The organism is Janthinobacterium sp. GW823-FHT06H09 (genome assembly GCF_058794735.1).
In genome coordinates this window covers 431,061-488,731 of sequence record NZ_JBXAHC010000001.1, presented here as the reverse complement: position 1 = coordinate 488,731, position 57,671 = coordinate 431,061, and the positions used below count along the sequence as shown (strand labels likewise).

Genomic DNA, 57,671 nt, shown 5'->3' with positions numbered 1-57,671 from the left:
CGGGCCGCCAGCCCGACTACGTGCTGGCCTGCATCGGCGGCGGCTCGAACGCCATGGGCATCTTTTACCCGTATATCGACCAGAAAGAGGTCAAGCTGATCGGCGTGGAAGCGGCTGGTGAGGGATTGGACACGGGCAAGCATTCGGCGTCGCTGACGGCCGGCTTCCCGGGCGTGCTGCACGGCAACCGCACCTATCTGCTGCAGGATGACAACGGCCAGATCATCGAGACGCATTCCGTCTCGGCCGGCCTCGACTATCCGGGCGTGGGGCCGGAACACGCTTGGCTGAAAGATTCGGGCCGCGCGCAATACGTGTCGATCACCGATGACGAGGCGCTGCAGGCTTTCCACGACTGTTGCCATATCGAAGGCATCATCCCGGCCCTGGAATCGTCGCACGCGCTGGCCTACGCGGCCAAGCTGGCGGCCACCTTGCCGAAAGATCAAATTGTACTGGCCAACCTGTCGGGCCGTGGCGACAAGGACATGCATACGGTGGCGGAGCGCATGGGATTGAATTTCAGTTAAACAACTGTCAATTCTCAATAACGCGTAGGTCGGCTTAGCGCGCCAGCGCGTAAGCCGACATTTCTCAGCAATTACACGAAAGCATCCCATGTCCCGTATCGCCGCCACCTTTGCCCAATTAAAATCCAATAACAAGACCGCCCTGGTCACCTTCATCACCGCCGGCGACCCCGGCCCTGACGCCACCGTGCCGCTGATGCACGCGCTCGTCGAGGGCGGCGCCGACATTCTGGAGCTGGGCGTGCCGTTTTCCGACCCCATGGCCGAAGGCCCCGTCATCCAGCGCGCCTGCGAACGGGCCTTGAAATTCAATGTCGGCATCCACGACGTGTTCGGCTACGTGCGCCAGTTCCGTGAAACGAACCAGACGACGCCCGTGGTGCTGATGGGCTATGCCAATCCCATCGAGCGCATCGGCAGCGCCGCCTTCATTGCAGCAGCGCAAGCGGCCGGCGCCGATGGCGCCATCGTCGTCGACTATCCGCCGGAAGAGTGCGAGGAGTTCGGCGCCGCCATGCGCGCAGCGGGCCTCGACCTGATTTTCCTGCTGGCGCCCACTTCGACCGAAGAGCGCATCGCGCAAGTGGCCAAGGTTGGCGGCGGTTTCAGCTATTACGTGTCGCTCAAGGGCGTCACGGGTGCCGGCAACATTGATACGGAACAGGTGGCGGAGCGCCTCGCGGCCATCCGCCAGCATGTAAAATTACCCATCGGCGTGGGCTTCGGCATCCGCGATGGCGCCACGGCCAAGGCCGTCGCCAAGGTGGCCGATGCCGTCGTGATCGGCAGCCGCATCATCCAGGAAATTGAAAATGCCCCGGAAGGGGGCGCCGTCGACGCCGTGCGCAGCTTTACGGCAGGCATCCGCGCCGCACTCGACGCCTGAGCAAGCTTGCCGTTTACGCAAGATGCGTTGGCGGCAAAGTTCGACAGCCCGGCGATAAACGGCTACACTTCGGCCACTGATTTGCCTGTTATTGTGCAATAGATAAAATTTTTGGTGGCGCCCCGCGGGGCGTCACCGTTGACCGTCTGCCGGGGGCGTCCACCGACGCTACCCCTACAAGGGCCCAAGGAGAAAATATGAGTTGGTTGGAAAAACTGCTGCCACCGCGCATCCAGCGTTCTGATGCGGCCGCGCGCAAGACCATGCCGGAAGGCCTGTGGGTCAAGTGCCCGTCGTGCGAAGCCGTGCTGTACCGTACGGACCTGGAATCGAATTTGCACGTGTGCCCGAAATGCGACCATCACATGCGCATCCGCGCGCGTGAACGCCTCGACAGCCTGCTCGACGCGGGCGGCCGCTATGAAATCGGCCAGGAAATCCTGCCCGTCGATACCCTGAAGTTCAAAGACAGCAAGAAATACCCGGATCGCCTGAAGTCCGCCATGGAAGCGACTGGCGAGACGGATGCGATGGTCGTCATGGGCGGCGCCATCATGAGCCTGCCAGTAGTCGTGGCGTGCTTCGAATTCGAATTCATGGGCGGCTCCATGGGCTCGGTCGTGGGCGAGCGCTTCGTGCGCGGCGCGCAGATCGCGCTGGAGCAGAAAGTGCCGTTCATTTGCATCACCGCCACTGGTGGCGCGCGCATGCAGGAAGGCTTGCTGTCGCTGATGCAGATGGCGAAAACCACGGCCATGCTGACCAAGCTGTCGGAAAAGAAATTGCCATTCATCAGCGTGCTGACCGACCCCACCATGGGCGGCGTGTCCGCCTCGTTCGCTTTCATGGGCGACGTGGTCATTGCTGAACCGAAAGCGCTGATCGGCTTTGCCGGCCCGCGCGTGATTGAAAACACCGTGCGCGAAAAACTGCCGGAAGGCTTCCAGCGCGCCGAGTTCCTCGTCACCAAGGGCGCCGTCGACATGATCGTCGACCGCCGCAAGATGCGCGAAGAAATCGCCCGTCTGCTGGCCTTGTTGCAAAACCAGGCTGTGGAAGTGCTGGCTTAATTTACCGCTGGCGTCGGGTTACGGCCTTTGGCCTAACCCGACCTACATCGTCCTGCCTCGTTATATCTCTTCTGCGCCTTGCGCATCGCATCCTTCAAGAAGTCTCCCATGCAAAACCTCCCTACGTCATTGCCGGACTGGCTCGCCCTGCTGGAAACCCGCCATTCGGAAACCCAGATCAACATGGGCCTGGACCGCGTGCAAGCCGTCAAGGCGCGCATGCAGCTCGCTTTTACTTGCCCCGTGATCATGGTGGCGGGCACGAATGGCAAGGGCTCCACCTGCGCCATGCTGGAATCCGTGTTGTTGCGTGCCGGCTACAAAGTGGGCTTGTACATCAAGCCGCATTTCCTCGATTTTAACGAGCGCGCGCGCGTGCTGGGCGAGATGGCCAGCGACGAGCAGCTCGTCGCCAGCTTCCAGGCCGTCGAAGCCGTGCGCGGCGATACGCCGCTCACCTATTTCGAATTCACCACCTTGGCGATTTTGCATCTGCTGTCGCAAGCCAAGCTGGACGTGGCCATCCTGGAAGTGGGCCTGGGCGGGCGCCTCGATGCCGTCAACGTGATCGACGCGGACGTGGCCATCGTCACCAGCGTCGATATCGACCACACGGATTACCTGGGCGACACGCGCGAAGCGATCGGCTTTGAAAAGGCGGGCATCTTCCGTCCAGGCAAGGCGGCCATCTGCAGCGACCCCGTGCCGCCGCAATCGTTGATCGACCATGCCGAGGCCATCGGCGCCGACCTGTGGCTGATGGGCCGCGATTTCAACTATTCGGGCGACAAGCAGCAGTGGAACTACGGCGGGCGCGAGCAGCGCCGCAATTCGCTGGCCTACCCGAGCTTGCGCGGCGCCAACCAGATCCTCAATGCGACGGCCGTGCTGGCCGCGCTGGAAGTGCTGAAGCTGAAACTGCCCGTGGGCGCGCAGGAAGTGCGCACGGGCCTCGTGACGGTGGAACTGCCGGGCCGCTTCCAGGTCTTGCCTGGCCGCCCCAGCGTGATCCTCGACGTGGCGCACAACCCCCACGCGGCGTCGGCGCTGAACCAGAACCTCGGTAATATGGGTTTCCACCCGTACACCTATGCCGTATTCGGTTCCATGCACGACAAGGATATCGATGGCGTGCTGGCCGCGATGAGTGAACACGTTGACCACTGGTGCCTGACGGGCCTGCCTTCGCCGCGCGCGGCCACGGCTTCCGAGCTGGCCGCCAAGGTGCAGATCATGCTCGAAGATAAGCCCGACAGCAGCGAACATACTGTGTCTATTTTCGATGATCCGGCACAAGCTTTTGCAAATGCAATGAGCCGGGCCGGTGAGAATGATAGAATTGTGGTCTTTGGTTCTTTCCTCACCGTTGCAGGCGTGATGAAGGCCCGAAAATCCTCACTTCACTGAAACGCACTCGACTGAAAATCACGCATGGGCTTGTTCTCGAAACTGTTTAAAAACAAGCAAGAATCCTCTGGCGAAGACAGCGGCTTTTATGTCCCTGGCGAAGCGCAGTCGCCGACCCGCAAACGCACCGCCAACACCTCCGGTGGCGGCGGATCGCGCCGTGGCGGCAAGGAAGCACCGGATCCGGTCTTGCCTGAAAAAAAGCGCGCACGCCGCCGCCTGGTCGGGGCCGTCGCCCTGGCCCTGGGCGTCGCCGTCGGCTTGCCGATGCTGCTCGATTCGGAGCCGAAAGCACCGTTCAACGATATCGCCATCGACATTCCGTCGAAGGAAAAGGCGGCGCCTGCACCGGCGCCTGTGCCGGCCGTTCCGGTCCAGGCCGCATCGAATGGCCTGGACCAGTCCGAGGAAATCGTCGACGCGCCGCTGCCGCCTGCGGCCAAGCCGACGCCGGCCCCCGTGCTGGCCGCCGCCCAGCCTGTACCGGTCAAGCCGGCCTATGTGGAGCCGAAACCCGAACCCAAGTCCGAACCGAAGCCTGTCAAGGTGGAGCCGAAGCCGGAACCGAAGCCCGAGCCGAAGCATGAAGCCAAGCCGGAGCCGAAACACGAGCCCAAGCCTGAACCGAAGCATGAAGTAAAGCCCGAAGCCAAGCCTGAGGCCAAGCCTGCCAAGCCGGCGCAATCGGCCGACGATGCCGCGCGCGCGCTGGCGATCCTGGAAGGCAAGCCGCAAGACAAGCCGCAAGACAAGCCGCAAGAAAAAGCGCAAGACAAGGCCCACGACGCCGGCAGCGGCAAGTTCGTGGTGCAGGTGGCGGCGCTGGCGACGCAGGACAAGGTCGATGAATTGCAGGACAAGCTGCGCGAAGCGGGCATCAAGTCGTACACGCAGAAAGTCTCCAGTCCGGCGGGCGAGCGCATCCGCGTGCGCGTGGGACCGTTCGGCAGCCGCGAAGACGCGGAAAAGACGCGCGCCAAGTTGCAAAAGCTGGGCCTGGGCGGCTCGCTGGTGCCGGCGTGATGTTGCAAGGCTGAATGCGCGTGACGATCTTCGATTACCTGGTGCTGTTCGTGCTGGTGACTTCCGTGCTGATCAGCATGATGCGCGGCCTGGTCAAGGAAATACTGTCCCTGGTCAGCTGGATCGTGGCGTTCGTCATTGCCAATGCCTATGGCGCCACCCTGGCGAAATTTCTGCCGGAAGCCGTGCCGGGCGAAGCGATCCGTTTATTGCTGGCTTTCGTAGTGCTGTTCATCGGCGTGCGCATTTTGATGGGATTGCTGTCCATGACGGTTGACGCGCTCGTCAAGGTGACAGGCCTGAGTCTGGCCGACCGCACCCTGGGCAGCCTGTTCGGCGTGGCGCGGGGCCTTGTGATCGTGCTGACCGCCGTCATCTTGTGTGGCATGACTTCCATACCGCAGCAGCCATTCTGGAAAAACGCGCTGCTCAGTCCGCTCGCGGAACAGGGCGCGCGCGCCATCAAGCCTTATCTGCCTGCCGCTTACGCGCAGCATGTGAAATTTTGAATTTTTTTAAAATCAGTAGCACAGTTTAGGAGCACACCATGTGTGGCATCGTCGGCGTCGTTTCCCATCAACCTGTCAATCAATTGCTCTATGATGCATTGTTGCTCCTGCAACATCGCGGTCAGGACGCGGCAGGGATTGCGACCAATCACAGCAGTATGTTTTCCATGCACAAGGCCAACGGCCTCGTGCGAGACGTCTTCCGTACGCGCAACATGCGTTCGCTGCAAGGCACGACGGGCATCGGCCATTGCCGCTACCCGACGGCCGGTTCGTCGAGCGAAGAGGAAGCACAGCCGTTCTATGTGAATGCGCCTTTCGGCATCACCCTGGCGCACAATGGCAACCTGACCAACTGGGAACAGTTGAAGCTGGAAATGTTCAAGAACGACCGCCGCCACATCAATACCGATTCCGATTCGGAAGTGCTGCTCAACGTGCTGGCGCATGAAATCCAGGAAGCGACGACGGGCCTGAACCTGGACCCGGAAGCGATCTTCAAGGCCGTGACCGTGCTGAACCGTCGCGTCAAGGGCGGCTATGCCGCCGTCGCGCAAATCGCCGGCGTGGGCTTGCTGGCCTTCCGCGACCCGCACGGCATCCGCCCGCTGTGCCTGGGCATCAATGAAACGGAGCAGGGTCCCGAATACCTGATCGCTTCCGAATCCGTGGCCCTGGAAGGCATGGGCTTCCGCTTCGTGCGCGACATCGGTCCCGGCGAAGCCGTCTTCATCGATGCCGACAAGAAATTGCACAGCGCCCAGTGCGCCGACAATGCCAGCCTGAACCCCTGCGTGTTCGAATTCGTCTACCTGGCCCGTCCCGACTCCGTCATCGACGGCGCCTCCGTGTACGCCACGCGCCTGAAAATGGGCGAATACCTGGCCGAGAAGATCCGCGCCGAATTGCCAGGCGTGCATATCGACGTGGTCATGCCGATTCCCGATTCCTCGCGTCCGGCCGCCATCCAGCTGGCCATGGCGCTGAACATCGAATACCGCGAAGGCTTCATCAAGAACCGCTACATCGGCCGCACCTTTATCATGCCGGGCCAGGCGGCGCGCAAGAAATCCGTGCGCCAGAAGCTCAACGCGATCCCGTCCGAATTCAAGGATAAAGTGGTCTTGCTCGTCGACGATTCCATCGTGCGCGGCACCACCAGCCGTGAAATCGTGCAGATGGCGCGTGAAGCGGGCGCGACGAAAGTCATCTTCGCCTCGGCCGCGCCGCCGGTCATCTATCCGAACGTGTACGGCATCGACATGCCGACGCGCGACGAGCTGATCGCCTACGGCCGCACGACGGAAGAAGTGTGCCGCGAAATCACGGCCGATTACCTGGTCTACCAGGATATCGGCGCGCTCAAGCAGGCGATCGCCGACGTCAACCCGGCCCTGACCAACTTCGAGGCCTCGTGCTTCGACGGCGTCTACGTGACGGGCGACGTGTCGCAGGAATACCTGGACCGTCTGGAATATGCGCGCCACCATCCGAAGGCGGCAGCGCCCGAAGATACGCCGCGTTCCCAGCTGAACCTGAACCTGGCAACGACAGAAGCGTAATTATCTTGCCCGGCTAGCGCCGGGCTTTTTTTGCTCCGCGATCATGAACGATAAAAAAAACTACGGCTTTACCACCACCATCCTGCATAACGACCGCCGCAAGGGCATCGAGCATGGGTCGCTGCACAAGCCCGTGCACACTTCCGTCGCCTTCGGCTACGGCGATGCGCGCCAGCTCGCTTCCGTATTCCAGGGCAAGGAGCCCGGTTTCCGCTATGGCCGCCAGGGCAACCCCACCGTGTCCGCGCTGGAAGACAAGGTCAACAAGATGGAAGACGGCGTGGCGACCTTGTGCTTCGCCACCGGCATGGGCGCCATCGGCGCCGTGGTGCAGTCGCTGCTGCGCGCGGGCGACCATGTCGTCTCGTCGGCCTTTTTGTTCGGCAATACCAACAGCCTGTGGCAAACGGTGACGGGGCAGGGCATCGCCGTATCGTTCGTCGACGCCACCGAGGTAGCCAACGTGGCGGCCGCCATCACGCCTGCCACGCGCATCGTGTTCGTGGAAACCATCGCCAATCCGCGCACGCAGATCGCCGACCTGAAAAAAATCGGTGACCTGTGCCGCGAAAAGGGCATCCTGTACATCGTCGACAACACGATGACGACGCCGTATTTGTTCCGCCCGAAAGCCGTGGGCGCGGGCCTCGTGGTCAACGCCTTGACGAAATCCATTGGCGGCCACGGCAATGCGCTGGGCGGCAGCTTGACGGACACGGGCGTGTTCGACTGGACGCAGTATCCGAATATTTTCGAGAACTACAAGAAGGCGGCGCCCGCGCAGTGGGGCATCGCGCAAATCCGTGCCAAGGCCTTGCGCGACTTCGGCGCCTCGCTGGGTCCGGAAGCGGCGCACCACATCGCCGTCGGCGCGGAAACCATGGCCTTGCGCATGGACCGCACCTGCTCGAACGCCCTGGCGCTGGCCACCATGTTGCAGGCCGACCCGAGAGTGGCGGCCGTGCATTACCCGGGCTTGGCGTTGCACCCGCAGCACGCCTTGGCGAGCGACCTGTTCCGCAGCTATGGTTCGCTGTTCAGCTTTGAATTGAAGGATGGCATCGATTGCTTCGATTTCCTCAATCGTTTGAATTTGGCCATTCCAGCGAGCAACCTCGGCGACACGCGTACCCTGGTCATTCCCGTCGCCCACACGATCTTCTATGAGATGGGCGCCGAGCGCCGCGCCAGCATGGGCATCGCCGAATCGCTGATCCGCGTCTCCGTCGGTATCGAGGATGAGGTGGATCTGCTCGAGGATTTCCGCCAGGCACTCGATGTATAAGTCGCCGGACAAATGAAAAGGGCCGCAACAGTCATGCTGTTGCGGCCCTTTGTTCGTGCAGTCGTTTAATGCCAGCTGCGCATCAGTCCCACAGCCAGGCCTTCCAGGGCGAATTCATCTTTCGGCAGCAGTTCGATGACGGAAACTTAGGTGTCAGGCATGAGAAGGGGCCGCAACTAAAAACTGGGGTCAGACCCGGCGGGTCTGACCCCGGCATGCAACTTAATGCCAGCTGCGCATGAGTCCGACGGCCAGGCCTTCCAGGGCAAATTCATCTTCCGGCGACACGGTGATGACCTTGAAGTCGGGGTTTTCCGGCAGCAATTCGATGACGGAACCCGTCTTCTTGTAGCGCTTGACCGTGACTTCGTCGCCGATGCGGGCCACGACGATCTGGCCATTCTTGGCGCTGTCGACCTTCTTGACGGCCAGTAAATCGCCATCCATGATGCCGGCGTCGCGCATGGACCAGCCGCGTACCTTCAGCAGGAAGTCGGGCTTGGCCGAAAACAGGGCGGGGTCCACGTTGTAGCTCGCTTCCAGGTTTTCCTGGGCCAGGATGGGCGAACCGGCGGCCACCCTGCCGATCAGGGGCAGCGACATCAGCAGCGCCGCCGGCACTTTCGATGGCGGCGCTTCGGCTGCCGCGCCGATCAGGCGGATGCCGCGCGAGGTGCCGGGCGAAATCTCGATCGCGCCCTTGCGGGCCAGGGCCTGCAAATGCTCCTCGGCCGCATTGGCCGATTTGAAACCCAGTTCATTGGCAATTTCGGCACGGGTGGGAGGAAAGCCCGTGTTTTCAATCGCGTCCTTGATCAGGTTCAGGATTTGTTCTTGTCGTGCTGTCAGCTTGATCATGAGCGGTGGGTGCATACTAAAATGCTGTCTATATGAACAGTCTGTATTTTTGTACAGTATCGCCCACTATGCAAGGGGATTTCCGTGTTTTCGGCGAATTTCGCAAGAAATACTTGTTCCCGGTCGAAAAGCACGGTGGCGCGCGGGCTTTTCGGGCGCTGGCGCAAGCAATGATTGAAACGTTTGCAAAAGGCGGTTATAATCTTCGGCTGACCTTCCCACACCCGTCTTGACGCCGGGGTGGGCGATTATCAATCCGACCTGAAGGAGTTTGCATGCGTCATTATGAAATAGTCTTTATCGTCCATCCGGACCAAAGCGAGCAAGTGCCCGCGATGATCGAACGCTACAAAGCCAGCGTAACCACCCGCGGCGGTTCGGTTCACCGCGTGGAAGATTGGGGCCGCCGTCAAATGGCTTACTCGATCCAAAAGCTGCCTAAAGCACACTACATCTGCCTGAACATCGAATGCGACAACGAGACCCTGGTCGAGTTGGAAACAGCATTCAAATTCAATGATGCCGTGTTGCGTCACCTGACCGTTAAAATGAAGAAAGCTGAAACAGCTCCTTCGCCGATGATGAAATCGGTACAACGCGAAGACGCGGCCAAAAGCCACCGCACCGAAGCACCAGCAGCCGCTCCAGCCGCAGCAGCAGCTTAATTCTTGACCAGGATCGTGCGCTGAACCAGCTACAAGTCACCGCCATCATTGCCGAGCGCGAAATATTGCGCTATACCCCGGCAGGGCTGCCGATTGTGAATGCAGTATTGCAACACAGTTCGCAGCAGATGGAAGCAGGGATTGCCCGTTTGACCGAGTTTGATGTTGCCGCGCTAGCCGCTGGCGAAATTTCAGGCCGGTTCAGTCAGGCAAGCTTGGGCGGGGTGTATCAGTTCACGGGTTTCCTGGCCAGGAAGAGCCGCAACAGCAAGAGTTTGGTGTTTCACATCATTGATTTTAGTGCAGTCAATTCTGACTAGCGCATTTTAGATACAGGAGCCTGACATGGCATTCGGTAAAAAGTTCGACAAAAATAAGCTCAAGCTTAAAGAAAAACGCAAACAGCAAAACCCTTTGTTCAAACGTAAGAAGTTCTGCCGCTTCACGGCAGCTCACGTTGAGCAAGTCGACTACAAAGACGTCGACACGCTGAAAGACTTCGTCCAGGAAAACGGCAAGATCATGCCAGCACGCCTGACCGGTACCAAAGCGCACTACCAGCGCCAAGTCGACACCGCAATCAAGCGCGCTCGCTTCCTCGCGCTGCTGCCATACACCGATCTGCACCACGCTTAATCGGTCAGATATTCCTGGAGAAGAACTATGCAAATCATTCTGTTAGAAAAAGTTGTAAACGTCGGTAACCTCGGCGAAGTCGTCAAAGTCAAAGACGGTTACGCACGTAACTTCCTGATCCCGCAACGCCTGGCACGTCGTGCTACGGCAACCGCTGTGGCTGAATTCGAAGTCAAGCGCGCCGAACTGGAAAAAGCTGCTGCCGCCAAACTGGCCGCATCGCAAGCCCAGGGCGAAAAACTGAGCGGCCTGACCGTTCAAGTTGCTCAAAAAGCTGGCGTCGATGGCCGTCTGTTCGGTTCCGTCACCAACTTCGACATCGCTGAAGCGCTGACCAAGCAAGGTTTTGCTGTTGAAAAAGCACAAATCCGCATGCCTACCGGCCCGCTGAAGATCGTTGGCGAGCACAACGTTTCGGTTGCTCTGCACACCGACGTGGTCGTGGAAGTTGTTATCGCTGTCGTTCCAGACGCGAACGCGTAATCGTCTGCGGGCCTGGCCCGCAAGCGCTGCCGCACTATGAAAAGCCGGGTTCGCCCGGCTTTTTTGTGGCCTTTTTTTCGCTCATTTTCAGCCCTTTATTTTTGCCGGCACGCCGAAGCGGGTATAATTCGCGCCATGAACGCCCCCTCTGATCCGCAACTGGATTCCCTCCGTATTCCGCCGCATTCGATCGAAGCAGAACAATCCGTTATCGGTGGTCTGCTGCGCGACAATGCCGCCTATGACCGCATCGCCGACTTCATGCATGCGGAGGATTTCTATCGCTATGACCATCGCATCATCTTCGAGCAAATCGTCAAGATGGTTAACGCTTCCAAGCCAGCCGATGTCATTACTGTTTTTGAAACCCTGACCCAGCTCGGCAAGGCCGATGACGTGGGCGGACTCGCTTACCTGAACGCCATGGCGCAAAACACGCCATCGGCCGCGAACATCCGGCGCTATGCCGAGATCGTGCGCGACCGCGGCGTGCTGCGCAAGCTCATTACCGTCGCGGACGATATCTCCGGCACGGCCTTCAGCCCGCAAGGCAAGGAAGTCAAGCAGATGCTTGACGAGGCCGAGTCGAAGATTTTCGCCATCGCCGAGGAAGGCGCGCGCGGCGCCCAGGGCTGGACCGCCATCCAGCCCCTGCTGACGCAGGTGGTCGAGCGCATCGACGAACTGTACAGCCGCGACAACCAGAGTGAAATCACGGGCGTGCCCACCGGTTTCATCGACCTCGACCGCATGACCTCGGGTCTGCAGCCGGGCGACCTGGTGATCGTGGCGGGCCGTCCGTCGATGGGCAAGACGGCGTTTTCCGTCAACATCGGCGAAAACGTGGCCATCGACAGCGGCTTGCCCGTGGCCGTGTTCTCGATGGAGATGGGCGGCGCCCAGCTGGCCATGCGTATGCTCGGCTCCGTCGGACAGCTGGACCAGCACCGCCTGCGCACGGGCCGCCTGAACGACGAAGACTGGCCGCGCCTGACGAATGCAATCCAGAAGATGAACGACGCGCAGTTGTACATCGATGAAACGCCGGCGCTCAATTCCATCGAATTGCGCGCCCGTTCGCGCCGTTTGTCGCGCCAGTGCGGCAAGCTGGGCCTGATCATCGTCGATTACTTGCAGCTGATGTCGGCCAATACGCCGGGCGACAACCGCGCCACGGAGATTTCCGAGATTTCGCGTGGCTTGAAAGGCCTGGCGAAAGAACTCGGTTGCCCCGTGATCGCGCTGTCACAGTTGAACCGCTCGCTGGAGCAACGCCCGAACAAGCGTCCCGTGATGTCCGACTTGCGCGAATCGGGCGCTATTGAGCAGGATGCCGACGTGATCCTGTTCATTTACCGCGACGAGGTGTATAACCCCGACTCGCCGGACAAGGGGACGGCCGAAATCATCATCGGCAAACAACGTAACGGTCCAATCGGCAGCATCCGCCTCACCTTCATGGGGCAGTACACCAAATTTGGCAATTACAGTGGTGGCCTGGCGCTTTACCAAGGCGACTAAGACTCAGCAGCACTGATATTCCATTGGCCGCCCCCTCATACGGGGCGGCTTTCTGTAGTAAATAACACGACTCAATGCTTAACGGAGAATGACATGTTTGGACGCTTGATGCCCACTGAGGGCAAGTTTTTTGAATTGTTTAACCAGCACGCGGAATTGTGCGTCAAGGGCGCGAAAGAGATGCTCGGCCTGATGACCAATTTCGACGACCTGGAAAACCGCGTGCACGCGATCGAAAGCATCGAGAAACAGGCGGACAAAGTCACCTACGCCACCGTGGAAATGCTGCACAAGACCTTCATCACGCCGATCGACCGCGATGACATCCATCAGCTGATCACGCGCCAGGACGACATCCTCGACCTGCTGGAAGATGCGGCGCAAACCGTCTCGCTGTACGACCTGAAGGCCGTCACGCCGGAAGCCAAGCGCCTGGCCGAACTGGTGCTGGCCTGTACCGAGAAAGTGCGCGACGCCGTCGCCATGCTGCACAACATGGACAACTCGCGCAAGATCGTCGCCATCTGCGAAGAGATCGACCGCCTGGAATCGGACGCCGACCACGTGATGCGCGCCGCCATGTCCAAGCTGTTCCGCGACGAGCCGGACGTGCGCAACCTGATCAAGCTGAAAGCGATCTACGAAATTCTGGAAACCGTGACCGACCGTTGCGAAGATGTGTCCAATATTATCGAAGGCATCATCGTCGAAAACGCGTAAGCGTTGGGCCTGTCCTGAACCAGAATCAGAAAAGAAACTATAATGACCATACAAATCAGCATCTACGTGCTAGGCCTGTTGATCGTCCTCGCGCTGCTGTTTGACTTCATGAACGGCTTCCACGATGCCGCCAACGCGATTGCCACGGTGGTCTCGACGGGCGTATTGAAACCGCAGACCGCGGTTGCCATGGCCGCCACGTTCAACTTCGTCGCCATCTTCGTGTTCCACCAGCTGACCGTGGCCGCCACGGTGGGCAAGGGCACCATCGACCCGGCCGTGATCGACCAGTACGTGATCTTCGGCGCGCTGATGGGCGCCATCTTCTGGAATTTGTTTACCTGGTACTACGGCATTCCCTCGTCGTCCTCGCACGCCCTGATCGGCGGCCTGGTGGGCGCCGCTGTCGCCAAGTCCGGCACGGGCGCGCTGGTCGCGGCCGGCCTGTGGAAAACCGTGGCCTTCATCGTCATCGCCCCCGTGCTGGGCTTCGTGTTCGGCTCCATCATGATGCTGATCGTGTCGTGGATTTTTGTCCGTTCGACGCCGCGCAAGGTCGACAAGTGGTTCCGCCGTTTGCAACTGGCATCGGCCGCGGCCTATAGCCTGGGCCACGGCGGCAACGATGCGCAAAAAACCATCGGCATCATCTGGATGCTGCTGATCGCGGCCGGCTACTCGAACGTGAACGACCAGATGCCGCCGATGTGGGTCATCATCTCGTGCTACACGGCCATCAGCTTCGGCACCCTGTTCGGCGGCTGGCGCATCGTCAAGACCATGGGCCAGAAGATCACCAAGTTGAAACCCGTCGGCGGCTTCTGCGCCGAAACGGGCGGCGCCATCACCCTGTTCGTCTCGACGGCGCTGGGCATTCCCGTGTCGACCACGCACACGATCACTGGCGCCATCGTCGGCGTCGGCTCGGCGCAAAAAATGTCGGCCGTGCGCTGGGGTGTTGCCGGCAATATCGTCTGGGCCTGGATCTTCACGATTCCCGCTTCCGCGTTCGTGGCGGCAGTGGCCTGGTGGATTGGCCACCACATCATGTAAGGCACCTCTGCAAACCTACTGCGCAGCCCACTATCGAATCTCCGTTGCTCACTGTACTAAAGTACAGCTCCGCTACTCAATCCGATATCGGGCTTGCTCGCTACGGTTTTCAGAGGGCCTTGGGCCAACTGGGCGCATGTATAAAAAAGGAACCGTAAGGTTCCTTTTTTTATGCGCCGGCCAGTTCCACCGTCAGCCCTTCGCTGGCGAGGAACACCTGCAGGCCGGCCAGGCGGCTCGCATAGCGGCCCATCACGTCGGCAAACACGGCTTCGAGCTGCTCGTCGCTGCGGGTCGGTTCGTGGTGGGTGCAGTACAGGTGCCGCGCGCCGCAGCGCAGGGCCAGGTCGAAGGCGGCGTCGAAGGTGCCGTGGCCCCAGCCCTGCTTGCCCGGGTATTCTTCGCGCGTGTACGAGCAATCCATGATCAGCGCATCGACGCCGGCGACCAGCGCATCGATGCCGGCCTGGCGCTGCGCATTGCGCGCCGCGCAGGCCGCATGCTCGGCGTGGCCGGGCGGATGCAGGTTGTAGAACGGTTCATGGTCGCCGCTGAAAAACAGCGAGGCGCCGCCGCAGTCGATGCGGTAGCCGAGGTTGACCACCGGATGGTTCATTTCCGCGCCGCGCACGCGCGCGCCGCCCACGTCGACGGCTTCGCCGGGCGCCAGGGTGCGGTACTCGATGCAGGCCGCCATGGCCGCTTCGCTGACGGGAAAATAACTGCCCTGCAGCTGCACCGCCATCACGTGCTCGATGCCGCGCCCGCTGTTGCCGTCCAGGGCGCCATGCAGGCGCATGCGGTTGCCGGCCACGAACAGGGGCGAGAACATGGGCAAGCCGTGGATGTGGTCCCAGTGGCTGTGCGTGATGAAGACGTGCGCGTCGACGGGCTGGCCCGGCGGCAGTTGCTGCGCCAGCGCGAAGATGCCGCTGCCGGCATCGAGAATGATCAGGCTGTCGTTGTCCGTGCGCACTTCGATGCACGTGGTGTTGCCGCCATAGCGCGCCGTGCGCGGGCCGGGGGAGGGGATGGAGCCGCGCACGCCCCTGAACGTGAATTTCATTCAGTACCTTGTTACAGTGTAATTATTGTTGATTCTATTCTAATTAATGAGATTGGCGGCAACATTTATGCGTGTTGCGTTACGGAAAGTAATTTCATTTTGTTGTGACTAAGTAATGTACAGTGCGCAGGGTCGCCGTTACACTGGCGCTTGCCGACTTCCCCTTTTTTGCTTGCCCATTACCTGATTGCCACCAATATGCCTCAGCTGCACCCTGAGAAAATCGCCCACAGACTGGAGCAATTGACCGAACTCAGCGTCGCGCTCGGCCACGGCCTGGGCGGTGAGGGGCGCGACATTGGCGCGCTGCTGCAGCGCATCGTGCTGCTGGCGAAAAGCATGAGCGGCGCCGACGGCGCCACCCTGTACCGGCCCGCGCTTGAGGGGCGCCAGTTGGCGTTCGACATCAGCGTCAACGACAGCCTGGGCATCGCGCAGGGGGCGGACATGGGTTTGCCGGGCGTACCGCTGTTCGATGGCGCCGGCCAGCCCAACCTGGCGTCGGTGGCCGCGTATGCGGCGAACATGCGCCGCAGCGTGAATATCGCCGACGTCTACCGCGACGAGGTCTTCAATTTTTCCGGCATGCGTGAGTTTGACCGCCACCATGGCTACCACACGCAATCGATCCTGACGGTGCCCATGAGTGATCACGAGGGCGACTTGATTGGCGTGCTGCAACTGGTCAATGCCAAGGATGGCGAGACGGGCCAGGTGCGCGCCTTTTCCTCCACCGACCAGCGCTTCATCGAGGCGCTGGCCGCGCAGGCGGGCGTGGCGCTGACGAATCAGCTGCTCATCTCTCAGCTGGAAGAGCTGCTCGAGTCGCTCGTTACCCTGATCAATATCGGCATCGATGAAAAGTCGCCGTACACGGGACGGCATTGCCAGTTCGTGCCCGAGCTGACGATGTTGCTGGCCGACGCCGCGCATGCGACGCAAACGGGGCCGCTGGCCGATTTCCGGCTCAGCGACAACGAGCGCAAGCAGCTGTGGCTGGCCGGCCTGCTGCACGATTGCGGCAAGATCACCACGCCCGTGCACGTGGTCGACAAGGCCACCAAGCTGGAAACCATTTTCGACCGCATCGCCCTGATCGACACGCGCTACGAAGTGCTGCTGCGCGACGCCGAGATCGAGGCCCTGCGCCTGCAGGCCGCGCAGCCGCAGCAGAAGGACGCCATTGCCCGCGCGCTGGAGCAGGAGCAGGCGGCGCTGCGCGAAGAGCGCGATTTCATCCGCACGGTCAACATCGGCGGCGAGAGCATGGCGCAGGCCGACCAGGAAAGGGTGCGGCAGATCGCCCGGCGCCGCTGGCGCGCGGCCGACGGCGAACTGCGCGATTTTCTCGATGCCGACGAGACGGAAAACCTGACCATCCGCGCCGGCACCCTGACGGCGGCCGAGCGGGCCATCGTCAACAACCATATCAGCGTGTCGATCCGCATGCTCGAAGCGCTGCCGTGGCCCAAGCACCTGCAAAAGGTGCCCGAATATGCGGGCGGCCACCATGAGCGCATGGATGGCAAGGGTTATCCGCGCGGGCTGACGAAAGAGCAGATGTCGGTGCCGGCGCGGCTGATGGCGATTGCCGACATTTTCGAGGCGCTGACGGCGCGCGACCGGCCCTACAAAAAGGGCAAGTCGCTGTCCGAATCGCTGCGCATCCTCGGTAACTTCAGCCTGAACGGCCATATCGACCCGGAGCTGTTCGACGTGTTCATCCGCAGCAAGGTCTATCTGACCTTCGCTGAAAAGCACATGCATCCGAGCCAGATCGATGCCGTCGACGAGGCGGCCATTCCGGGCTATACCCCTTGAAGCTGCCGCAGTCCTGGCGCAAGCATGGGGCGCGGTCGCTGCTGGGCATAATGCTGACCGTGGCGGCGGCCGTGCTGTGCCTGGCCGGCAACGACACGATCGCGCGGTTGGACGCCATGCTGGGCGACTGGCGCATGCGCTTTGATGCGCCGCAGCTCGACCGCCGCATCGTCATCGTCGACATCGACGAGCAAAGCCTGGCCCGCGTGGGCCGTTTTCCCTGGAGCCGCGACGTGCAGGCGCGCCTGGTGCGCCAGCTCACCGGCCATTACGGGGTGGCCGCGCTGGGCTTCGATATCTCGTTTCCCGAAGCGGACACCAGTTCCGGTTACGCCGTGCTGCAAGGGCTGGCGCGCGGCGAACTGGCGGGCGTGGCCGGCTTGCCGGCGCAGCTGGAAAAGCTGCGCCCGGCCATGGACTACGACGGCCTGTTTGCCGAGGCCATGCGCGGCCAGCCCGTGGTGCTCGGCTACAGCGTCTCGGAGCAGCAAAGGAAGGGCGTGCTGCCCAGGCCCGCCTTTACCGTCGCCGATTTCAACGGGCGCACGGTCACGGCCTACGTGTCGCGCGGCTACGAAGCCAATATCGCACCCCTGCAGGCGGCCGCGCAGGGCGCCGGCATCTTCACGGCGCTGACCGATGCCGACGGCGTCGTGCGTTCCTCGACCCTGTTGCAGCGCATCGGCGACGGCTATTATCCTTCGCTGTCGTTGGCCACCGTCGCCGTCTACCTGCAGGCGCGCGCCATCGCCCCCCGTTTCACGGGCACGGCCGATACCCTGTCGGCGCGCGAACTGGCCAATGGCGGCCTCGAACACATCATGCTGTTCACGCCGCGCGGCGCGATGGCGATTCCTGTCGGCGAAGCCTTGACGACCACGGTGCAGTACCGCGGCGCGGGCGGCCCCGATGGCGGCGCCTTCCGCTATGTGTCGGCCGCCGATGTGCTGGCCGGTACGGTGCCGCCCGCGCTGCTGAAGGGCGCCATCGTGCTGGTGGGCACCACGGCGCCCGGTTTGAACGATATCCGCGCCACGCCCGTGAATGCCGAATATCCGGGGGTGGAGGTGCACGCCAACCTGATCAAGTCGATGCTCGACGGGCGTTTCAAGGCGCGGCCCGACTACGCGCTGGCGTTGGAACTGGTGCAGATCGTGCTGTTTGGCCTGCTGCTGGCGGGCGCCCTGGCCGTGCTGCCGCCGGCCGGCGTGATGCTGGCCACCGTGGCCGCGCTGGCCGCCGCCATCGGCATCAACCTGTACCTGTACGCCGTGCACGACCTGGTGCTGGGCGGTGCCGTGCTGTTGCTGCTGATCCTTGCGCTATTCATCGCCAACCTGGCGTGGGGTTATTTTTTCGAGGTGCGCAAGGGACGCGCGCTGGTGGCCCGTTTCGGCGAGTACGTGGCGCCCGAGCTGGTGGCCGAGATGGCCGACGATCCGCGCCGCTACACGATGGAGGGCGAGAACCGCGAACTGACGGTGCTGTTTGCCGACGTGCGCGGTTTCACGGCCATTTCCGAGCAGCTGGCGCCGGCCGCGCTGCGCGAATACATCAACGCATACCTGACGGCCATGTCGGAAGATATCCGCGACAGCCATGGCGGCACCCTGGACAAATACATCGGCGACGCCGTGATGGCGTTCTGGGGCGCGCCCGTCGCCTTTGGCGATCACGCCAGCCGGGCCGTGGCCAGCGCCCTGCTGATGCAGGCCAGCGCGGCGCGGCTGAACCAGCAATTTTGCGCGCGCGGCTGGCCGGCGCTGCGCATCGGCATCGGCATCAATACGGGGCCCATGCATGTGGGCGACATGGGCTCGCGCATCCGCCGCGCCTATACCGTGATGGGCGACAGCGTCAACCTGGCCGCGCGCCTGGAAGGCGCCAGCAAGCTGTATGGCGTGGGCATCGTGGTGGGCGAGGCCACGCGCGCGGCCGCCCCGGATTTCCTGTACCGCGAGCTCGACCGGATCAGGGTGCTGGGCAAGCAGGAAGCGGTGGCCATCTTCGAGCCGCGCTGCCTGCTGGCCGGCGCCGCAGCGGCCGAACTGGCGCAGCTCGAGCGCTGGCACGCCGTGCTGGCCCGGCTGCGCGCGCGCGACTGGGCGCAGGCAGGTGCGCAGCTGGCCCGCTTGCAGGCGGACTTTCCCGGCGATGGCCTGTACCGGCTGTACGCGGCGCGCCTGGAGCAGTACCGTAACGCGCCACCGCCATGGGACTGGGATGGCGTGACAGCATTGCACAGCAAATAGCCCGCCATTCGCCGGAAAAGGCAAGCGATTGCGGCATTTTTCACCATGGCGTGCGCATTGTTTGTTGCATTGCGATAAAAAACAGGGGGAAATGTTAGAAATTTCTGACTGGAAACTAAAAGCCGTCTAAAATTTGTCTTCAATCCATTGCCGGACATGCTGGCGCCTGCGGGCCGCGCGCTTGTCCGGTTACACAAGAAATCCTTCACATGACATATCGTTTGGTGCACCTGCTTGCGGGTTCCGCGCTGCTGTTCGCCGTCGGCGCCGCCGGCGCCGCTGTTTCCATGGATGACGCCGCGCCTGCCACGCAGGGCGACGGCGTGCCGCGCTTCGAGATCCGCCGCTTCGACGTCCAGGGCAATACCCTGCTCACGCCCGCGCAAGTGCAGGCCCTGCTGGCGCCCTACACGGGAGCGCAGCGCGATTTTTCCGACATCGCGCGCGCCGTCGAGGCGCTGGAGGGGGCTTACCGCGAGCGCGGTTACAGCGCCGTGCAGGTGCAACTGCCCGAGCAGGAACTGGAGCGCGGCGTGGTGCGCCTGAGCGTGCTGCAAACGCCGCTGGGCAAGCTTGCCATCGGCGGCAATACGCATGTGGACGAAGCCAACGTGCGGCGCGCCTTGCCGTCTCTTCGCGAAGGCGAGACGCCGAACTTGCCGGCGCTGTCGCAAAGCCTGAGGCTGGCCAATGAAAACCCGGCGCGCAAGATCGAAGTGCGGCTGCAAGCCGATGAACCGGCGGGCGCCATCGACGCCATCGTTACGGTGGCCGACGAAAAGCCCTGGAAAGCCATGCTCAACGTGGACAATACGGGCAACGCGCAAACGGGCAAGACGCACGTGGGCGTGGTGCTGCAGCATGCGAATCTGTTCGGCCTCGATCATGTCGCCAGCCTGCAATACACGAGCAGCCTGGAAAAGCCGGACAAGGTGGGCGTGTATGGCGCCGGCTACCACTTGCCGCTGTATGCGCTGGGCGACTCGATGGATTTTTTTGCCAGCTATTCGAACGTCGATTCGGGCAGCGTCTCGGCCGGCATTTTCGACCTGGCCGTCAGCGGCCAGGGCAGCATGGCCGGCATCCGCTACAACCAGAACTTTGCCCGCAGCGGCGATTTCGAACCCAAGCTCGTGTACGGCATCGACTACAAGGCTTACCGCAACAGCGTGCAGCTGTTCGGCATGGAGCTGGGCGCCGACGTCACCGTGCATCCGCTCAGCGTCAGCTATATCGGCAACTGGACCTTGCCCACGGGCGAGACCAGCGTGGCGGTCACCTTCGCGCACAATATCCCTGGCGGCAAGCACGGCGCGCAAGCCGATTTCGACCGCGTGCGCGCGCACGCCAAGGCGGCCTACAACACGGTGCGCCTGAGCGCCAGTGCGGGACGCGTGCTGGCCGGCGACTGGCAATGGCGCGCGCTCGCCAACGCGCAGATCACGCCCGATGCGCTGGTGCCGGGCGAGCAGTTCGGCGCCGGCGGCGCCGCGTCCGTGCGCGGCTTTGCCGAGCGCGAGGTATCGAACGATTCGGGCGTCAACCTGAACCTGGAGCTGTACACGCCGAACTGGTGCGGCCAGGTGCTCGCTTACCAGTGCCGCGCGCTGGCGTTCTATGACACGGCCTGGCTGCGCCGCAACCATGCGCTGCCCGGCGAAAGCGCGTCGCAAGGCATCAGCAGCGGCGGCCTCGGCCTGCGTTTGCTGCTGAGCCGCTACGCCAATCTGCAACTCGATTACGCCCATGTCGTCAATGGCGGCGACACGGGACAGCGGGGCGCCAACCGCCTGCATTTCCGCCTCGCCTTGGCCTACTAGCATCAGGATGAACACCATGCACAACCACGTCCAGCACGCCTCCGCTTTCATCCTGACGCCCGCCTTTTCATTCCCGCTTGCGCCGCCCCTGCGGCGCACGGCGCTGGCACTGCTGCTGGCCGGCTGTTTCGGCGCCGCGCAGGCCAACCCCGCCTTGCCGCAGGTGGTCAACGGACAGGCCACGTTCAGCCAGCAGGGCAACATCTTTTCGATCACGAACACGCCCAACACCATCATCAACTGGCAGAGTTTTTCCATCCATGCGGGCGAAATCACGCGCTTCATCCAGCAAAGCGGCAATAGCGTCGTACTGAACCGCATTACGGGACAAGACCCCAGCAAGATCCTGGGCGCGCTCGAATCGAACGGCAAGGTCTTCCTGATCAACCCGAACGGCATCGTTTTCGGCCAGGGGGCGAAAGTGGACGTGAACGGGCTGGTCGCCTCCAGCCTGGGCATGACGAATGAGGATTTCCTGGCCGGCAAGCGCCAGTTCACGGCCGGCGGCGTGGCCGGCGGCGTCAGCAATGCGGGCATGATTAACGCGGGCAAGGGCGGGCAAGTGCTGCTGATCGCGCCGAACGTGGAAAACACGGGCATCATCACGGCGCCCAATGGCGAAGTGATCCTGGCGGCCGGGCGCAGCGTGCAGCTGGCCGACCCCGGCAATCCGCAATTGCGCGTACTGGTGTCTGCGCCGGCCGACCAGGCGCTGAACCTGGGCCAGATCATCGCACAGGGCGGCAGCATCGGCATGGCCGGCGCGCTGGTCAGCCAGCGCGGCGTGCTCAACGCCAACAGCGCCGTCGTCGGCGAGAATGGCAGGATCGTGCTCAAGGCCAGCGGCAAGGCGCTGCTCGAAGCGGGCAGCGTCACCAGCGCCGCGGGCGCGGCCGGCACGGGCGGCCAGATTCAAGTGCTGGGCGAGCAAGTGGGTTTGCTGGGCAATGCAAAGGTCGACGCCAGCGGCGCGACGGGCGGCGGCACGGTCTTGCTGGGCGGTGATTACCAGGGCAAGAACGCGGCCGTGCACAATGCGCGGCAAGTACTCGTCGGCAAGGATGCCAGCGTCAATGCCGATGCGATTGTCAGCGGCAACGGCGGCAAGGTCATCGCCTGGGGCAATGAATCGGCCCAGGTGCACGGCAGCATTTCCGCGCGCGGCGGCGCGCAAGGCGGCGACGGCGGCTTCGTGGAAACGTCCGGCCATTACCTGGCCGTCGACGGCATCCGCGTCAATACCAGCGCGGCGCGCGGCAAGCGCGGCAACTGGCTGCTCGATCCGTATGATATCGACGTGGTGCAGGGGCCGGGCGGCAACCTTGCCAATGTCGATCAGTTCAGCGACATGCCGTCGACCGGCAGCACCAGCATCGGCGCCGATACGATCTCCGGCGCCACCAGCGACGTCACCTTGCAAGCCCTGCACCGCATCAATTTCAGCAGTTCGGTGAACATGCTCAATTCCGGCGTCAGCCTGACGGCGCAGGCGGGCGAAACCATCAATGTCTACGCCGCCATCACCACCAACGGCGGCAATGTGACCCTATCGGCGAATGACCCTGCTAGCACCAGCGGCAACTATGGCCCGGGATCGAACGTCAATCTGAACGCGGCCATTACCAGCAACGGCGGCAACATTTCGCTATCGGGCGCCAGCATCGAGGGCGCCGCCACGGTCCATGTCGGCAACGGCAATCTGAGTTTGCGCGCGAATGACGCGCTGGGCGGCATCAATCTGTCGGGCGGCGCCGGCCAGCTTGCTGGCAACGGCATCGCCGGCCAGACGGTGACCCTGCAGGCCGACAATATTACCGTTGCCGGCGGCATCGACGTCGGCGGCACGGCGGGCGGCGCAAATGTCATCATCAAGCCCCTGAGCAGTGCGCGCAGCATCGACCTGGGCACCAAATCGGGTACGGCCCTCAGTTTGAACGCGGTTGAGCTGGCCGGCATCTCGGCCGCGTCGCTGACCATCGGCGACGGCACGAACACGGGCGGCTTGCGGATATCGGATGCGCTTGCCAGGAGCGGCGATCTGCACCTCAATTCCGGTTCCGCCATCACGGCCACGGGCGCCGTAACGGTGGGCGGCAGCTTTGTGCTCGACGGCGGCGCCTGGGTGCAAAACGCGGCGGCCCTGCCAGGATTTAGCGCCAGAAACTTCACCATCGGCAGCGGCGCCAGTTTCCTGCGCGTGGCCGGCGGCGACGGTGCCGCCACACCTTATCTGCTCGCCGATATCTATGGCTTGCAAGGCATCGCCAGCCTCGGTCTGGGCAACAGCTATCGCCTGGCCGGCAATATCGACGCCAGCGGCACGGCGAACTGGAACGATGGCCAGGGCTTTGTGCCGATCGCCGGCAGCGGCAGCGGTTTTTCCGGCGTGTTCGATGGCGGCGGATTTACGCTCAGCAATTTGAAAATCGACCGCAGCCTGGTGCCTGGCCTGGCGGCAGGCCTGTTTGGCACCGTGCAGGGCGGCACCTTGCGCAACCTGACCCTGAGCGGCGGCAGCGTCACCGGCAGGGCGAACGTGGGCGCGCTGGCGGGCGAGGTCGTCAGCGGCACCATATCCGGCGTGAACAGCAGCGTCGCCGTCAGCGGCCAGCGCAATGTCGGCGGCCTGGTGGGCAGCAACGGCGGCGCCATCACGCTGTCGGCCAGCAGCGGCGCCGTCACCGGCGTCAATGCCGACAACGGCGGCGCCATCGGCGGCCTGGCGGGATCGAATGCGTCCGGCGCCAGCATCGCGACTTCGTACGCCACCGGCGTGGTGACGGGCGCGCGCGAGATGATCGGCGGCCTGGTCGGCAACAACCAGGGCGCGCTGAGCCAGTCTTATGCCACCGGCAATGTCAGCGGCGCGCGCAGCATCGGCGGCCTGGTGGGCTTGAACGGCGGCAGCATCGACGATGCATATGCCAGCGGCGCCGTGCGCCGGGCCGTTACCGCCGATCCCATCCTGTCCATGGAAAACATGGGCGGGCTGGTCGGTGAAAGCACGGGCAGCGTCAGCCATGTCTTCAGCAGCGGCGCCGTGAGCGGCGACGGCTACGCGTCCGTGGGCGCGGTGGCCGGCCGCGTGTCCGCCGGTTCCCCGTTCAGCTATGGTTTTTTCAATTATGAAACATCGCTGGTGCAGACCGGTGGCGGCGGCTCCAGCGGCCGCAGCACGGCGCAGATGCGGCAGCAGGGCAGCTTCGGCGACTACAATTTCAGCAGCGTGTGGCGCATTTACGAAGGCTACACGACGCCGATGCTGAAGGCTTTCCTCAAGCCGCTGCAAGTGAACCTCTCGGGCAATGCCACGGGCAAGGTCTACGATGGCCAGCTGGCCGCCTTCCTCGGTTCGATCGCCTATGTGGGATTGATCGACGGCGACACGGGCGTGAATGGCAGCCTCGGCTACGGCAGCAACGCGCGCAACGTGGGCAGCTATGCGGCGACGGGCCTGTGGTCGACCAAGTACGACATCACCATGGGTGGCACGACGACCTTCGCCATCACGCCGCGCACCCTCAATGTGCAATTTAACGGCGTCAACAAGGTCTATGACGGCACGACGGGCGCCGCACTGGGTTTCGGCGATGACCGGGTTGCCGGTGACCGCCTGGACCTGTCGGCCCTGGCCAGCTTCAGCGACAAGAATGCGGGCGCGGGCAAGACGGTATTCGTGACGAACCTGAGCCTGGGCGGCGCCGATGCGGGTAATTACCTGCTGACCTCGACGGGCGGCACGACGCAGGCGACGATTGCGCAAAAACAATTGTCGACCTGGGTAGGCAGCGGCAGCGGCTTGTGGAGCGATGCGGCCAACTGGGACGGCGGCGTGGTGCCGGAAGGCGCGAACGTACTGGCTGTCGACTTTAGCAACAGCAAGGGCATCGTGACCTACAGCGCGGCGGCCGGCAACACCATCCTGAAAAACCTGACGGCGTCCGCGGGCTTACTGCTGACGGGCGGCAGCCTGACCCTCGGTGACAAGGCGCCGGATAGTTCCCTGCTGGCCAGCCTGGAAGTCAACGGCGGCAGCCTGTTGCTGAACGGCAGCCTGTCGGCGGATCGTTACGTGCAAGGCGGCGGCGTGTTGAGCGGCAATGGCAACTTGCTCGTCGCCAACAGCTTTAATCAGACTGCCGGCGCCATCCGGCTGGCGGGCCAGCTGGCCATCACGCAAGTGGCTGGCGACTTGCGCTTCGCCAGCCTGGCGGCCAACGATGTGCAGCTGAGCGCCTTGAACGGCGCCATCGGCCAGGACGGTGCGGTGCTCGCCAGCAGCCTGACCGCGCAGGCGCGCGACGGCATCGTGCTGAGTAATGCGGGCAATCAGGTCAGCAGTTTTAGCGCCAGCAATCGTGCCGGGGGCGGCATTGCGCTGAACAATACCTCGGCGCCAGGCACCCTGGCGCTGGGAACGCTGACCACTGGCGCGGGCAATATCGCCATCGACAATACGGGCGGCGTCACGGCTGGCAATATCGATGCCAATGGCGGCAACGTCAGCGTGACGGCGCACAGCCCCGTTGCCGTCAACGGCAGGATCGCGGGCAATGACATCGCGCTCAATGCCGGCACGGACGTACTGCTGGGCGATGGCGCGCAACTGGTAGCGGCGCGCGACATCAGCCTGGCGGCGGGACGCGACATCAGTATCAAGGGCAACTCCCGCGTAGCCAGCGGCGGCAATTTTACCGCCAGCGCAGAAGGCAATGTGCTGTTTGCGGACACGGCAAGTTTCACTTTGCCGGCCGCTGCCAGCATGAGCGTGCTGGCGAAAACGGGCAGCATCACGGGCACGCAGGGCGTGCGCATCAATCGCCAGCGCACCAGCGTCGGCTTGCAGGCGCCGAATGGCACGGTAAGCATGGCGGACGCCATTTTCCTGCCCGTCACGACCGTCGAACAGCCCGTGATCATCAACTTCATCATCAATAACACATTGAACGTCATCAAGCAGGCCGACTATGCCAACGTCCCGCTCGTTTCCAAACTGCCGGCCAAGCCTGCTGACAAGGTACCGGACGACAAGGATGTTACCGCCTCCGCAGGTGACTCAACAGGACTTACAAAAAATGAATCTGTTAAAAAAATGTACTGCAATTAAGGCTTTCTTGTGGCTGGCCTTGATGTGCGTGGGCGCGCATGCCTGGGCCGGCCAGGTGGCCGGTACCGTCATGCAATTGAGTGGTCCGCTGATGGCGAAGAAGGCCGATGGCAAGGTGAAGATCCTGGCCATCAAGTCGGAAGTCGAGCAGGGCGACACCTTGCTGACGGAAAAGGAGACCTATGCCTTGATCAAGCTGATCGACAATAGCGAAATCACCTTGAAACCGAATACCAGTTTTGTGATCGAGCAATTCAGCTATACGGCCGAGCAGCCCGATGGCGACCATGCCGTCTTCAGCCTGCTCAAGGGGGGCTTGCGTTCCGTTACGGGCTTGCTGGGCAAGCGCAACAAGGAGCGCTTCGAGATGAAGACGCCAGCCGCCACCATCGGCATTCGCGGCACGACGTTCATTGCCACCGTCGTCCCGCCTGCGACGCCGTCGTTGCCGGGACCGGGACCGGTCCGCGTAAGCCAGCCGCTGGCGCCGGGTCTGTATGTGCAGGTGCTCGATGGCCTGATTCATGTGAGCAATCCTGCCGGGTCGCAAGTTTTTTCTGCCGGGCAATTTGGTTTTACGCCCAACTTCAGGCAGCCGCCGGTGGTGGTGCCCGTCAATCCCGGCATCAAGTTCATGCCGCCGTCTGCGTTCAATTCCAGCATCGGCCAGACCGCCAGCAATGGCACGCCGGGCAAGTCGAACATTATCGACTGCGAAGTACGCTGATTTTCGCTTGACCTTCCCATCATGGGATAGCAGATCCTGTACATATCAGTTAATCTTTCGTACAGGATCTGCCATGAATCAGAGTGCACTCGCTCCCGCCGCTTCCCCTCCCGTTACTGCGCACGCGCAGGCGCTGGCCATCGAAGGCATGAGCTGCGCCTCGTGCGTGGGCCGCGTGGAAAAAGCCCTGGCCGCCGTGCCGGGCGTGACCCAGGCCAGCGTCAACCTTGCCACCGAAGTGGCCAAAATCAGTTCCGACACGCCGATTCCCCTGGCCGCTTTGCAGGCCGCCGTGGAAAAGGCCGGCTACACGGTGGCGCAGCGCGAGATCGACCTGAGCATCGCCGGCATGACGTGCGCCTCGTGCGTGGGCCGGGTGGAAAAAGCCCTGCTGAAAGTGCCCGGCGTGCTGGCCGCCAGCGTCAACTTGGCCACGGAAAGCGCGCGCGTCAAGGTGACGGGCGACGCCGATGCGGGCATCCTGATCGCCGCCATCGACCAGGCCGGCTACGAGGCCAAGGCTCCTGCCGCCAGCCAGGCCAGCGCGCCCGCAGTGGCCCCCAACCGCGACGGCATGAAAGTGGCGTTCGCGGCCGTTCTGGCCTTGCCATTGATGCTGCCCATGCTGCTCGAGTGGGCCGGCATCCATTTGATGCTGCCCGGCTGGCTGCAATTCGCGCTGGCCACGCCCGTGCAGTTTTACTTTGGTGCGCGTTTCTACAAGGCGGGCTGGAAGGCGGCCCGCGCCGGCAGCGGCAATATGGATTTGCTGGTGGCGCTGGGCACGAGCGCCGCGTATGGCTTGTCCGTCTATCAATGGCTGACGGCGGGCGAGATGCTGCCGCACCTGTACTTTGAAGCGTCGGCCGTCGTCATCACGCTGGTGTTGCTGGGCAAATGGCTGGAAAGCCGCGCCAAGCGCCAGACGGCTTCGGCCATCCGCGCGCTGCAAGTCTTGCGCCCGGAATCGGCCCGCGTGCGCCGCGACGGCGTCGAGCTCGATTTGCCCGTGGAACAGGTGAAAGTGGGCGACCTGGTGGTTATCCGCCCCGGTGAACGGGTGGCCGTCGATGGCGTGGTGGTGGAAGGCGCCAGCCAGGTCAACGAGTCGCTGATCACGGGCGAAAGCTTGCCGGTCGATAAGCATCCGGGCGACAAGGTGACGGGCGGCGCCATCAATGCCGATGGTTTGTTGCTGGTACGTACCCAGGCCGTGGGCGGCGAGACGACCTTGTCGCGCATCATCCGCCTGGTGGAAGACGCGCAGGCCGCCAAGGCGCCGATCCAGCACCTGGTCGACAAGGTCAGCGCCATCTTCGTGCCCGTGGTGCTGCTGCTGGCGCTGCTGACCATGCTGGGCTGGTGGTTCGCTACCGGCGAGCTGGAAAACGCCATCATCAATGCAGTGGCCGTGCTGGTCATCGCCTGCCCATGCGCGCTGGGCCTGGCCACGCCGACGGCCATCATGGCCGGCACGGGCGTGGCTGCCCGTTACGGCATCCTGATCAAGGATGCGGAAGCGCTGGAAGTGGCGCACGCCGTCAATACCGTCGTGTTCGACAAGACGGGCACCTTGACTATCGGCAAGCCCGCCCTGGCGGCCCTGCATGCGCACGGCATCGACGAGGCCCGGCTGTTGCAGCTGGCGGCCAGCATCCAGCGCGGCAGCGAACACAGCCTGGCTACTGCCGTGCTGGATGCGGCGGCCGCGCGCCACATCGAACCCTTGCCGGCCACGGCTCTGGCGGCCTTGCCGGGCCGTGGCCTGGCGGCGCATGTCGACGGCCTGGACCTGAAACTGGGCAGCACGCGCCTGATGCAGGAGTTAAACGTGGACATGGCGCCGCTGGCGGCACAGGCCTTGTCGCTGGAAAACACGGGCAATACGATTTCCTGGCTGGCTTCGGGATCGGAACTGCTGGGCCTGTTCGCCTTCAGCGACCAGGTCAAGCCGAATGCGCAGGCGGCCATTGCCCATTTGCACAGCCTGGGCATCCGCACGGTGATGTTGACCGGGGACAACCAGGGCAGCGCCGACGCCGTCGGCAAGCTGCTGGGCATCGACACGGTGGCGGCGAAAATGCTGCCGGCCGATAAAACCGCTAAAATTGTTGCGCTGAAAGGCGAAGGCGCGAAGGTGGCCATGGTGGGCGACGGCATCAACGATGCGCCCGCGCTGGCCGCTGCCGACGTGGGCATCGCCATGTCGACGGGTACGGACGTGGCCATGCATGCGGCCGGCATCACGCTGATGCGCGGCGATCCGGCCCTGGTGGCGGACGCCATCGATATCTCGCGCCGCACCTACAGCAAGATACGGCAGAATCTGTTCTGGGCCTTCATTTACAACCTGATCGGCATTCCGCTGGCCGCCTTCGGCTTGCTCAACCCCATGGTGGCGGGCGCGGCGATGGCCTTCAGTTCCGTCAGCGTGATCAGCAATGCCCTGTTGCTGCGCCGCTGGAAAGCCCGCAGTCATTCAGGTCGCGCGCATACCAAGGAGTCATAGGATGAATATCGGCCAGGCAGCCAGTGAAACGGGCGTATCGGCAAAAATGATACGCTACTACGAGAGTATTTCATTGTTAAAACCCAGCGCGCGCAGCGACGCCGGTTACCGCATCTACACGCCGAACGACTTGCACGCCTTGCGCTTCATCAAGCGCGGGCGGGGGCTGGGTTTTTCGCTGGAGCAGATCCGCGAGCTGCTGTCGCTGTGGCAAAACGACCAGCGCGCCAGCGCGGACGTGAAAGGCATCGCCCTGGCCCACGTCGCCGAGCTCGACAAGCGCATCGCCGAACTGACGGAAATGCGCGACACGCTGGCCCACCTGGCGCAGTCGTGCCATGGCGATGACAAGCCCGATTGCCCCATCCTGCAAAGCCTGGGGCTGGCCAGCGACACGGAAGCGAAGGCTTGCTGCCATTGAGTTAAATCAACGGAGGTGCGTATGGCGTATGAACTGTATTACTGGCCCACGATACAGGGACGCGGCGAATTCATCCGCCTGGCCCTGGAAGAGGCGGGCGCCGACTACCGCGACATCGCCCGTTTGCCTGAACGCAAGGGGCAAGGCATTCCCGCCATGCTGGCCTGCCTCGATGGCGGTGCTACGCCACAGGCCGCCTACGCGCCGCCCGTGCTGCGCGACGGCGACATGCTGATCGGCCAGACGACGAATATCCTCTTGTATCTGGGCCGCCGCCTGGCCCTGGCGCCGCGCGCGGAAAGCGGCCGTTTATGGCTGAACCAGCTGCAACTGACCATGGCCGACTGGCTGACGGAAGTACACGACACGCATCACCCGCTGTCGATGAATCAATATTATGAGGAACAGAAACAGGCGGCCATGCTGCGCAGCGCGGATTTCCGCGAAACGCGCTTGCCGAAATTCCTCGATTATTTCACCCAGGTCCTGCTGAATAATCGCAGCCGGGGCCAGTATCTGGTGGGCGCAAAGTTCACGTATGGCGACCTGTCGCTGTTCCAGATGCTGGCTGGCTTGCGTTATGCGTTTCCGCAAGCCATGGCGCGCCTGGCGCCCGAATATCCGTTCCTGTCCGAGCTGCACGATATGGTGGCGGCGCGGCCGAACATCGCCCGCTACCTGAAGTCGAAGCGCAGAATTGCGTTCAATGAGGAAGGTATCTTCCGCCACTACCCCGAGCTGGACGGATAAAAAAACAGCCGGCGCAAAGGCCGGCTGTCGTAATGCTGCTGTGGCTGTTACTGCGCGCTGGTAACGGGGTAGCCCGCCTCCACGATGGCGGCGCTGATGGCGCCCAGTTCGGCGGGTGATTCCACCGTGACGCGCTTGCTGGCCAGGTCGATCTGCACCTGGGCTTGCGGATCGATCGCCTGCACCGCTTTCGTGACCGAGCCGACGCAATGGCCGCAGCTCATGTTTTCAACTTGTAACTGATACATGGCAAGCACTCCTTGAATGATTAGGTGAATCCACTGTAAGCCTTGCCCCGGTGGGAAGGTCAAGGGGAAGCTGGCGTGCGCATCAATTCAGCAGGAAATCGTCCGCTTGCATGGGCGGCGGCACGTTCTCGTCCTGCACGGATTCGCGCAAGCTGATTTCGATGGCGCGGCACATGGCCGACAGCGGCAGGTCGTTGGCGTCTTCGCCGAACGGCTCCTCGATCTCGTCGCCCAAGGCATCGAGGCCAAAGAAAGTGTAGGCGACGATGGCGACGACGAAGGGCGTCATGAAACCGAGCGAGTCGACGAGGCCGAACGGCAGCAGGAAGCAGTACAGATAGGCTGTGCGGTGCAGCAACAGCGAATACGAAAACGGAATCGGCGTGCTGCGGATGCGTTCGCACGAAGCGCCCGCCGCTACCATGGCCGAGACCGTGTTATCGATCTGTGCGGTGAGGATGCTGTCGATGCGGCCTTGCCGGACGCAGTCGGCCAGGTCGTGGCCCATCTGCAGCATCAGGTAGTCCGATGGATTCGATGCCTGGCAAGCCGCTTCCCATTCGGCTGGACGCAGCAGCGGCTGCAAGTCGGCCGGTCCGCGCGTGTCGCGCAGCTGGTGGCGCAGGGCGTGGCAAAAGGCGATGGTGCGGTAAATCATGCGCACGCGCACGTCATCGAGGCCCAACCTCGCGTGGGCCGGCGTGTTGCCGCGTATCATGGTCTGGCACTGGCGCGAGAAATTACGGCTGCGCAAGACCAGTTCGCCCCACAGCTTGCGCGCTTCCCAGTAGCGGTCATAGGCGGCCGTGTTGCGAAAGCCCAGGAAGATGGCCAGCGGCAAGCCGATCAGCGTAAACGGGATGGTGGTCAAGATCACCTTGTGGTCGAACAAGGTGCCGTGGCACCAGGTGACGAGGGTGGCGATCAGGGTATTGACGATGAGCGTGGTGCGGATGCGCGGCAGGACGGAGCCGCGCACCACGAGGAACAGCCTTAGCGCCGAAGGGCGCTCGCGCACGATCATGCTGCGCTCCTTGCTGGGGGCTGGGCTGGCGGGGAAGGGCGGGCCCGGTAATCGGTAAAAGAGGAAAGATGCAGTGGCAATGGCCGGGAACAAAAAGCCCGCGATGTATGCGGGCTGAGCAGGGTGTGCATGGGAAGCAGTGTAGGGGAGACGGTTTAAGTATAGGCCGCCGATCCGTTTCCAGCCAATTCACAGTGATAATGGGTATTATTCATTTCATGAATGAATATTTCATTTGTAAGTTATTGTGTGAATTTAGCTATCCGATTCCTGTCGCTGCCTGATCTTCTTGCGGTGTTCTTCCTGCTGCCGTTTCAGTGCGGCACTGGCCGTATAGCCGTTGCGGAACCACGCCGGGTTCTTGCCGCGGCCCGGCCGGGAGCAATCAGCCAGGCTGGCCACGTCGGCGCAGTCGCAAGCGCAGTCCAGCAGAGGCACGTCGCAGTCGCAAAATCCCGCCTGCGCCTGGCGGCGTGCACTGCGCCGCGTCTGCGGATGCAGCGCCAGGTATCGGCGATGGCGTTCGCCGCAGGCGCGCAGACGCCGTTGCAGCAGCGCCAATCCCGGGCGCAAGCCGTGACGCGCGATGACCTTGTAGCCATAGGCGGAGCAGCTGTCGCGCCCCGTCAGCACGCGGTAGGCGCAGCGAAATCCTTTCCAGGGAGATAGATGGCGCTGGTAGGCGCGGATCGCCCACAGGACCAGGTGCTTGCCGCAGGTGTCGAAGGTGAAAATATTGCTTCCTTTGCCGTTTGCCTTGCGGCACTGACTCGAGCATACGACAGGTCTGCAAAAAAGAATAGCGGCAAGCCCGCATGCATGGGACACGTGGCAAAGAGAGATAGGCCGGTGCTTGCCGTGCTCGCCATGCCGCCTGCGGCCATTCGCCGCTATGTTCGCGTGCGTACTGTCGCTCGGCGCGTCCGCCAGCATACTGCCCGGCTACCCCACGCAGTCCCGGGGTGCCAAGACCAAGGAAACCAGATGAGCTATCAGACCACGAATCCCTACAGCGAACAGATCGAGCAGACCTTCACACCGCATAACGATGCGCAAATGGACAATATACTGGCCCAGGCAGCCACTGCTTTCGAGAGCGACTGGCGCCAGCGCAGCTTTGCCGAGCGCAAGGCAGTCGTCAAGAAAGCGGCCATGCTGCTGAAGGAACAAGGCGATGCCTTCGCCAAGCTGATCACCGTGGAAATGGGCAAGCTGTTCAAGGAAGCGCAGCAGGAAGTGTCGCTGTGCGTGAAAATCCTCGACTACTACGCGGATAATGCTGAGCAATTTCTCGCTCCCAAACAACTAGACGTCAAGCGCGGCGAGGCCAGCGTGGAAATCGCGCCGCTGGGCGTGATCTTCTGCGTCGAGCCGTGGAATTTCCCGTATTACCAGCTGGCCAGGGTCGCGGGTCCGAATTTGATGGCGGGCAATACCCTGGTAGTGAAACACGCGTCCAACGTGCCCCAGTGCGCACTGGCCTTTGAAAAACTGTTCCTTGACGCGGGCGCGCCGGCAGGCGCCTACAGCAACGCATTCTTGTCCAGCGAGCAAGTGGCCACCGCCATTGCCGACCCGCGCGTGCAGGGCGTGGCGCTGACGGGCAGCGAGCGTGCCGGCGCCTCCGTGGCGGCCACGGCCGGCAAGGCCCTGAAGAAAACCACGATGGAACTGGGCGGCAGCGACGCCTTCATCGTCCTGGACGACGCCGACATGGACCTGGCCGTCAAGCTGGCCGTCATCGGCCGCATCCAGAATGCGGGCCAGGTGTGCGACGGCTCGAAACGCTTTATCCTGCTCGACAGCATTGCCGATACCTTTGTCGAGCGCTTCCAGGCCGAACTGGCCACGCTGCAGCCAGGCGACCCGATGGATCCCGCCACGACCCTGGCGCCGCTGTCGAGCAAATCGGCGCTGGAGCTGGCCGTCAAGCAAGTTGGCCAGGCCGTGGAAGGCGGCGCGAAAGTGCTGCTGGGCGGCAAGCGCATCGAGCGTGCCGGCTACTTCATGGCGCCGACCATTCTCACCGAAGTCACGTCTGGCAATCCCGTCTACTACCAGGAATTCTTTGCCCCCGTCGCCATGATTTTCCGCGTCAAGGATGACGCCGCGGCGATCGCCCTGGCCAACGATTCGCCCTTCGGCCTCGGTGGCACCATCATCACGGCAGACGTCGCGCGCGGCAAACGCCTGGCCAGCCGCATCGACACGGGCATGGTATTCATCAACTCGCCCGCCGTCACGGCGCCTGAACTGCCATTTGGCGGCGTGAAACATTCGGGTTACGGCCGCGAATTGTCCGACCTGGGCATCATGGAATTCGTCAACCGCAAGCTGGTGCTGGTCGGCTGACCGGGCGACCTTGGGGGCGTTTCCTTACGCCCCCAGCGCCTGCCAGCCATAGCAGCCGAACGCCGCTGCCCACGCCAGCAAGATCGCCAGCCCCGGCAGCAACAGCCATTTTGCTGCCGTCTCTTCCCACGTCACATACGGCTTGCCGCCGCGCGCGATGGACAGCAGCGCCTGGCCCCCATTCAGACCGGCAAACGGCAGCAGATTAAAGGCGCACAGTTTCAGCGAGAACAGGGCGAACACCAGTGCAAAACCATGCGTGCGGGCAAATGTTTCCCCTTCACCCAGCAATTCCTGCGCCCTCGACAACGGCGCCAGCGCGCCAGCGACGATGTGCCCGAAGGCGGCGATAAAGCGCTCCCAGCCCGAGGCTCCCATGATGCCCAGTGACAAGGCCAGCAGCACGGCCACGCCGCTCAATGGCAGCAGGACCTGCTTCCACAGCGACTGGAAGTTGTAGGCGTCAAGGCAGGGATCGTCGTCATACAAAGTTTCCTCACGCGTATCTTTCAGCACCAGATTGCCGGCCAGCGGCAGCAGCTTGACGCGCACTTTGCCCCAGGTCAGCAGGGTGGGACCGACGCCGTAGCTGATGCTGCGCACCGTGATGCCGAACAGCCTGGCGCAGGCCGCCATGACGGAAATGTGGAGGAGCATGAAAACGATGAAGCAGAGCAGCAACTGCAGGGCGGGAGGCATCGGCAAGGTGTCCAGAAAGAAAGGAGCGGTATTAGAACATGCCGCAGGAAATAGTCGCGCACATGAAAAAAGCCCCGCCTGCATCGCTGCAGCCGGGGCTTCGAATGACTGAGGCAGCTTGCGCCGCCCGCTATAACTTACAGCACTTCGCTGGCGTGGTCGGCCAGGCGCGAACGCTCGCCGCGGGCCAGGGTGACGTGGCCGCTGTGGGTCCAGCCCTTGAAGCGGTCGACCACGTAGGTCAGGCCGCTCGAGCCTTCCGTCAGGTACGGCGTGTCGATCTGGGCGATGTTGCCCAGGCACAGGATCTTCGTGCCGGGACCGGCGCGCGTGACCAGGGTCTTGACCTGTTTTGGCGTCAAGTTTTGCGCTTCATCGATGATGAGGAACTTGTTGACGAAGGTGCGGCCGCGCATGAAGTTGAGCGACTTGATCTTGATGCGCGAGCGGATCAGGTCTTGCGTTGCCGCACGGCCCCATTCGCCGCCATCGGAGTCGGACTTGTTCAGCACTTCCAGGTTGTCGTCGAAGGCGCCCATCCATGGCGACATCTTTTCTTCTTCCGTGCCGGGCAGGAAACCGATGTCTTCGCCGACGGGCACCGTCACGCGGGTAACGATGATTTCATTGTAGAGCTTGGTTTCCAGCACTTGCGCCAGGCCGGCGGCCAGGGCCAGCAGGGTCTTGCCGGTACCGGCCTGACCCAGCAGGGTGACGAAATCGCATTCCGGATTCATCAGCAGGTTCAGCGCGAAGTTCTGCTCGCGGTTGCGCGCCGTCACGCCCCACACATTGTTCTTCGTGTGGCTGAAGTCGCGCAGGGTTTGCAGCACTGCCGTCTTGCCGTTGATCTGCTTCACCTGACCGTAGAACGGCGTTTCGCCGTTTTTCGGTTCCAGGTAGATGAACTGGTTGACCAGCAGCGATGGAATGAACGGGCCCGTCACGCGGTAGAAGGTGGAGCTGTAGCCGTTCTTGCTTTCCTGCCACGATTCCATGTCCTTGCCGTGCTTGTTCCAGAAGTCGTCCGGCAATTGCACGATGCCCGAGTACAGCAAGTCCGTGTCTTCCAGCACATGGTCGTTGAAGTAATCTTCGGCCGGCAAGCCCAGGGCGCGCGCCTTGATGCGCATGTTGATGTCTTTCGACACCAGCACGACGGGGCGGCCTTCCTGTTCCGACTCGAGCGAACGCACGACGGCCAGGATCTGGTTGTCGGCCTTGCCCACTGGTAAGCCTGCCGGCAGGTCGGCGCTTTGCAAACGTGTCTGGAAGAACAGACGGCCCTTGGCGTCCTTGTTGCCCAGCTTGGACAGCAGGATGCCGTGTTCGATGGCATCGTCATCCGTGTTGCTGATCAGGGCATCGAGCGTGCGCGACACCTGGCGCGCATTGCGGGCCACTTCCGTCATGCCCTTTTTGTGGTTGTCCAGCTCTTCCAGGGTCATCATCGGCAGGTACACATCGTGTTCCTCGAAGCGGAACAGCGACGATGGATCGTGCATCAGCACGTTCGTGTCGAGCACGAACAGCTTGCTGATGCCGCGCTGATCGGCGGCGCGGCTGGCGGACGACTTGAGCTGCACTTCCACAGGCTTGTGCTTGGCCGGATGCGGCTGCTCTGCCTGCTTGACGGGCTTGATCGGCGTGACCTTGCCTTTGGCCGCCGGCTTGGCTTTCGCTGCAGGCGCGGCAACGGCGGCAGGCGCGGCCGCAACCGGCGCCGGGGCTGGCACTGGCTTGGCGACCATCAGGGCCGCCACTTGCTTGATCTTCGTGGCCGCATTGCGGACCGGTTTGGCAACTTCGGCGATCGCCGCTTCAATGATCGGTGCAGCCACTTTCTTGGCTGCCGGGGTTTTGGTGGCCGGGCGCGCTGCGCCTGCGGTTGGGTAATCTTGGGTGGCCAGGATGGTGGCTGGCTTGCTCGGTAATTTTGGCAGTGGCATCAGGATCTCAATCAAAAAATTTCTGGAATGAATCGCCCATGGGCAGCCAGCTTCTGGCGGCACTTCTCATGGGGTGGATGCGGGGGAACAACAATGCTACAGGACGAATAACTGCCGGGAGGCCGGCAGCATGGCCGGTCATGGACGCCATCGGCGGGCTGCAGGCCCGTCTGGCGGAGTGGATGGAGGCGCTTCGTTGACTCAAAATGGCGATAGGTACCGTGAACTGAACTGCGGTTGAACCAGGCTTGCTGGAAGCCGACAACGCGCATTGGATCAAAATGAACGATCAATTCAGATGCGCTACGAATTCCAGCACTTCTTCCACGTGAGTTGCGACCTTCACGCCTCTCCATTCTTTCACCAATCGGCCCTGGGCGTCAATCACAAACGTACTGCGCTCGACGCCGCGTACGGTCTTGCCGTACATCTGTTTCATCTTCATGACGTTAAACAGCAGGCAAACGGCTTCGTCCGGGTCGGAAATGAGCTCGAACGGCAGCTCCAGCTTGGCTTTGAAGCTTTCGTGCGAGCGCAGGGAATCGCGGCTGATGCCGTAGATTTCCACGCCGGCGGCGACAAATTGCGGATACGCGTCACGGAAGGCGATGTTTTCAGTGGTGCAGCCAGGGGTGTTGTCCTTCGGATAGAAAAACAGTACCGTGGCCTTGGCCGGGCGGCCCAGCAACTGAAAGGTCTTGCCGCTGGTCATGGCGGCACTAAAGTCGGGTATGCTAACGAGGGATTGGCTATCAGCCACAGGTTCTCTCCTGAACGGTGATCATCAGCGCTGGTTTTTAATCTGGCAACGCATCCAGGTGCAACAATACAGCATTCAGGCCGCTTTGCCCTGCACAATCAGGCGTCCCGAACGCCCGGGCAACTCATCCCAGGTGATGGGGCAAATTGGCAAGTCCGCATCTTTTATCTTTTCATAATAATCGCCCATCGCCGCAAACTGGTAGCCCTGGGCTTTCCAGCCAGTCAGCAGTTGTTCGAAAATGGGGGCGAGTTTCTGTCCTTCAAGTTCCGCATGCAAGGTATACACATGATCGCGCGGGTTGTCCGCCGTCAGTGACAGGATATGCGCGGCAACATTGCCGGTGGTGATCAGCTTGCCGTCGATTTCGCAGCCCAGCAGTTCGTCCAGGGTGGGCAGGGTGGTGGGCAATTGCACGCAGCGCAGGATGGTGTTGCCATTGCGCACGCGGTGCGGGCCATTGCCCGGATGCACCATTGCGCCGCGCGCGTCGAGCATGGCGCGGCCATCGGAGGCAAAGCGGTAGCCGGCCGTGTCGTGCTCGACAAAGGCGCTGACATTCATTTGCCAGCCGGCCGCGCCGTGCGTGTGCGGCTTGCTGCCGAACACCTGTTCGTAGCGGTTGGCGGCCTTGCGCATCATGGTAATGGTCCAGGCGGCGTTGCGCTTGGCCACATTGTCTTGCCACAGGGTGTGATCCCAGGTGTGGATGCCGCACTCGAAACCGGCATCGCGCACGGCGCGCAATTGCGCCGCGCACTGCTTGCCGATATCGGGTCCCGGCAGTAAGGTGCCGTACATCAATGTTTTCAAGCCGTAGTGCTCGACCACCGACGTGCGCGACACCTTGCTGAAAAAGCCGGGTCGCAAGGCGCGCCGCAGGGCCCAGCCCGTGTGGTCGGGGCCCAGCGAGAACAGAAAGGTGGCCTTGGCCTGGTGCGCGGCCAGCATGCGCACCAGATTGCCCATGCCTTCACGGGTGCCGCGATAGGTATCGACGTCGATTTTCAGGGTCAGGAACGGCTTGCTCAACATTAATCCATCAGGGCTTTGGCTTGGGCTACCTGGCTGCGGTAGGCGTCGAAAATATTGCGCAGGGAATCGGCCATGGTGGTGGTCGGCGCCCAGCCCAGCTCTTCGCAGGTATTCGTGATTTTCGGCACGCGGTTCTGCACGTCCTGGTAGCCGGCGCCGTAGTAGGCACCCGAAGTCGTTTCCACGATGTTCACGTGTTTCGCGCCTTCGGCGTATTCCGGGTACTCGGCGGCCAGGGTCAGCATCATGCCGGCCAGGTCGCGGATCGAATAGTTATTGGTCGGATTGCCAATGTTGTAGATCTTGCCGCTGGCGATGCCGTTCTTGTTGGCGATGATGCGGATCAGCGCATCGATGCCGTCGTCGATATAGGTGAACGCGCGTTTCTGCGCGCCGCCGTCGACCAGCGAGATGTTTTCGCCGCGCACGATGTGGCCGAAGAATTGCGTCACCACGCGCGAGGAACCTTCTTTTGGCGTGTGGATCGAGTCCAGGCCCGCGCCGATCCAGTTGAATGGACGGAACAGGGTGAAGTTCAAGCCTTCCATGCCGTAGCCCCAGATCACGCGGTCCATCAGCTGCTTGGCGTTCGAATAGATCCAGCGCGGCTTGTTGATTGGGCCGCAGATCAGTTCCGAGTTTTCCGGATCGAATTCCTCGTCATGGCACATGCCATACACTTCCGAGGTCGACGGGAAGACCAGGTGCTTGCCGTACTTGGCGGCCGAGCGCACGATAGGCAGGTTGGCTTCGAAGTCCAGTTCGAAGACGCGCAGCGGCTGCTTGACGTAGGTCGACGGCGTGGCGATGGCCACCAGCGGCAGGATCACGTCGCATTTCTTGACGTGGTACTCGACCCATTCCTTGTTGATCGTGATGTCGCCTTCGAAGAAGTGCATGCGCGACTTGTAGTTGTCATCTTCCAGCAATTCCGTGATGCGGTCCGTGTTCATGTCCATGCCGTAGACATGCCAGTCGGTGGTTTCCAGGATGCGCTTGGACAGGTGGTGGCCGATGAAACCGTTGACGCCTAAGATGAGGACTTTTTTCATATGAGATTCTCTTGAGTGATATCAGTGTGTGCTGACGCGGGCGGTCAGACTTGCTTGCAATTGCTGAGCCGAAATCGGCTCCCCGGCAGCCCTCAGCGCGGAAATGGCCAGCATGCGGCCGTCTCCGCAGACGCCAAAGATGCAATTATCCACTACCGCCAAGCCTGGTGGCAAACTTCCTGCTGAATGCTTGCTTAAACGGGCTTTTTCGATGGTGTAAATAACATTGTTGACTTCGGTGAACGCGCCGGGATAGGGGGGCGCGACGGCCCGGTGCAGGTTGTACACCTGCTGCGCGGGTAACTTCCAGTCGATGCGGCCGTCTTCCGGCGTGCGGCCGCCAAAGTAGCCGCCCTGGCGCAGATCGTTGAGCTGGCGCGGCGCCGTGCCGTCCAGCAAGGCTGGCAGCACGTTCCACAAGGTTTGCTCCGCCGCCACCGTGACCTTGCCGAACACTTCGAACGCCGTGTCGTCGGGCAGGATGGGCACGGCCGTTTGCGCGACGATGGCGCCGGCGTCGGGCTTGACCGTCATTTCATGCAGGGTGGCGCCCGTTTGCGGGGCGCCATGCAGCACGGCCCAGTTGACGGGCGCGCGGCCGCGGAACTGCGGCAGCAGCGAGCCGTGCATATTGTAGGCGGGCGCGACTTCCAGGATGCTGGCCGGCAGCATGTGGCGGTAGTAAAAGCTGAACAGCATGTCCGGCCTGGCCGCCTGCACCTGCGCCAGCAGCTCGGGCGCGCGCGCGTCCGCAGGCGTGATGTACGGGATGCCTTCGGCCTGGCACAGGCTGGCGACGGATTCGAACCACAGGTTTTCCGTGGGGCTGTCTTCGTGCGTGACGACGAGGGCGATATCGACGCCGCCGGCCAGCAGCACCTTGATGCAGCGCACGCCCACATTGTGGTAGCCGAAGACGACGGCGCGCGGGGCGCCCATCAGCGGCTCACCTGGCGCTTTTCCAGGCGCACGTACGATGGCGCCTCGGCTTCCGCCTGGACCATACCATCCTGCAAGATGGTTTGCACCACGTAGCGGGGACGGGCGCGCACTTGCTGGAAGATGCGTCCCACGTATTCGCCCACCAGGCCGATGCCGAACAGGATCACGCCCATGAAGAAGAAGGCGATGGCGAACAGGGTGAACACGCCTTCGGCCTCCGCGCCCAGCAGGAAGCGGCGTACCAGCAGGAAGATCACCAGCAGCGCCGAGCCCAGCGACATCGCCATGCCCAGCATGGAAAAGATTTGCAGGGGAATCAGCGAAAAGCCCGTGACGAGGTCGAAATTGAGGCGGATCAGGCTGTACAGCGAATATTTCGACTCGCCGGCGGCCCGTTCCTCGTGCTCGACGGTGATTTCCGTGGGCTTGCGGGCAAACGTGTAGGCGAGGGCGGGCACGAAGGTGTTCACTTCGGCGCACTGGTTGACCAGGTCGATCACATTGCGGCCATACGCGCGCAGCATGTTGCCCTGGTCCGTGATCTTGATGTTGGTGATGCGTTCGCGCAGGCGGTTCATCATCTTCGATGCCAGGGTGCGCCAGGCGGAATCTTGGCGCTTGCGCCGGATCGAGCCCACGTAATCGTAGCCTTCGCGCATCTTCGCCACCAGGTTGCCGATTTCTTCGGGCGGGTTCTGCAGGTCGGCGTCGAGCGTGACCATGATCTGCCCGCGCGAGGCTTCGAAGCCGGCCAGGATGGCCATGTGCTGGCCATAATTGCCGTTGAATAAGATCACGCGCGTGACGTCGGGGCGCTGGCGGAACTGTTCCGCCAGGATGGCCACCGAGTTGTCGCGGCTGCCATCATTGATGAAGATGATCTCGTAGCTCGTCTGCAAGGCATCGAGGGCCGGATACAGGCGGGCGAACAGGCTGGCCAGGCCATCCTGCTCGTTGTAGATCGGAATGATTACGGACAGTTCAGGTTTCATCGGCGCGCTGCTCATTTGATGAGAATGGATTTGACGGTGGCGACGGCGCGTTCCACGTCCTGTGTCGTCATGGCGTAGAACATCGGCAAGGTCACGGTCAGGCGGCCGATCTGTTCCGAGACGGGGAACATGCCCTCGGTAAAGCCGCGTTCGCGGTACATGGTAAACAGGTGGATCGGTGCGTAATGATAGCCCGTTCCCACGTTTTGCTGCGCCATGGCCTGCATGAACGCGGCGCGCGTGCCGGGGCCGTTGTCGGGCAGGATGATCTGGAACAGATGCCAGTTGCTGTTTTCAAAGTCCTGCACGGGCAGCCGGGCGCCGCTCTGCGCTTCGAAGTCGCTGCCGAACTGCGCGAAATAGTGGCGCGCCAGCGCGCGGCGGTGGGCCGTGATGGCGTCGATATTGGCGAACTGGCCCAGGCCGATGGCGGCCATGATGTCGCTCATGTTGTATTTGCCGCCCAGCACGTCGACGTCGATGCCGTCGACGCCGCTGCGGGTGACACCCTGCAGCCGGTATTTCTCGGCCAGCTTCGCTTCTTCCAGGTTGTTCAGGACGAGGCAGCCGCCTTCGCCCGTGGTGATGTTCTTGTTGGCCTGGAAGCTGAACGAGACGAAGTCGCCAAACGAACCGATGCGCTTGCCCTTCCAGGTGGAGCCGAACGCCTGCGCCGCGTCTTCCACGACCCTTAAATTGTACTTTTCAGCAATCGCGTACAGGCGGTCCATGTCGACGGGCAGGCCGGACAGGTAAACGGGGATGATGGCTTTCGTACGCGGAGTGATGGCCGCTTCCAGCTTGTCGAGGTCGATATTCCGGGTGACGGGGTCGATGTCGGCAAACACGGGCGTGGCGCCCACTTCGATGATGACGTTGGCCGTCGCGACCCACGACACGGGCGTGGTGATGACTTCGTCGCCGGGGCCAATGCCGGCGATGCGCAGCGCGATTTCCATGGTGCACGTGCCCGAATTGAAGGTGCGCACGGGACGCCCGCCGAAATACTCGGACAGCTGGGCTTCGAATGCCTGCACTTTCGGGCCGCTGGTGATCCAGCCCGAGCGCAGCACCTCGCCGACGGCGGCGATGGTCGCCTCATCGATGGTGGGTTTGGAAAAAGGCAAAAAGGGCAGGGTAGAGGTCATGGGGCGCGGTTCTTGAGTCGGTATGGTGTCAGGGTATCTGTGTTGCCGAGGCTGCCGTACGGTGAAAAGCGACCGGCAGGCATGGCTATTTTATATCGTCAGTATGGCGGCGCAGCCGGTTCAGCGGTGAAAAAATCATGCCGATGCGGGGGCGGGGCAAGCTGGCCGGGGGCGCGATCCGTGCTGCCTCGCGCCCCAGTTAAACATTATTTGTTGGCAATGACCATGCGGCGCGCGTCCTCGGCAATGACACGCATGGGCACGCCACGTTGTTGCAATTCCTTGTAGCGGTCCAGGCTGATAATGGCCATGTCGCGCACGCCGGCGTTGGCATCGTTCGTCCATTGCGTGATGAAAGGCTCGATGTTCGGGATCGACAGTTCCGGCTGCTGTTTCAGGCCAAACGTGAATTCATCCCAGTAATCGACGAGGATCACGGGCCGCTGCAGATAATAGGTCAGCGACTGTTCGTAGATGCCGACCGAATAGAGCTTGGTATCGGCCGTCAGTTCGGCCTGGATCTGCGGCAGCATGTCGGTGCCTGCGCGGTTCTGGCCATACAGTTCGGAGCCGGCCAGGATGCAGTGCGTGGCCAGGAAGCCAGCGCCGGCGATCGTCAGCACCGTCATGTCGCGGCGCAGCTGGCGCGCATGCAGCAAGGCCAGGGCGCCGCCGGCCAGGGCGAAGAAGCCGGCCGCCATCAGCCATGGCTGGTAGCCTTTCAATGCGATCAATGCTGCCGGATCGCGCGCGCTGGCCTTGCTGAACGCGATCGGTCCGCCGATCAGGATGGCCGCGCCCAGCACGCACAGCAGGCCGGCGGCGAACACGCGCTGGCGGCGCGACGCCGATTCCAGGTACAGCGCCACCAGCAATGCCAGCGCCGGGAAGATGGGCACGATATAGCCGGGCAGCTTCGAGGTCGAATAGCTGAAGAAGAAGAAAATGAAGACGGCCCAGACCAGCAGCATCAAACGGGGCTGGAAGGCGCCTTGCTGACGCTGGAAGGCGGCGGCCAGGCTTTGCGGCAGCAGGCCTATCCATGGCAGGATGCCGGGAATGAGCAGCACGAGGAAGTAATACCAGGCGCCTTCGCGCTTGTGGCCCTTCATCAGGAAGCGCTGGAAATGCTCGTGGATGAAGAAGAAATGCGGCTGCTCCGGATTGCGCAGGGCGACCAGCACGAACCACGGCGTGGCGATGGCAAAGAACACCAGCAAGCCCTTGACCAGGTGCAGACGCGTCCAGATGCGCCAGTCGCGCGCACACAGCGAATACAGCACCAGCACGGCGCCCGGCAGCACGATGCCGATCAGGCCCTTGGCCAGCACGGCCAGCGCCATGGCGGCCCAGCAGGCCAGCATCCAGTTGCGCCGCTCCGTCGCCGTGGCGTCGTCGCGCTGGGCGATCAGCAGGCTGCCCAGGGTCAGGGTCATCATGCCCGACAGGCCCATGTCCAGCGAATTGATCTGGCCGGAAGCGAGCCAGAACAGGCTCGACGCCAGCACCATGCCCGCATACAGGCCCACGCGCGGGCCGAAGACCTTCTTGCCCGCATAGGCCGTCATGCACACGCCGATGATGCCGCACAGGCCGGTCCACAGGCGCGCCTGCCACTCGCCCAGGCCGAAGGCGGCGAAGGTCAGCGCATTCATCCACGTTTGCAGCGGCGGTTTTTCAAAGTACTTGATGCCGTTCAGGCGCGTAGTGATCCAGTCGCCCGTGACGAACATTTCGCGCGCCATCTCGGCGTAGCGGCCCTCGTCGGGCGGCACCAGGGTGCGCACGCCCAGCGCATACAGGGTGACGACGATGAAGATGCCCAGCAGGGACCACATCAGCACCCGCGACGAGTGCAGTTCGTTGACATTGATTTTCATGCAGGCTTGCCTGCGGCCGGGGCCAGGATCAGTGCCAGGGTGACTTTGCGGCCCTCGCCCATGAGGATGTTGTAGGTGCGGCAGGCAGCCTGGCTATCCATGCATTCGACGCCGATGCGGCGCATGGTCAGCGCGGCCGTCAGCTTCGGATGCACGAAGCGCTGGCGCTCGCCCGTGCCGAGGATGACCACGTCGGGCGCATCGGCCAGGATTTGCGCGAAATGCGCCTCGTTCAATTGTTCGAAACTGTCCACTTCCCACGCGCGCGGCGGCGTTTCCGGCATGACGATCAGGCTGTAGTTGTACGGCTGGGCATTGATCTCGACGCCGTTTTCGTCATAGCCGGTGACAGTCTGGTATTGTTGGGTGCTGCTGGCGTGGAGTTTCATGGCGATATCGGGGCTGGTCGTGTCGGTTGATCGGTACGCGCGCGGCCAAACTGGGTGCCGCGGCCAAGGGCGTAAGCATGCCATAAATGACAGAAAAGAGCGACTGAAAAGCAACATCCTTTCCAATTTGCAATGTTCGGCGCCACAGTGGCGCTGCATGCTGGCGCCATGGTAATGCTGCAAGATTAAGGGAAGATGAAGATGGCGCCCGCCCGATAGTCGTCCGGCTGCGCCGGCGTGGCAGAATCGGCGTCAAATGCTGCAGTTCGCCATGTTTAATTTGATAAAATGGCCTGTTTTCGGCGAGAATGGTTGTTTTCGCCTTGCAGTCTTTCGCATCGCAGTTTCACGGGTTCATAGTTCTGGCGCGGCGGCCACGCTGCAAGCTCAAGTCTCCGCGCCGCATCACGACAGGGATTTATTTTGCGACCGATTCAGAAATCGAATAAATTGGCGGACGTCTGCTACGACATCCGCGGCCCGGTCCTGGAAAAATCCAGGCAAATGGAAGAAGAAGGCCACAAGATCACCAAGCTCAATATCGGCAATCTGGCCGTATTCGGCTTCGATCCGCCCGACGAGATCGTGCGCGACATGATGCTCAATCTGCAGAACGCGGCCGGCTATACGGATTCGAAAGGCATGTTCGCGCCGCGCAAGGCCGTCATGCACTACACGCAGGGCAAGAATATCGCCGGCGTGACCATCGATGACATTTACCTGGGCAATGGCGCTTCCGAACTGATCGTCATGTCGATGAACGCCCTGCTCAACAGTGGCGACGAAGTGCTGGTGCCGGCGCCCGATTATCCGCTGTGGACGGCCGCCGTCAGCCTGTCGGGCGGCAATCCCGTGCATTATGTGTGCGACGAGCAGAACGAGTGGTATCCCGACATCGAGGACATGCGCCGCAAGATCACGCCGCAGACCAAGGCCATCGTCGTCATCAACCCGAACAATCCTACCGGCGCGCTGTACCCGGTTTCCGTGCTGCTGCAGATCGTCGAACTGGCGCGCCAGCACCAACTGATCATTTTCGCCGACGAGATCTACGACAAGGTGCTGTACGACGAAGCCGAGCACGTGTCGATCGCCTCGCTGGCCGACGACGTGCTGTTCATTACCATGAACGGCCTGTCGAAGAATTACCGCTCCTGCGGCTACCGTTCCGGCTGGATGGTAGTCTCGGGCGAAAAGCGCCACGCCAAAGATTACATCGAGGGCCTCAACATGCTGGCCTCGATGCGGCTATGCGCCAATGCGCCGGGGCAGTTTGCCATCCAGACGGCGCTAGGCGGCTACCAGAGCATACAAGACCTGGTGGGGCCCGGCGGGCGCCTGTTGAAACAGCGCGACCTGGCGCACAAGCTGCTGACCGATATCCCCGGCGTCACCTGTGTCAAGCCGAAGGCCGCGCTGTACATGTTCCCGCGCCTGGACCCGGAGATCTACCCGATCGCCGACGACCAGCAGTTTGCCTATGAATTACTGGCCGAAGCCAAGGTCCTGATCGTGCAGGGCACGGGGTTCAACTGGATCGCGCCCGACCATTTCCGCGTCGTCTTCCTGCCCAACTCCGATGACCTGACCGAGGCGATGGGGCGCATTGCGCGCTTCCTCGAAGGCTATCGCAAGCGTCACGGCCGGGGCTGAAAGCCAGCAGCAGCAATCTCGATCAACCTGGCGCCGCCCAAGGGGGCGCCACTTATGAGCAGTCAAGCACAACTATGAAATCCATCAAGATCGGCCTGCTGGGCCTGGGCAACGTCGGTTACGGCACGTTCAGCGTCCTGAAACGCAACCAGGAAGAAATCAAGCGCCGCGCGGGCCGCGGCATTGACGTCGTCGCCGTCGCCGTGCGCGACGTGGCGCGCGCCGAAGCGCTCGTCGCCGGCGGCTGCAAGGTCGTCAATGACCCTTACCTGATCGTCAACGATCCCGAGATCGACATCGTCGTCGAACTGATCGGCGGCTACGACCTGTCGAAAACCCTGGTGATGCAGGCCATCGCCAACGGCAAGCACGTGGTGACGGCCAACAAGGCGCTGCTGGCCGTGCACGGCAACGAAATCTTCGCCGCCGCCCAGGACAAGGGCGTGATGGTGGCCTTCGAGGCGGCCGTCGCCGGCGGCATCCCCATCATCAAGGCGCTGCGCGAAGGCTTGACGGCCAACCGCATCGAATGGATCGCCGGCATCATCAACGGCACCACCAATTTCATCCTGTCCGAGATGCGCGACAAGGGCCTCGATTTCGCCACCGTGCTGAAACAGGCGCAGGAACTCGGTTACGCGGAAGCCGACCCCACCTTCGACATCGAAGGCGTCGACGCCGCACACAAGGCCACCATCATGTCGGCCATCGCCTTCGGCATTCCGGTGCAGTTCGACAAGGCCTACGTGGAAGGCATCAGCAACCTCAATGCCGTCGACATCCGCTACGCCGAGCAGCTGGGCTACCGCATCAAGCTGCTGGGCATCACCAAGCGCGCCACCGTCAATGGCGTGGAAGGCATCGAGCTGCGCGTGCATCCGACCCTGATCCCGGCCAAGCGCCTGATCGCCAACGTGGAAGGCGCGATGAACGCGGTGCTGGTGCATGGCGACGCCGTCGGCGCCAGCCTGTATTCGGGCCGCGGCGCGGGCGCCGAGCCGACCGCTTCGTCGGTGATCGCCGACCTGGTCGACATCACGCGCCTGGCCACGGCCGACCCGGAACACCGCGTGCCGCACCTGGCGTTCCAGCCGAACGCGATGACCAACATCGAAATCCTGCCGATGTCGGAAATCACCACCAGCTACTACCTGCGCATGCATGTGGCCGACCAGCCGGGAGTGCTGGCCGACCTGACGCGCATCCTGGCCGAACGCGGCATCTCGATCGACGCCATGCTGCAAAAAGAGCCGGCCGAGGGCGAGACGCATACGGACATCATCATGCTGACGCACCAGACGCAGGAAAAGAACGTCACGGCCGCCATCGAGAAGATGGAAGCGTTGAACAGCGTGGTGGGCACGGTCACCAAGATCCGCCTGGAAAACCTCAGCTAAACGTTTTCAGCGATCCATGCAAAACGGCGCCCGCGGGCGCCGTTTTTTTATGCGTAATGTCGTCGGATTACGCCGCCGCACCGACGGGGCCCACGTCCATGCCGTCATAGCTGGCCAGCTGGTTGTCCTGCGCAAATGCCATCAGTTCGCCATTGCGCGCATGCAGGCTGTCGACGCCGTGCACTTCGGCCTTTTCCACGTGCAGCACCCACACGGGCGGTGCCGCCGGATCGTCGAGTTCCGGCTGGTACAGTTCCACGGGGCGGTAGCCCTGCAGCGCCAGCAAGGTGGCGGCCTGTTCCAGCGGCTCGGACGTCGGGTTGGTGAAGTAATAGCCCCACAGCAGCGGCTGGGACAAATCCCACGGCGCGTTCTCGGCGATATTGGCAAACAGTTCGGTTACGTCGTCTTTGGTCATCATGGCAAGGTGCCTTCTTAAAATCTCAGGGCGCGATCTTAGCATCCATGCCGCCTGCACGCCATTCGCCCATAAAAAAACCGGCTGTGCAGCCGGTTTCTTATCCGCCATTACATCGGCAGGAGATTCATTCGCGCAAGCGTGAATTAGAACTTGTAACGCAGGCCGATCGACAGCAGGTCAGCTTTCACTTTGGAGCCATCTTCGTTTGCTACTTTGCCGAAGTTTTCGTATTCCGCAACAGCCGACAGGTTTTTATTGATGTTGTAAGCAGCACCGATACCAAACAGGGCGGAAGTTTTGTTTTTCGACACGCTCTCGCTGAAATTGAGTTCGCTGACGGTGGCTTTGGTGCGGTTCTGCGATACGCCAGCCTTGGCGAACAGCGAGAACTGTTCGTTCAGTGGCAGGGTGCCGGTGGCGGCGACGTAGAATGCATGGCTTTTCACTTCCATTTTTCCGCCGTCAAATTTCTCTGTCAGTTTGCCGAAGTCGACATAGCCAGCTTCCGCGCCGAAGTTTTGCGTAAAGTCATAGCCAGCGTAAGCTTTGTAGCCGGTGTCGCTTTTTTTGATCGAATCAAATTCGTCCGATGCTTTCAATTCGGAACGGCCGACGTTAACGCCGACGTAAGCGCCTTCAGCTTGGGCGAACAAAGGGAATGCCAGGGCGGCGCCAACAACTACTGCAAACAATTGCTTTTTCATATTAATCCTAGATAATTAATGCGGGGAGACTGCCTCGCCGCTTAATGGGAACCGAATTGTATAGGGATGAATATGTTTATGTAAGGCAATTATTCAAAAAATATTACAAATAATGTACTTGTTGTTTTGGTGCAACATTCAATATCGAAGACATATCTGTCTGGCGCCTCATGCGGCGCCGCCGAAATGCACGCTGACCTTCAATCCGTGCCCATTCGCCGCCGTCGCCAGTTCCAGTCTGGCGCCGTGCAGGGCGGCGATGTCGCGCACGATGGCCAGGCCCAGACCGGCGCCGCCGGGGTTGCTCTCGAGCGCCGCGCCGACGCGGTAAAACGGCGTGAACACGCGTTCGCGCTCGGCCGGCGGGATGCCGGCGCCGCTGTCTTCCACTTCCAGCACCGTTTCGTTTCCATGACCGCCCGCGCGCACGCGCAGGATCACGCTGCCGCCCTGTGGCGTGTAGCGCAGGGCGTTGTCGACCAGGTTGGCGACCAGTTCGTGCAGCAGCAGCGCCTGGCCATGCACGGGCGCTTCGTCGGGCGCTTCCAGCGACAGGTCGATATTTTTGGCGACGGCGGCCATGGCCATTTCCAGTCCCACCTGCTGCGCCACATCGCGCAGCGCGACGGTGTCCATCGCCAGGTTTTCGCCGCCATGCTCGATGCGCGCCAGGGTCAGGAGGCGGTTGGCCAGCAGCACGGTCGAATCGGTGGTGACGGCGATCGAGCGCACGATGTCGCGCAGGGCGGCGATGTCCGGCGGCGCACCCGCCTGGCGGTCGCACTCGCGCATGGCCAGTTCGGCCTGGGTTTTCAGCACCGTCAACGGCGTGCGCAGCTGGTGCGAGGCGTCGGCGATGAAGCGGCGCTGACTGGCGATCAGCTGCTGCAGGCGCGACATGGAACCGTTCATGGCGCTCACCAGCGGACGCATTTCCTTGTGCACCAGCGCGGGATCGACGTCGGACAGGTCGGACAGGGTGCGCGTCTCGACTTCCATTTTCAGGCGCATCAACGGGCGCAGCACCAGGCGCACAGCAAACCACACGAGGGCGCCCATCACCAGCACCATCGCCGCCTGCCAGATCAGGGTGTCGAACAGGATCTGGTTCGACAGGCCGCGCCGCGCGTCCAGCGTTTCGGCCACCTGGATCAGGGCGATGCCGCGCATCGAGTCGTCGTACACGGGCTGCAGCAGGGCGGCGATGCGGATCGGCTTGCCGTGGTAGTCGGCGTGGTAGAAGCGCACCAGTGCCGGATAATTCTGCGAACGGGGCACGTTTTTCGGCACGGGCGGCAAGTCGCCGTAGCCCGACACCAGTTCGCCGTTGATGCCCGTGACCTTGTAGTAGATGCGGCCCAGGGTATCGGTCTCGAAGCTGTCGAGCGCCACATAGGGCACTTCGGCCACGACCTTGCCGTTGACGATGGAGACGCGCTCGGCCAGCGCCCGCGTCGACGCCAGCAAGGAACGGTCGTAGGCCATGTCGGCCGCGTCGAGCGCGTTGCGGTAGACAAAAACGGCATCGAGCAGCACCAGCATGACCAGCGGGATGAGCAGCCAGCGCAGCAGCTGGCTGCGCAGGCTGCCCAGCGGCCGGCCCTGCGCCCAGCGCCGGCGCAGGCGCTCGAACAGGGGCCGGCTGGGGGCGCGCACGGTCATTTTGAGGCGGCGGGCGCCATCGCGCTGCGCGGCTGCAGCAGGTAGCCGATGCCGCGCAGGGTGGTGATGACGGCGCCGTCGGGCGAACCGCTTTCCACGCCGTTTTCCAGTTTCTTGCGCACGCGGTGGATATACAGTTCGATGGCGTCCAGGTTGGCGTCGTCGGCCAGCGCGAAGACTTCGTCGAACAGCTTTTCCTTCGAGACGGCGCGTCCCGAGCGCGTGATCAGCGCTTCGAGCACGGCGTGTTCGCGCGGCGTCAGGGGAAAAGGGGCGCCGGCATAGCTGAACATGCGCGTGACGGTGTCGAAACTGAGGGCGCCGCAGGTGTGCACGAGCGCTTCGTTGCCCTGGCTGCGGCGTAGCAGGGCTTTCACGCGCGCTTCCAGTTCGGCCAGTTCGAACGGCTTGGCCATGTAGTCGTCCGCGCCCAGGTTCAGGCCCTGCACCTTGTCATCGAGGCCGCCGCGCGCCGTGAGTATCATGACGGGAGTCTTGCCGCGCGTGCCGCCGCGCGCGCGCAGGCGGCGCAGCACGTCCAGGCCATCCATCTTCGGCAGGGAGAGGTCGAGCAGCACCAGGGAATATTCCTGCGTATGCAGCAGGGCGTCGGCATCGGCGCCGTTATGGGCGGTCTCCACCGTCAGGTGCGCGTCGCGCAGGGCCTTTGCCAGCCAGTGCGACAGCTCCAGATGGTCTTCCACTAATAATATGCGCATGGTCTCCGCCATTCGTTTGAATTGGTGCAGTGTAAGCCTCTCGGCACGCCGCCGACAGGGGCCGCAATGAATTTGTTGGTATTGCCTGTGGCTGGCCGGCGACACCTGTCAGTCTGAAAGCGAATTGAAAGGATCACGATCATATAGTGTGATCCTGATTCATGAAATTGATCAGGCATATCACTAATAACTATATCTAAGGGAGACACTCTACATGAAGAAAACTGCATTCTCGCTGGCCGCCATGGCGGTACTCGCCGCCGCTGGCAGCGCCCACGCCCAGTCGAACGTCACCCTGTACGGCCGCCTGGACGCCGGCATCAGCAACACCAGCAACGCCGGTCCGAACAAAAGCTCGATGACGCAAGTCAGTTCGGGTGGCATGAACACCTCGCGCTGGGGCATCCTGGGCAGCGAAGATCTGGGCGGCGGCCTGAAAGCCGTCTTCAATCTGGAAGGCGGCATCCTGGTCGACACGGGCGCGGCCGACGGCGCGCTGTTCAAGCGCCAGGCCAACGTGGGCCTGGAAGGCGCGTTTGGCCGCGTCGTGCTGGGACGCTCGTTCACCACCGTGTACGACTTCGTGCTGCCATTCGATCCGATGGCCTATGCGCCGTTCTATTCGTGGGCCACTTCGGCCAACGCGTCGGGTCCGAGCAAGTATGGCATGACGACGGCCTTCGACAACATGGTCAAGTACTCGGGCAAGACGGGCGACTTCAGCTACGGCGCATCGTACGGCTTCGGCGAACAGTCGACGGGCAGCTCGGACAGCGCCAAGCTGTCGACGGCCGTTACCTACAAGACGGGTCCCGTCAGCCTGCTGGCCACGTATGAACAGGTGAACGGCAATGCCATCGCCGGCGGCGCGCGCGACAAGACCACCGTGTACCACCTGGGCGCCATGTACGACGACGGCCCGTGGAAAGTGCAGGCGGCGGCGCGCGACTACAAGCTCGATCCGGCAGCAGCCGGCAAGGCCGACGTGCGCGGCACCTTGTACTGGGGCGGCGTCAGCTACAAGACCACGCCGGTCATCACCCTGACGGGCGTGATCTACTACCAGGACGTGAAAAACGTGGCGGCGAGCCTCAATGCCGATCCGGTCATGTACGTGGCGCGCGTGCGTTATGCCCTGTCCAAGCGCACGGACCTGTACGTGGCCGGCGCCTATGCCAAGGCCAAGCACAACCAGCTGGTCAGCCTGTCGCGTGACGATGCCGGTTTCGGTGACACGCAGCGCGGCCTGATCGCCGGCATCCAGCACCGCTTCTAAGGCATGACGATGCCGCGCACCGCGTTCCTGTCGTTGCTGCTGTTGTCGGCGCTGCTGCCCGCGCCGGCAACAGCCGCCGCGCCTGAAGTCGATTGCGTGGTGCCGTCCAAGCCGGGCGGCGCCATGGACCTGACCTGCAAGCTGGCGCAGAAAGGGCTGCTGCAGCCCGATCCGGCGGCGCCAGCGCCGTTCGCGTCCTCGGTGCGCATCAGCTATCTGCCCGGCGGCATCGGCGCGGTGGCGTGGCGTTCGATGGGCTCGCAGCGCCGGCGTGCCGAAGCCAACACCCTGGTGGTATTTTCGGGCGGCTCGCTGCTGAATCTGGCACAAGGCAAGTTCGGCAACGCCAAGACGGGCGACGTGCGCTGGGTGGCGGCGCTGGGCGCCGACTACGGCATGATCGCCGTGCGCAGCGACTCGCCCTACAAGACCCTGGCCGACCTGATCGCCGCGCTCAAGCGCCACCCCGACAAGGTGTTGATCGGCGTGTCCGGCACCATCGGCAGCCAGGACTGGCTGAAGATGGCGCTGGTGGCGCGCAAGGCCGGCATCGACCCGAAAGTGCTGCGCTTCGTGGCACTGGAAGGCGGCGGCGAGATATTCACGGCGATGCAGGCCGATTACGTGCAGGTGATGTCGGGCGACACCTCGGAAGCGACCCTGAATGCGGGCGACAGCCATGCGCGCGTGCTGGCGGTGCTGTCGGAAAAGCGCCTGCCCGGCGTGCTGTCCGGCGTACCGACGGCGCGCGAGCAGGGCATCGATGTGGTGTGGCCCATCATCCGCGGCGTGTGGATGGGGCCACAGGTGCCGGAAGCGGATTACCAGCGCTGGGTGGCCAGTTTTGAACGCGCCATGGCCACGCCGCAGTTTGCCCAGTGGCGCACGCAGGCGGGCATGTATCCGTTCGCGCTGACGGGAGACAAATTGACGCAGTACGTGAACCAGGCGGTCGAACGCTATGCCAGGCAGGCCGCCGAACTGGGCCTGATGCGCTGAAGCCAATAGCAAACCATACAACAATCACAGACGGAGACAAACCATGCAAACCAAGACCATACTCGCCATCGCCCTGGCAGCCGCTTTCGCGGGTACCACCGGCGCCGCCTTCGCCCAGGTGCCGGCAGGTTATCCGGCCGACTACCAGAAGATCATCGACGCGGCCAAGAAGGAAGGCAAGGTGGTGATCTACAGCGCCACCGACAGCAAGGCCGCCGCGCCCCTGATCAAGGATTTCAGCGCGCTGTATCCGGGCATCTCGGTCGAATACAACGACATGAATTCGACGGAAGTGTACAACCGCTTCATTTCCGAAGTGGCCGCCGGCGGCAATACGGCCGACGTGATGTGGTCGTCGGCGATGGACTTGCAGATGCGCCTGGCCTCCGACGGCTACGCCCTGAAATACAAGTCGGTCGAAGCGGCGAAGATCCCCGGCTGGGCCATGTGGGACGACCAGGCCTACGGCACCACGTTCGAGCCGGCCGCCATCGTCTACAACAAGCGCCTGCTCGATCCGAAGGAAGTGCCGAAGAATCACGACGACTTCGTCAAGCTGATCGCCACGCCGAAATTCAAGGACAAGGTCACCACCTACGATATCGAAAAGTCGGGTGTCGGCTTCATGTTCATGGCGCAGGATGCGAAGGAATATCCGCAGTTCCTGGCGCTGCAAAACGCGTTCGGCACGGCCAAGGTGCGCGTGCAGTCGTCGACGGGCACCATGATGGAGCGCATCTCGTCCGGTGAAAACCTGATCGGCTACAACGTGCTCGGCTCCTACGCCCTGGTGCGCGCCAAGACCGATCCGTCGATCGGCGTGGTGCTGCCCAAGGATTACACCTTGATCCTGTCGCGCGTGCAGTTCATCAACAAGAATGCGAAGAACGTCAACGCCAGCAAGCTGTGGCTCGATTACATTCTGTCGCACCGCGGCCAGACCATCATCGCCAACGGCGCCAAGCTGTTCGCCATCCGCGCCGACGTCACGGGCGAAACGACATCGGCGGAACTGATCAAGGAAATCGGCGCGGCCAACGTCAAGCCGATTCCCGTGCACCCGATCATCCTGCAATTTCTGGGACCTGCCAAGCGCATGGCGTTCCTGAAGCAGTGGAAAGAGACCGCCGGCAAGAAGTAAAAATAGCCAATGCCGTCTTGGCCGCCCGCGAGCCTGGCTTGCGGGCGCACGCCGCACCCTTCATTCATTGGATTCATCATGCAAACTGCTATCTTGCCGCTGCCTGCACGGTCGCGCTCTCCCTTGTCGCGCCTGAACTGGCCGCGCGGCGTGGTCGTGGCGATCACGCTGGTCGCCATCTTCCTGCCGCTGTTCCTGATTTTTTACCAGAGCTTTTTGAACGCGCCGTTTTTCATGCCCGTGCGCGAATTTGGCTTTGATTCCTACCGTTTCATCTTCGATGATCCCGATTTCGCCATGGCCTTCAAGAATGGCCTGATGCTGGCCTTCGGTCTGACCGTGATCGCCGTGCCGCTGGGCGGCATGCTGGCCTTTTTGATGGTGCGCACGGACCTGCCTGGCCGCGGCTGGGTGGCGCCCATGCTGCTGGTGCCGATCTTTGTGTCGCCGATGGTGATGGGCTTTGGCTACGTCGTCTCGATGGGACCCGTGGGTTTCTACTCGATCTGGGCCAAGGAGCTACTCGGCTTCGTGCCGTGGAATATTTATTCCTTCACCAGCATCGTCATCATCGCCGGCCTGACGCACGTGCCGCACGTCTACCTGTACGCTTCGTCGGCCCTGAAAAGCCTGGGTTCGGACGTCGAGGAAGCGGCCCGCGTGGCCGGCGCCTCGCCGATCCAGGTGATGCTCAATGTGTCGCTGCCGATGATCATGCCGGCGCTGGCGTATGCGGGCGTGCTGGTATTTTTCCTCGGCTTCGAGGTGTTCGGCCTGGTGCTGGTGCTCGGCGATCCGGAAGGCCACCTGGTGCTGCCGACCTATCTGTACAAGCTGACGAACAAGCTCGGTACGCCGTCGTATCACCTGATGGCCGCCGTCGCCGTCTGCCTGGTGATGGTGACCATGCCGCTGGTGATGATACAGCGCTGGCTGCTCAAATCCGCCAACAAATATGTGTCGATCAAGGGCAAGGGCGCGCGCAGCAAGGCCATGCCGCTGGGCCGCTGGAAGTGGCTGGCGTTCGCTTTGCTGGCGGGCTGGCTGATCTTCACCATCATCCTGCCGTTGACTGGTATCGTGCTGCGCTCCTTCGTGCAGTACTGGGGCGAAGGCGTGCACCTGGCCGACGTCTTGACCTTGCAGCATTTCCGCGACATTTTCGACCAGCCGTCGCTGGTGCGCGGCATCGTCAACACCATCCTGATCGGCGTCGTCGGCGGCGCGCTGGCCGTCGGCTGCTACAGCTTCATCGCGCTGGCCATGCACCGCAAGCAGGACGGCATCACGCGCCTGCTCGACTACAGCGTGCTGGTGCCGCGCGCCGTGCCGGGCCTGCTGGCCGGCCTGTCGTTCCTGTGGGTCTTCCTGTTCGTGCCGGCCTGGCTGGACGGCATCTTGAAAGGCATGGACAACGGCGTGGCCCTGTGGCTGAGCGGTCATGTGATCCCCGTGCTGCGCGAAGTGCGCTCGACCATCTTCGCCTTGTGGCTCGCGTATTCGGTGGTGTGGATGGCCTACGGCATGCGCCTGATTTCCACGGCGCTGCTGCAGGTGGGGCCGGAGCTGGAAGAGGCGGCGCGCGCCGTCGGCGCCAGCCGCGGCCAGGTGACGCGCGACGTGACCCTGCCGCTGATCAAATACGGCTTGCTGGGCGCCTGGCTGATGGTGTTCCTGATCTTCGAGCGCGAATATTCGACGGGCGTGTACCTGCTCTCGCCGGGCACGGAAGTGATCGGCGCCATGCTGGTATCGCTGTGGGCAGGCGGCTCGACCGACCTGGTGGCGGCGCTGTCCTTCATCAATATCACCCTGGTGGCCATCGGCCTGGGCATCGCGCTGCGCTTCGGCGTGAAGTTGCATAACTAATTAGAAAATGAGACCACATCATGAATGAATTGACCGTCAATGAACTGCACCTGGACTACGGCACGGGCGCTGCCGCCAACCAGATACTGAAGGGTGTCTCGATGCACCTGCAAAAAGGCGAAGTGGTCGCCCTGCTGGGGCCTTCGGGCAGCGGCAAGACCACCTTGCTGCGCGCTGTGGCGGGACTGGAAAGCCCGAAGGCGGGCACGATCCAGATCGGCGAGCGCAATGTCTTCGACGGCGCGCAGCATTTCGAGATGCCGGCCGAGCACCGCAACCTGGGCCTGGTGTTCCAGTCGTACGCGCTGTGGCCGCACAAGACCGTGTTCGACAACGTCGCCTATGGCCTCAAATTGCGCAAGATGGGCAGCACGGAGATCGCCGCGCGCATCAAGGAAGTGCTGACGCAGCTGGGCCTGGGGCACTTGGGCGAACGCTATCCGCATCAGCTGTCCGGCGGCCAGCAGCAGCGCGTGGCGATCGCCCGTGCGCTGGTGTACAACCCGCCCGTGATTCTGCTCGACGAACCGCTGTCGAACCTGGACGCCAAGCTGCGCGAAGAAGCGCGCGCCTTTCTGCGCGAGCTGATCGTGCGCCTGGGGCTGTCCGCGCTGATGGTGACGCATGACCAGGGCGAGGCGATGGCCATTTCCGACCGCATCCTGCTGCTCAATAACGG

General features: G+C 62.6%; 51 protein-coding genes (2 of these 51 cut by a window edge). 32 read left to right on the top strand and 19 right to left on the bottom strand.

From position 1 onward, the window contains the following. The 8 genes from trpB to AC1Q6X_RS02290 form a co-directional block, all read left to right on the top strand. On the top strand, positions 1–530 hold the final stretch of the coding sequence (gene trpB, locus AC1Q6X_RS02325; protein ID WP_121670171.1) for a tryptophan synthase subunit beta. 721 nt of this gene lie to the left of the window's left edge; the window shows 530 of its 1,251 coding nt (coding positions 722–1,251); its start codon lies off the left edge, out of view; its stop codon occupies positions 528–530. Positions 531–618: 88 nt separating this feature from the next. Further along, positions 619–1,416 (top strand): tryptophan synthase subunit alpha, encoded by a 798-nt coding sequence (gene trpA / locus AC1Q6X_RS02320; RefSeq protein WP_492494816.1) that lies wholly within the window; start codon positions 619–621, stop codon positions 1,414–1,416. A gap of 197 nt (positions 1,417–1,613) precedes the next feature. Further along, complete coding sequence (gene accD / locus AC1Q6X_RS02315) at positions 1,614–2,486, top strand: acetyl-CoA carboxylase, carboxyltransferase subunit beta (RefSeq protein ID WP_010400390.1); 873 nt, start codon at positions 1,614–1,616, stop codon at positions 2,484–2,486. Between the two features lie 108 nt (positions 2,487–2,594). Next, positions 2,595–3,893, top strand: a complete 1,299-nt coding sequence (gene folC / locus AC1Q6X_RS02310) for a bifunctional tetrahydrofolate synthase/dihydrofolate synthase (protein ID WP_492494814.1) — start codon at positions 2,595–2,597, stop codon at positions 3,891–3,893. Between the two features lie 24 nt (positions 3,894–3,917). Beyond that, on the top strand, positions 3,918–4,916 hold the full coding sequence (locus tag AC1Q6X_RS02305; protein ID WP_492494812.1) for an SPOR domain-containing protein: 999 nt from the start codon (positions 3,918–3,920) through the stop codon (positions 4,914–4,916). A 20-nt stretch (positions 4,917–4,936) separates the two neighbouring features. Then, on the top strand, positions 4,937–5,425 hold the full coding sequence (locus tag AC1Q6X_RS02300) for a CvpA family protein (RefSeq protein WP_070221159.1): 489 nt from the start codon (positions 4,937–4,939) through the stop codon (positions 5,423–5,425). Positions 5,426–5,463: 38 nt separating this feature from the next. Beyond that, positions 5,464–6,987, top strand: coding sequence for an amidophosphoribosyltransferase (gene purF / locus AC1Q6X_RS02295; RefSeq protein WP_034750508.1), 1,524 nt, complete (start codon positions 5,464–5,466; stop codon positions 6,985–6,987). 43 nt (positions 6,988–7,030) lie between these two features. Further along, positions 7,031–8,272 carry a cystathionine gamma-synthase family protein gene (locus tag AC1Q6X_RS02290; RefSeq protein WP_492494810.1) on the top strand — a complete coding sequence of 414 codons (1,242 nt, stop codon included), beginning with the start codon at positions 7,031–7,033 and terminating at the stop codon, positions 8,270–8,272. Positions 8,273–8,494: 222 nt separating this feature from the next. On the opposite strand, the gene lexA is transcribed toward AC1Q6X_RS02290, so the two are convergent. Next, positions 8,495–9,130: a transcriptional repressor LexA gene (gene lexA, locus AC1Q6X_RS02285; protein ID WP_034750502.1), complete on the bottom strand. Its 636-nt coding sequence runs from the start codon at positions 9,128–9,130 to the stop codon at positions 8,495–8,497. Between the two features lie 32 nt (positions 9,131–9,162). Here lexA and AC1Q6X_RS02280 point away from each other — a divergent pair, with 32 nt between their 5' ends. From AC1Q6X_RS02280 to AC1Q6X_RS02245, 8 genes are all read left to right on the top strand, one after another. Continuing rightward, positions 9,163–9,363 carry a hypothetical protein gene (locus AC1Q6X_RS02280; RefSeq protein WP_143449978.1) on the top strand — a complete coding sequence of 67 codons (201 nt, stop codon included), beginning with the start codon at positions 9,163–9,165 and terminating at the stop codon, positions 9,361–9,363. 42 nt (positions 9,364–9,405) lie between these two features. Then, a complete protein-coding gene (rpsF, locus tag AC1Q6X_RS02275; RefSeq protein ID WP_034750499.1) occupies positions 9,406–9,795 on the top strand; it encodes a 30S ribosomal protein S6 in 390 nt (129 codons plus the stop codon). A 20-nt stretch (positions 9,796–9,815) separates the two neighbouring features. After that, positions 9,816–10,115: a primosomal replication protein N gene (gene priB, locus AC1Q6X_RS02270; protein ID WP_034783455.1), complete on the top strand. Its 300-nt coding sequence runs from the start codon at positions 9,816–9,818 to the stop codon at positions 10,113–10,115. Between the two features lie 25 nt (positions 10,116–10,140). Then, positions 10,141–10,431, top strand: a complete 291-nt coding sequence (gene rpsR / locus AC1Q6X_RS02265; RefSeq protein ID WP_010400024.1) for a 30S ribosomal protein S18 — start codon at positions 10,141–10,143, stop codon at positions 10,429–10,431. A gap of 27 nt (positions 10,432–10,458) precedes the next feature. Then, positions 10,459–10,914, top strand: coding sequence for a 50S ribosomal protein L9 (gene rplI / locus AC1Q6X_RS02260; protein ID WP_034783456.1), 456 nt, complete (start codon positions 10,459–10,461; stop codon positions 10,912–10,914). Between the two features lie 135 nt (positions 10,915–11,049). Then, complete coding sequence (locus AC1Q6X_RS02255; protein ID WP_034750488.1) at positions 11,050–12,435, top strand: replicative DNA helicase; 1,386 nt, start codon at positions 11,050–11,052, stop codon at positions 12,433–12,435. 93 nt (positions 12,436–12,528) lie between these two features. Next, positions 12,529–13,155 (top strand): DUF47 domain-containing protein, encoded by a 627-nt coding sequence (locus AC1Q6X_RS02250; RefSeq protein ID WP_010400015.1) that lies wholly within the window; start codon positions 12,529–12,531, stop codon positions 13,153–13,155. A gap of 39 nt (positions 13,156–13,194) precedes the next feature. Next, positions 13,195–14,208 (top strand): inorganic phosphate transporter, encoded by a 1,014-nt coding sequence (locus tag AC1Q6X_RS02245; RefSeq protein WP_070221141.1) that lies wholly within the window; start codon positions 13,195–13,197, stop codon positions 14,206–14,208. Positions 14,209–14,377: 169 nt separating this feature from the next. On the opposite strand, the gene AC1Q6X_RS02240 is transcribed toward AC1Q6X_RS02245, so the two are convergent. Continuing rightward, positions 14,378–15,274: an MBL fold metallo-hydrolase gene (locus AC1Q6X_RS02240; RefSeq protein WP_070221143.1), complete on the bottom strand. Its 897-nt coding sequence runs from the start codon at positions 15,272–15,274 to the stop codon at positions 14,378–14,380. Between the two features lie 198 nt (positions 15,275–15,472). Between AC1Q6X_RS02240 and AC1Q6X_RS02235 the strand changes: the two genes are divergently transcribed. The 8 genes from AC1Q6X_RS02235 to AC1Q6X_RS02200 all read left to right on the top strand — a co-directional run bounded on the left by AC1Q6X_RS02235 (position 15,473) and on the right by AC1Q6X_RS02200 (position 30,681). Further along, complete coding sequence (locus AC1Q6X_RS02235) at positions 15,473–17,095, top strand: GAF and HD-GYP domain-containing protein (protein ID WP_492494806.1); 1,623 nt, start codon at positions 15,473–15,475, stop codon at positions 17,093–17,095. A gap of 50 nt (positions 17,096–17,145) precedes the next feature. Continuing rightward, entirely contained in the window at positions 17,146–19,347 is a 2,202-nt protein-coding gene (locus AC1Q6X_RS02230; RefSeq protein WP_492494885.1) for a CHASE2 domain-containing protein, read from the top strand. 209 nt (positions 19,348–19,556) lie between these two features. Then, positions 19,557–21,167, top strand: a complete 1,611-nt coding sequence (locus AC1Q6X_RS02225) for a ShlB/FhaC/HecB family hemolysin secretion/activation protein (RefSeq protein WP_121670167.1) — start codon at positions 19,557–19,559, stop codon at positions 21,165–21,167. Between the two features lie 16 nt (positions 21,168–21,183). Then, positions 21,184–26,274, top strand: a complete 5,091-nt coding sequence (locus AC1Q6X_RS02220; RefSeq protein WP_492494804.1) for a beta strand repeat-containing protein — start codon at positions 21,184–21,186, stop codon at positions 26,272–26,274. Between the two features lie 22 nt (positions 26,275–26,296). Continuing rightward, complete coding sequence (locus AC1Q6X_RS02215) at positions 26,297–27,001, top strand: FecR family protein (RefSeq protein WP_492494883.1); 705 nt, start codon at positions 26,297–26,299, stop codon at positions 26,999–27,001. Positions 27,002–27,074: 73 nt separating this feature from the next. Next, entirely contained in the window at positions 27,075–29,510 is a 2,436-nt protein-coding gene (locus AC1Q6X_RS02210; RefSeq protein WP_492494802.1) for a heavy metal translocating P-type ATPase, read from the top strand. 1 nt (position 29,511) lies between these two features. Further along, positions 29,512–29,931 carry a Cu(I)-responsive transcriptional regulator gene (gene cueR / locus AC1Q6X_RS02205; RefSeq protein ID WP_070219126.1) on the top strand — a complete coding sequence of 140 codons (420 nt, stop codon included), beginning with the start codon at positions 29,512–29,514 and terminating at the stop codon, positions 29,929–29,931. A 21-nt stretch (positions 29,932–29,952) separates the two neighbouring features. Continuing rightward, positions 29,953–30,681 (top strand): glutathione S-transferase, encoded by a 729-nt coding sequence (locus tag AC1Q6X_RS02200; RefSeq protein ID WP_492494800.1) that lies wholly within the window; start codon positions 29,953–29,955, stop codon positions 30,679–30,681. A gap of 47 nt (positions 30,682–30,728) precedes the next feature. On the opposite strand, the gene AC1Q6X_RS02195 is transcribed toward AC1Q6X_RS02200, so the two are convergent. From AC1Q6X_RS02195 to yidD, 3 genes are all read right to left on the bottom strand, one after another. Beyond that, a complete protein-coding gene (locus tag AC1Q6X_RS02195) occupies positions 30,729–30,929 on the bottom strand; it encodes a heavy-metal-associated domain-containing protein (RefSeq protein ID WP_070219128.1) in 201 nt (66 codons plus the stop codon). An 82-nt stretch (positions 30,930–31,011) separates the two neighbouring features. Further along, positions 31,012–31,953: a bestrophin family protein gene (locus AC1Q6X_RS02190; RefSeq protein ID WP_230505761.1), complete on the bottom strand. Its 942-nt coding sequence runs from the start codon at positions 31,951–31,953 to the stop codon at positions 31,012–31,014. 255 nt (positions 31,954–32,208) lie between these two features. Further along, a complete protein-coding gene (yidD, locus tag AC1Q6X_RS02185) occupies positions 32,209–32,886 on the bottom strand; it encodes a membrane protein insertion efficiency factor YidD (RefSeq protein ID WP_492494797.1) in 678 nt (225 codons plus the stop codon). A gap of 51 nt (positions 32,887–32,937) precedes the next feature. On the opposite strand from yidD, the gene AC1Q6X_RS02180 reads away from it, so the two are divergent. Next, positions 32,938–34,305: an NAD-dependent succinate-semialdehyde dehydrogenase gene (locus tag AC1Q6X_RS02180; RefSeq protein WP_492494795.1), complete on the top strand. Its 1,368-nt coding sequence runs from the start codon at positions 32,938–32,940 to the stop codon at positions 34,303–34,305. Between the two features lie 24 nt (positions 34,306–34,329). Here the strand turns inward: AC1Q6X_RS02180 and AC1Q6X_RS02175 are convergent, their stop codons facing one another. The 10 genes from AC1Q6X_RS02175 to AC1Q6X_RS02130 form a co-directional block, all read right to left on the bottom strand. Beyond that, positions 34,330–35,004, bottom strand: coding sequence for a site-2 protease family protein (locus AC1Q6X_RS02175; RefSeq protein ID WP_492494793.1), 675 nt, complete (start codon positions 35,002–35,004; stop codon positions 34,330–34,332). Between the two features lie 137 nt (positions 35,005–35,141). Then, complete coding sequence (locus tag AC1Q6X_RS02170) at positions 35,142–36,953, bottom strand: PhoH family protein (protein WP_070219133.1); 1,812 nt, start codon at positions 36,951–36,953, stop codon at positions 35,142–35,144. Between the two features lie 289 nt (positions 36,954–37,242). Beyond that, the gene (locus tag AC1Q6X_RS02165; RefSeq protein WP_034750445.1) at positions 37,243–37,713 is read right to left on the bottom strand and encodes a peroxiredoxin; all 471 of its coding nucleotides are present in this window, start codon (positions 37,711–37,713) and stop codon (positions 37,243–37,245) included. 75 nt (positions 37,714–37,788) lie between these two features. Continuing rightward, positions 37,789–38,748: a polysaccharide deacetylase family protein gene (locus AC1Q6X_RS02160; RefSeq protein WP_070219135.1), complete on the bottom strand. Its 960-nt coding sequence runs from the start codon at positions 38,746–38,748 to the stop codon at positions 37,789–37,791. After that, the gene (locus tag AC1Q6X_RS02155) at positions 38,748–39,800 is read right to left on the bottom strand and encodes a bifunctional UDP-4-keto-pentose/UDP-xylose synthase (protein WP_070219136.1); all 1,053 of its coding nucleotides are present in this window, start codon (positions 39,798–39,800) and stop codon (positions 38,748–38,750) included. The genes AC1Q6X_RS02160 and AC1Q6X_RS02155 overlap by 1 nt, the downstream gene beginning before the upstream one ends. Positions 39,801–39,821: 21 nt before the next feature. Beyond that, a complete protein-coding gene (locus tag AC1Q6X_RS02150) occupies positions 39,822–40,739 on the bottom strand; it encodes a formyltransferase (protein WP_070219137.1) in 918 nt (305 codons plus the stop codon). Further along, entirely contained in the window at positions 40,739–41,734 is a 996-nt protein-coding gene (locus AC1Q6X_RS02145; protein WP_099410120.1) for a glycosyltransferase, read from the bottom strand. Before AC1Q6X_RS02145 ends, AC1Q6X_RS02150 begins: the two co-directional genes overlap by 1 nt. 11 nt (positions 41,735–41,745) lie before the next feature. Further along, a complete protein-coding gene (locus AC1Q6X_RS02140; RefSeq protein WP_492494789.1) occupies positions 41,746–42,882 on the bottom strand; it encodes a DegT/DnrJ/EryC1/StrS family aminotransferase in 1,137 nt (378 codons plus the stop codon). Between the two features lie 206 nt (positions 42,883–43,088). After that, positions 43,089–44,762 carry a glycosyltransferase family 39 protein gene (locus AC1Q6X_RS02135; RefSeq protein ID WP_492494787.1) on the bottom strand — a complete coding sequence of 558 codons (1,674 nt, stop codon included), beginning with the start codon at positions 44,760–44,762 and terminating at the stop codon, positions 43,089–43,091. Next, positions 44,759–45,151, bottom strand: a complete 393-nt coding sequence (locus tag AC1Q6X_RS02130) for an Mth938-like domain-containing protein (protein WP_070219140.1) — start codon at positions 45,149–45,151, stop codon at positions 44,759–44,761. Before AC1Q6X_RS02130 ends, AC1Q6X_RS02135 begins: the two co-directional genes overlap by 4 nt. 423 nt (positions 45,152–45,574) lie before the next feature. On the opposite strand from AC1Q6X_RS02130, the gene AC1Q6X_RS02125 reads away from it, so the two are divergent. Together AC1Q6X_RS02125 and AC1Q6X_RS02120 are read left to right on the top strand one after the other, a co-directional pair. Continuing rightward, entirely contained in the window at positions 45,575–46,804 is a 1,230-nt protein-coding gene (locus AC1Q6X_RS02125; protein WP_034750427.1) for a pyridoxal phosphate-dependent aminotransferase, read from the top strand. A 74-nt stretch (positions 46,805–46,878) separates the two neighbouring features. After that, the gene (locus AC1Q6X_RS02120) at positions 46,879–48,201 is read left to right on the top strand and encodes a homoserine dehydrogenase (protein WP_070311119.1); all 1,323 of its coding nucleotides are present in this window, start codon (positions 46,879–46,881) and stop codon (positions 48,199–48,201) included. A gap of 67 nt (positions 48,202–48,268) precedes the next feature. Here AC1Q6X_RS02120 and AC1Q6X_RS02115 read toward each other — a convergent pair whose 3' ends face one another. From AC1Q6X_RS02115 to AC1Q6X_RS02100, 4 genes are all read right to left on the bottom strand, one after another. After that, entirely contained in the window at positions 48,269–48,622 is a 354-nt protein-coding gene (locus AC1Q6X_RS02115; RefSeq protein ID WP_121670160.1) for a ribonuclease E inhibitor RraB, read from the bottom strand. Between the two features lie 143 nt (positions 48,623–48,765). Beyond that, positions 48,766–49,326, bottom strand: coding sequence for an outer membrane beta-barrel protein (locus AC1Q6X_RS02110; protein WP_070290554.1), 561 nt, complete (start codon positions 49,324–49,326; stop codon positions 48,766–48,768). Between the two features lie 168 nt (positions 49,327–49,494). Continuing rightward, complete coding sequence (locus AC1Q6X_RS02105; RefSeq protein WP_492494784.1) at positions 49,495–50,982, bottom strand: sensor histidine kinase N-terminal domain-containing protein; 1,488 nt, start codon at positions 50,980–50,982, stop codon at positions 49,495–49,497. A 2-nt stretch (positions 50,983–50,984) separates the two neighbouring features. Continuing rightward, entirely contained in the window at positions 50,985–51,707 is a 723-nt protein-coding gene (locus tag AC1Q6X_RS02100) for a response regulator (RefSeq protein ID WP_070219206.1), read from the bottom strand. Positions 51,708–51,921: 214 nt separating this feature from the next. Between AC1Q6X_RS02100 and AC1Q6X_RS02095 the strand changes: the two genes are divergently transcribed. The 5 genes from AC1Q6X_RS02095 to AC1Q6X_RS02075 all read left to right on the top strand — a co-directional run. After that, on the top strand, positions 51,922–52,983 hold the full coding sequence (locus tag AC1Q6X_RS02095; protein WP_492494781.1) for a porin: 1,062 nt from the start codon (positions 51,922–51,924) through the stop codon (positions 52,981–52,983). Between the two features lie 3 nt (positions 52,984–52,986). Further along, positions 52,987–53,982, top strand: a complete 996-nt coding sequence (locus tag AC1Q6X_RS02090; protein ID WP_492494779.1) for a Bug family tripartite tricarboxylate transporter substrate binding protein — start codon at positions 52,987–52,989, stop codon at positions 53,980–53,982. Positions 53,983–54,025: 43 nt separating this feature from the next. Beyond that, positions 54,026–55,123, top strand: a complete 1,098-nt coding sequence (locus tag AC1Q6X_RS02085; protein WP_070219147.1) for an ABC transporter substrate-binding protein — start codon at positions 54,026–54,028, stop codon at positions 55,121–55,123. Positions 55,124–55,201: 78 nt separating this feature from the next. Next, the gene (locus AC1Q6X_RS02080; protein ID WP_070219148.1) at positions 55,202–56,992 is read left to right on the top strand and encodes an ABC transporter permease; all 1,791 of its coding nucleotides are present in this window, start codon (positions 55,202–55,204) and stop codon (positions 56,990–56,992) included. A 20-nt stretch (positions 56,993–57,012) separates the two neighbouring features. Next, positions 57,013–57,671: the 5' portion of an ABC transporter ATP-binding protein gene (locus AC1Q6X_RS02075; protein WP_070219149.1), read on the top strand. Its footprint extends 415 nt past the window's final position; the window shows 659 of its 1,074 coding nt (coding positions 1–659); the start codon lies at positions 57,013–57,015; its stop codon lies beyond the right edge, outside the window.

What these genes read in the sequence shown, in the direction of transcription:
- AC1Q6X_RS02110 (WP_070290554.1), bottom strand. Translation starts at nt 49,326, where the DNA reads ATGAAAAAGCAATTGTTTGCAGTAGTTGTTGGCGCCGCCCTGGCATTC.
- AC1Q6X_RS02175 (WP_492494793.1), bottom strand. Translation starts at nt 35,004, where the DNA reads ATGCCTCCCGCCCTGCAGTTGCTGCTCTGCTTCATCGTTTTCATGCTC.
- AC1Q6X_RS02160 (WP_070219135.1), bottom strand. Translation starts at nt 38,748, where the DNA reads ATGTTGAGCAAGCCGTTCCTGACCCTGAAAATCGACGTCGATACCTAT.
- AC1Q6X_RS02080 (WP_070219148.1), top strand. Translation starts at nt 55,202, where the DNA reads ATGCAAACTGCTATCTTGCCGCTGCCTGCACGGTCGCGCTCTCCCTTG.
- AC1Q6X_RS02190 (WP_230505761.1), bottom strand. Translation starts at nt 31,953, where the DNA reads ATGATCGTGCGCGAGCGCCCTTCGGCGCTAAGGCTGTTCCTCGTGGTG.
- AC1Q6X_RS02210 (WP_492494802.1), top strand. Translation starts at nt 27,075, where the DNA reads ATGAATCAGAGTGCACTCGCTCCCGCCGCTTCCCCTCCCGTTACTGCG.
- AC1Q6X_RS02150 (WP_070219137.1), bottom strand. Translation starts at nt 40,739, where the DNA reads ATGGGCGCCCCGCGCGCCGTCGTCTTCGGCTACCACAATGTGGGCGTG.
- AC1Q6X_RS02225 (WP_121670167.1), top strand. Translation starts at nt 19,557, where the DNA reads ATGACATATCGTTTGGTGCACCTGCTTGCGGGTTCCGCGCTGCTGTTC.
- AC1Q6X_RS02135 (WP_492494787.1), bottom strand. Translation starts at nt 44,762, where the DNA reads ATGAAAATCAATGTCAACGAACTGCACTCGTCGCGGGTGCTGATGTGG.
- AC1Q6X_RS02195 (WP_070219128.1), bottom strand. Translation starts at nt 30,929, where the DNA reads ATGTATCAGTTACAAGTTGAAAACATGAGCTGCGGCCATTGCGTCGGC.
- AC1Q6X_RS02230 (WP_492494885.1), top strand. Translation starts at nt 17,146, where the DNA reads ATGCTGACCGTGGCGGCGGCCGTGCTGTGCCTGGCCGGCAACGACACG.
- AC1Q6X_RS02215 (WP_492494883.1), top strand. Translation starts at nt 26,297, where the DNA reads ATGTGCGTGGGCGCGCATGCCTGGGCCGGCCAGGTGGCCGGTACCGTC.
- AC1Q6X_RS02180 (WP_492494795.1), top strand. Translation starts at nt 32,938, where the DNA reads ATGAGCTATCAGACCACGAATCCCTACAGCGAACAGATCGAGCAGACC.
- AC1Q6X_RS02200 (WP_492494800.1), top strand. Translation starts at nt 29,953, where the DNA reads ATGGCGTATGAACTGTATTACTGGCCCACGATACAGGGACGCGGCGAA.
- AC1Q6X_RS02145 (WP_099410120.1), bottom strand. Translation starts at nt 41,734, where the DNA reads ATGAAACCTGAACTGTCCGTAATCATTCCGATCTACAACGAGCAGGAT.
- AC1Q6X_RS02130 (WP_070219140.1), bottom strand. Translation starts at nt 45,151, where the DNA reads ATGAAACTCCACGCCAGCAGCACCCAACAATACCAGACTGTCACCGGC.
- cueR (WP_070219126.1), top strand. Translation starts at nt 29,512, where the DNA reads ATGAATATCGGCCAGGCAGCCAGTGAAACGGGCGTATCGGCAAAAATG.
- AC1Q6X_RS02155 (WP_070219136.1), bottom strand. Translation starts at nt 39,800, where the DNA reads ATGAAAAAAGTCCTCATCTTAGGCGTCAACGGTTTCATCGGCCACCAC.
- AC1Q6X_RS02250 (WP_010400015.1), top strand. Translation starts at nt 12,529, where the DNA reads ATGTTTGGACGCTTGATGCCCACTGAGGGCAAGTTTTTTGAATTGTTT.
- AC1Q6X_RS02090 (WP_492494779.1), top strand. Translation starts at nt 52,987, where the DNA reads ATGACGATGCCGCGCACCGCGTTCCTGTCGTTGCTGCTGTTGTCGGCG.
- accD (WP_010400390.1), top strand. Translation starts at nt 1,614, where the DNA reads ATGAGTTGGTTGGAAAAACTGCTGCCACCGCGCATCCAGCGTTCTGAT.
- purF (WP_034750508.1), top strand. Translation starts at nt 5,464, where the DNA reads ATGTGTGGCATCGTCGGCGTCGTTTCCCATCAACCTGTCAATCAATTG.
- AC1Q6X_RS02170 (WP_070219133.1), bottom strand. Translation starts at nt 36,953, where the DNA reads ATGCCACTGCCAAAATTACCGAGCAAGCCAGCCACCATCCTGGCCACC.
- AC1Q6X_RS02255 (WP_034750488.1), top strand. Translation starts at nt 11,050, where the DNA reads ATGAACGCCCCCTCTGATCCGCAACTGGATTCCCTCCGTATTCCGCCG.
- AC1Q6X_RS02305 (WP_492494812.1), top strand. Translation starts at nt 3,918, where the DNA reads ATGGGCTTGTTCTCGAAACTGTTTAAAAACAAGCAAGAATCCTCTGGC.
- AC1Q6X_RS02240 (WP_070221143.1), bottom strand. Translation starts at nt 15,274, where the DNA reads ATGAAATTCACGTTCAGGGGCGTGCGCGGCTCCATCCCCTCCCCCGGC.
- folC (WP_492494814.1), top strand. Translation starts at nt 2,595, where the DNA reads ATGCAAAACCTCCCTACGTCATTGCCGGACTGGCTCGCCCTGCTGGAA.
- AC1Q6X_RS02085 (WP_070219147.1), top strand. Translation starts at nt 54,026, where the DNA reads ATGCAAACCAAGACCATACTCGCCATCGCCCTGGCAGCCGCTTTCGCG.
- lexA (WP_034750502.1), bottom strand. Translation starts at nt 9,130, where the DNA reads ATGATCAAGCTGACAGCACGACAAGAACAAATCCTGAACCTGATCAAG.
- trpA (WP_492494816.1), top strand. Translation starts at nt 619, where the DNA reads ATGTCCCGTATCGCCGCCACCTTTGCCCAATTAAAATCCAATAACAAG.
- yidD (WP_492494797.1), bottom strand. Translation starts at nt 32,886, where the DNA reads ATGCTGGCGGACGCGCCGAGCGACAGTACGCACGCGAACATAGCGGCG.
- AC1Q6X_RS02120 (WP_070311119.1), top strand. Translation starts at nt 46,879, where the DNA reads ATGAAATCCATCAAGATCGGCCTGCTGGGCCTGGGCAACGTCGGTTAC.
- AC1Q6X_RS02235 (WP_492494806.1), top strand. Translation starts at nt 15,473, where the DNA reads ATGCCTCAGCTGCACCCTGAGAAAATCGCCCACAGACTGGAGCAATTG.
- rpsR (WP_010400024.1), top strand. Translation starts at nt 10,141, where the DNA reads ATGGCATTCGGTAAAAAGTTCGACAAAAATAAGCTCAAGCTTAAAGAA.
- AC1Q6X_RS02290 (WP_492494810.1), top strand. Translation starts at nt 7,031, where the DNA reads ATGAACGATAAAAAAAACTACGGCTTTACCACCACCATCCTGCATAAC.
- AC1Q6X_RS02220 (WP_492494804.1), top strand. Translation starts at nt 21,184, where the DNA reads ATGCACAACCACGTCCAGCACGCCTCCGCTTTCATCCTGACGCCCGCC.
- rplI (WP_034783456.1), top strand. Translation starts at nt 10,459, where the DNA reads ATGCAAATCATTCTGTTAGAAAAAGTTGTAAACGTCGGTAACCTCGGC.
- rpsF (WP_034750499.1), top strand. Translation starts at nt 9,406, where the DNA reads ATGCGTCATTATGAAATAGTCTTTATCGTCCATCCGGACCAAAGCGAG.
- AC1Q6X_RS02095 (WP_492494781.1), top strand. Translation starts at nt 51,922, where the DNA reads ATGAAGAAAACTGCATTCTCGCTGGCCGCCATGGCGGTACTCGCCGCC.
- AC1Q6X_RS02100 (WP_070219206.1), bottom strand. Translation starts at nt 51,707, where the DNA reads ATGCGCATATTATTAGTGGAAGACCATCTGGAGCTGTCGCACTGGCTG.
- AC1Q6X_RS02140 (WP_492494789.1), bottom strand. Translation starts at nt 42,882, where the DNA reads ATGACCTCTACCCTGCCCTTTTTGCCTTTTTCCAAACCCACCATCGAT.
- AC1Q6X_RS02280 (WP_143449978.1), top strand. Translation starts at nt 9,163, where the DNA reads ATGAACAGTCTGTATTTTTGTACAGTATCGCCCACTATGCAAGGGGAT.
- AC1Q6X_RS02115 (WP_121670160.1), bottom strand. Translation starts at nt 48,622, where the DNA reads ATGATGACCAAAGACGACGTAACCGAACTGTTTGCCAATATCGCCGAG.